The organism is Pseudomonas sp. GW456-12-10-14-LB2, from assembly GCF_002884345.1.
GTDB classification, from domain to species: Bacteria; Pseudomonadota; Gammaproteobacteria; order Pseudomonadales; family Pseudomonadaceae; genus Aquipseudomonas; species Aquipseudomonas paraglycinae.
Genome location: NZ_POHV01000018.1, coordinates 1 through 57671 on the forward strand (window position 1 = coordinate 1; position 57671 = coordinate 57671).

A 57671-nucleotide genomic window follows, 5' to 3' on the forward strand; every position below is an offset into this window, starting at 1 on the left:
AGATAACCCCGCGCGACCCCGACCCCGCCGATGTGCAAATGTCCGCTGACACCGAACGGCACCGGTTGATCGTGGGCGTCCAGCACGTAGAGCCGGGTATTGCTCAGGGCCTTGCCGATCGGCACCACGGTTTCCGGCACCGGTTGATCCGGTTCCAGCGTCCAGCCGGTGCTGTCGACCGTGGTTTCGGTCGGGCCATAGACGTTGTGCAGACGCACCCACGGCAGGCGCTCGCGGACACGCCGGGCCAGTGCGGCGGTCAGTTCACCGCCACCGTTGAGCACGTCAGTCAGGCTGGTGCACTGGCTGACATCGTCCTGTTCGATGAACTGTTGCAGCAGCGCCGGCACGAACTTGACTACGGTGATCTGCCGTTCGCGAATCACTTGGGTGACATAGGCCGAATCGCGGTTGCCGTCGGGCCGCGCCAGCACCAGCCGCAGGCCGGAACACAGCGGCCAGAAAATCTCCCACACCGAACTGTCGAAGCTGAACGGGGCCTTCTGCAACAGCGCGCCATGTTCGGTCGGCGGACTGATCTGCGAGCCCCAGTGCACCATGTTGCAGGCGCTTCGGTGCTCGATCATCACGCCTTTCGGCGTACCGGTGGAGCCCGAGGTGTAGATCATGTAGGCCAGGTTTGAAGCGCTCAGACCCGGTCCTTTCAGGTTTTCAGTCGAGGCGCCCTGCCAGGTGCAACGGTCGAAGTCGATGACCGGCACACCCGGCTCGCCCAACAGATTGCGGGTGGTCTCGTGTACCAGCACCGCCACCGGGGCGCTGTCCTGCAGCATGTAATGCAGGCGTTCCAGCGGATAGTCGGGATCCAGCGGCACGTAAGCACCGCCGGCCTTGAGAATGCCGAGCAGGCCGACTATCAGATCCGGGCTGCGCTCGACACAGATCGCCACCCGCGAATCGGGCTGCACGCCGTGCTCGCGTAGATGATGCGCCAGACGGTTGGCCTGTTCGTTCAGCTGGCGATAGGTCAATTGTTGCTCGCCAGCCTGCAACGCGATGGCGTCGGGTCTGCGCTGTACTTGTTGCTCGAACAACACCTGAAGCGGCTGATCGAGCGGGCAATCGACTTCGCTGGCATTGAACTCGACCAGCAGTTGCTCAAGCTCCGCCGCCGGCAGGATCGGCAAGCGATTCAGCGGCTGTTGCGGAGTTTGCTCCAGCGCATCCACCAGCGTCTGCAACGCGGTTTGCACGTAGTCGCCGATGCGCTGCGCACCGATGCTCATCAGGGTTCGCGTGGTGATCTGCAAAGCGCTGCCCAGATCATCGACGCTCAGGGTCAGCGGGTAGTTGGTGCGTTCTTCGTTCTCCAGGGTCTGAATGCCTTGCCAGGCTGGGTCCGACGCCGCTTCCTGCGCCTCAAGTTCGGTGTGCCGATAGTTGAGCAACGCACTGAACAGCGGCGCCGGTGACGCAACGCCGCTGCAACGCTGGGCCAGCGCCAGTGACGCATGTTCGTGCCCAAGCAAATCGGTCAGTCGGGCGTGGGTGAGCAGCACCGCATCGCGCACGCCACGGTTCATGTCCACCCGCAATGGCAAGGTGTTGATGAACACGCCCAGCGCCCGGTCCGCGCCCTCGCCGCCTTGCATCCGGCCCATAAAAACGCTGCCAAACACCACGTGCTCCTGCCCCGAGGTCGCCGCCAGCACCTGGGCCCAGGCCAGGTGAATCAGGCTGGCCACGCTGACGCCGGCCTGCCGCGCCTGAAGGCGCAAACGCCGATCCAGTTCCGGCGCAAGCATGCGCACGGCTTCATCGGTGCCGCGCCCGTCGCCCTGCACATCCTGCAAACCGAACGGCAAGGTCGGCTCGTCGATGTCGGCGAGCATCTCGCGGAAGAACGCTTCATGTTCCTGCTCGCTGACACCGAGCCGGGTCTGGGCCACGTAATTGCGATACGGCACCGCTGGCGGCAAGGTCTCACTCAGCCCAAGCAAGTTGGCGCGCATTTCATGGCGCAGGACTTCCAGCGCGATGTGATCCAGCGCCAGGTGATGGAACAACAGAATCGCCACGATCCGCCCGTGGGCCGGATCGCGCGCATACATCAGCCGGATCAGCGGCGCCTGACTGACGTCGATGCGATAGCGACGAGCATCGAAACGCGCGTGTAGTTGCGCGAGGACATCGCCCTCGGCCGGATCGAAGGTAATTTCCTGCACCGGCAGTTCGGCTTCGCGCCAGACCACCTGCACCGCAGTGGTCAAACCTTCCCAGACCACCGCAGTGCGCAGGATGTCGTGGCGCGCCATGACCTGACGCAACGCGCCCGCATAGGCCTCGACCCGCTCGACGCTGTCGAACGCCAGCTGCGATTGCAGCAGGTACGGATCGCCCTGCGCGGCAGTGATGTGGTGATAAAGAATGCCTTCCTGCAACGGCGCCAACGGATAAATATCCTGCACGTTGGCCGCCCCGCCCGGCACCGTGGCGATGATCCGGTCGAGGGTGGCCTGATCCAGTTCAACCAACGGCAACAGGTCCGGCGTGATCCGCGTGCAACCTTGCGGAATGCGGTTGGCCGGCACTTCGACCTCGCGGCCACTGCCCACCGACGCGGCCAGTGCCGCCAGGGTCGGCTGGCCAAACAGCACGCGCACATCGCTGCTCATCCCCAGCTGACGCATGCGTTCGATCAGGTTGACCGCCAGTAACGAGTGCCCGCCCAGTTCAAAGAAGTGATCGTGACGCCCGACCTTTTCGACTTGCAGCACCTCGGCCCAGATCTGCGCCAGGAGGATTTCGACATCGCCTTGCGGGGCTTCATATTCGCGGCGGATCAACGCCTCCGGCCCCGGCGCCGGCAACGCCTGACGATCCAGTTTGCCGTTGGCCGTCAGCGGCAGCGCCGTCAGGCGCACGTAGGCCGATGGCAGCATCGCGCTGGGCAGACGGGTCTTGAGGTGAGCATGCAGCTGCGTGATATCCAGCGGCTGGCGTTCGGTGAACCAGGCCAGCAATTGCCCGTCGCGCACCTGCACCACCGCATCGCGCACGGATTCATGGCTGCTCAAAGCGGCTTCGATCTCACCGGGCTCGATGCGCACGCCACGGATCTTCACCTGATCGTCGTTGCGGCCCAGGTATTCGATAGTGCCGTCAGGGCACCAGCGTGCGAGGTCGCCGGTACGATACATCCGCGCGTTGGGCTGGCGGCTGAATGGATCGTCGAGGAAACGTTCGGCGGTCAGCTCAGGGCGATTGAAGTAACCCCGCGCCACCCCGGCGCCACCGACGTACAGCTCGCCGGCCACGCCAATCGGCACCGGACGCTGTCGGTCATCCAGCAGATAGGCCGTGGCATTGCTCACGGGTTTGCCGATGTGCAGCGTCCGGCCCGGTTCGATTCGGCCCGAGGTCGCGACCACCGTCGCTTCGGTCGGGCCGTAGTTGTTGATCACCGCGAACGTCTGCTCGCGATTGAACTGGCGCAGTCGATCACCGCCGATCAGCAGTGTGCGCAGGGTCGGGTGTTCGAGGTGACGGCTGAAGGCGTACTCGGCAATCGGGGTCGGCAGAAAACTCAAGTCCAGCGGTTGCGCACGCCACCAGTCGAGCAGCGCGTCAATGTCTTCGCCGCCGTCACGAGACGGCGCCAGGTGCAGGGTCGCGCCAGCACACAGCGCGGGCCAGACTTCCCAGGCCATGGCGTCGAAGCCGAAGCCGGCGAGGCTTGAAGTGTGGCAACCGGCGCTCAGGTCGAAGGCCGTGCAATGCCAGTCGACCAGATTCGATAACGTGTGATGCTCGACCATCACGCCCTTGGGCTGGCCGGTGGAGCCGGAGGTGTAGATCACGTAGGCCAGATGTGCAGTGGTCAGACCCGAAACGTCAGGGTTGAGATCGTTGATCGGCCAGGCGCGCGTGTCGATTTCAATCACCGGCACGTCGAGCACCGGCAAACGTTCGCGCAGATCGCGCTGGGTCAGGACCACGACCGGAGCAGTGTCGCGCAATAAATAGCTCAGCCGTTCCGCAGGATGAGCCGGATCGACCGGTACATAACCGGCGCCGGACTTGAGAATCGCCAGCAGCGCGACCAGCGTGTCCAGCCCTCGGCGCGCGACCAGCGCCACGCGGGCGTCGGGTCGTACGCCAAGCCCGATCAAATGATGGGCCAGGGCGTTGGCCTGTCGGTTCAGCTCGGCATAGGTCAGCCGTTGTCCTCGGGATTCAGCCGCTACCGCATCCGGTCGTGTCGCCGCTTGCGTTTCGATGCGCTGGTGAATGGTCAGGTTTTGAGGGTATTGCGCGCGTGTGTCGTTCCACTGCTGCAAGAGCGCCGATTCGGTCGGCAGGCTCAGGCTGAAATCACCCACCATCAGCGCCGGGTCTTCAAGCCCCTGCTCCAGCACCCACAGCAAGCGCCCGCTCAGCGCCGCGATTTCTTCGGCGTCAAAGTAGGCCTCGTTGTACACCATGTACAAACTGTCCTCGTAGTCACCACGGCTGCTCAGCAGGTGCACCGACAACGGCGTGCCCTCTGCGTGGTTCGACACTTTGACCACCCGCCCCTGCGCCTCGCCGTAGCGGTATTCATGCGCATCGCGCTCATAGGACACGGTCACTTCGAACAACTGCGAGCGATCCTCGCGCAGCAAGCCGAGGGCACGGTTCATTTCGCTCAAGGGAAAACGCTGGTGGCGAAAGTCTTTTTTCAACTCGTCGTGAATCGCCTTGACCAGCGTCTTGAATGACAACTCGCGGCCAAACCCCATGCGCACCGCGCTGACCTGGGTGAACAGCCCCAGGGTCGATTTGAACCGGGCGCCGGAGCGGTTGAGCAGCGGCACGCCCACCACCCATTCGTCACGCTGGGCGCTGCGGCTGAAATACACATGGATCGCTGCCAGCAACACATGAAACGCCGACGCGCCGTACTCTCGGGCCACCTGCTTCATGCGCTCGTGCAAGCGAGCCGGAAAGACTTGCGAGAAAATCCGGGTCGGTGCCGCAGCGCTGGCAAAGCGTTCCTGATAGCGCGGCAACAACAGCGGCTCCGGCCGATGTTGGTATTTGTCCAGCCAATACGCCCGGTCACGGGCGTAACGGTCGGACTGAAAATACCGCGCATCGTCACGGATGAAATCGACATAGGACGGCGCCGAATCGGGCGGCAATTGCCCGAGCGCCAGCGCGTTGTAGATCTCGTCGAGGGATTTGAGCATCTCGCCGAAACCCCAGCCATCGACGATCAGGTGATGGGCCTGGAGTGACAGCCAATGGCAGTCGTCATCGAGCCAGAGCAGACGAAACCGGAACAACGGCCCGCCGTCCAGCGTAAACAGCTGCTCGATGTTTTCCTGCGTCAGTTGGCGCGCTGCGGCGTATGGATCGGGATGGCTGCGTAAATCGTGCACCGGCATCGGCACCGGCATGGACCTGGCAAAACGCTGCAACGGCAGCCCATCATCGCCGGCCCCCGGCAGCAGGCTGGTGCGCATCGCGTCATGCCGGGCCACGAGACCTTCAAGCGCCGCCTGCATCAGCGCCGGATCCAGCGACCCGGTCAGTTCGACATAGCCACCGATGTTGTACATCGGCGAATTCCCCTGACGCAGTTGGTCGAGCCAGATGTCACGCTGCGCAGCGGTCAACGGGAAGGCCTCGGAGATCGCGGACAGACCGTCCGCCGCATCGGCAGCAAATTGGTTCATAAGATCCATCTCACGTGATTTGGCGCGTATTCAAGCATCGGCCCCGAAATCCGCGTGACACGAAAAACCCGGACAACACTCCCCACTTTGTACAGTTGTGCGAGCCAACAGGGCCTGAGAAGTCAGCGATTTCCCTAAAAGTTCGGAAAGAAATGACTGAAAATCCTGTAGGACAATCGCCACACTTGCCTGCCCGCCAGCGTCCCGCACTGAAGGGTGCGGCGGTCCGATCCCCGGATTTCGGGGTTCGTACTAGACCGTACAGTCACGGACTACGCGACCTTGCACATTCACCTGACAGAAACGTGACGCCATTTTTTCGGAAATGGTGGCACTTTGTGTCCCTGTTTTCCCCTACAGACGTAGGACAAATGCATAGGCTTAAATCCCGCTCCAGACGATTTCAAGGAGAAAAGACTGGGTGGGCGTTTCACGGGTGCATGCACGGCAGACGATTCGGCAATGGCTCTAAATCAGGGATGACAAGGATATGAATCTGACCGGCAGTCTTCGCAACATGGAAAATCCGCACTTTTATTGGCAGCTGGGGGAGTTGATCGCCAGCACCGGCAACGAGCGTTTTGCCACGAATATGTTCCAGTTGGTCGACAACCTCGTACCCGTCAATCGCGTCCATCTCAGTGAATGGACCCTGGATGAACGGGACTCAAGCGTGGTCGAGATCAAGGCGTTGGGCAGTGCCGGTTTGCCGGACACCTTTCCGCCCCCGGATCCGTTGCAGCACCCGGACGACCACCCGTTGCTGCAACAGATGATCGAGATGAACGACTCGCTACTGATTCAACTGAAAGCCTCGCTCCAGCATCGACACCCGCACCACAGCGTCCACCAATGCAATCTGGTGTCTCGCACGTCCAATCGCCGTTGCGTCATTTCGTTCTACCGTCCCCACACGCATCGGGTGTTTTCCCTGCCGGAGCTGTCGTTTCTCAAGCGCCTGTCCGACACCCTGTTGCCCTTGATCGAGCGCCACGCGCACATCAGTCGACAAGCCATCGCCCGCCAACCCCGCGCGCCACAAGCCGATCAACCCCAGACGCCGTTGCAACAGGTGTTCGACGAACGCCTGGCGTTGGGCGACATCACATTGTCGGTGCGCGAGAAAGAAGTCTGCCTGGGTCTGCTGACCGGCGGCACCGTGCCGCAGATGGCGGAAAAGCTGCGAGTCAAGAACAGCTCGATCGAGACCTACCTCAAGCGCGCGGCCGCCAAGCTTGGGGTCAGCGGGCGACACGGTCTGGCGAAATGGATGGCCGGGGCCTGATCCGGCGTTTTTCTCATCACGGGCGCCCGGCGTCCGCTCTCATTCGTGAACGAGGCTGTTTGATGTTCAGATTGCCGATTTCCCTGCTGTCCGCTGCGCTGCTGCTGGGCGGTTGCTCACTGATTCCCGATTACCAGCGACCGGCATCGCCGAGCGCTGCGCAGTATCCGCAAGGTCCGGCGTATGCCGCGCAATCCCCGGTCACGCCCCGGGTGGAAGACTGGCGCGCGCTGTTCAATGACCCGGCGTTGCAGCAATTGATTGAAAGCGCGCTGGTCAACAATCGCGATCTGCGGGTAGCTGCCCTGAATGTCGAGGCGTTTCAGGCGCAATACCGCATCCAGCGCGCCGACCTGCTGCCGGCGGTGTCGGCCAACGCCAACGAGCTGCGTCAGCGGCTGCCGTCCAGCGTGACCCGCACCAAGGCGGCGATCACCTCGACCTACTCGGTGAATCTGGGCATCAGCGCCTATGAACTGGACTTCTTCGGCAGGGTGCGCAGCCTCAGCGAGCAGGCGCTGCTGACCTGGCTGTCCACCGAAGAGGCCCGGCGCAGTGCGCAATTGAGTCTGGTGGCCAACGTCGCCAACGCGTACCTGACCTGGCGCGCCGATCAGGAGTTGCTGGCGCTGGCCCGGGAAACGCTGGCCGCCGACGAACGAAGCCTGCACCTGACCACCCGCAACCGCGAGGCCGGCAAGTCCTCGGCGCTGGATCAGATTCAGGCGCAGACCAGTGTCGACAGCACCCGCGCGAGCCTGGCCCGTTATCAGCGTCAGGTCGCCCAGGACTTGAACAGCCTGACGCTGCTGGTGGGTGCGCCAGTGTCGGAAAACCTGCCGGCGCGTCCGCTGGACAGTGATCTGGTGGCAACCGTGCCGGCCGGACTGCCCTCGGACTTGCTGCAACGCCGGCCGGACATTCTCCAGGCCGAATACAAACTGCGCGCCGCCAATGCCAACATTGGCGCGGCGCGGGCGGCGTTTTTCCCGAGTGTCAGCCTGACCGCCAATGCCGGGACATCCAGCCGCGATCTGTCCGGGCTGTTCAAGGGCGGCTCCGGTGCCTGGACATTCCAGCCGCAGATCAACCTGCCGATCTTCAGCGCCGGCAGTCTGCGCGCCAGCCTGGATTACGCGAAGCTGCAGAAGGACATCAGCGTCGCCGAGTACGAAAAGACCATTCAGACGGCATTCCAGGAAGTGTCCGACGGCCTCGCGGCGCGCCAGACCTACGAACAGCAACTCCAGGCCCAACGCGATCTGGTGCAGGCGACCCAGGATTACTACGACATGGCGCAGCACCGCTATCGAAGCGGCGTCGACAGCAGCCTGACGTTCCTCGATGCCCAGCGTTCGCTGTTCAGTTCCCAGCAAGGGCTGATTACCGATCGGTTGGCGCAGTTGGTGGCGCAAGTGAATCTGTACACCGCGCTGGGTGGTGGCTGGAGCCCGGTCGAGCCGCTTCCACCATCGCCTTGAGTCATTTTTTCTTACACCTTTTGTCGCCTGTTCCGACATTGACAGGTGATCAAAAACCGACCTGCCGGATCATTTTGGTATCATGCGCCGCTTTTACGGTTAACCCCCCCGCCTGTCCTGCCGACCGGCGGGCTCCAAAGGGCGGTATGAAATGACGGCTTTGTTGACTCGCCGCAAGGTGCTTGCGGGAATGGGCGTACTCGGTCTCGGCCTGCTCGCCGGCTGCGACACCCGCGGCGAACTGTCGTACAAGTACGGCAAGGATCTGAGCGACAAGATCCTCGGACGCACCTTCAAGCTCAAGGACACCGAAGGCAACACCGTGACGCTGTCGAGCTTTCGCGGCCTGATGCCGATGATCTTCTTCGGTTTCACCCAGTGCCCGGCGATTTGCCCGACGACGCTGGCCCGCGCCGCAAAAATCAAGAAGCTGATGGGCAAGGACGGCGACATCCTGCAAGTGGTGTTCATCACCCTCGACCCGGAACGCGACACCCCGGAAATCCTCGACGCCTACGTCAAGACCTTCGATCCAAGCTTCGTCGCGCTGTACGGCACCCTCGAAGAAACCAAGGCCACCGCCAAGGAATTCGACGTGTTCTACGAAAAAGTCCCGGCCGGCGACACCTATACCCTTTCCCACACCGCCACCAGCTATGTCTACGACACCCGGGGCACGTTGCGTGTGGGCCTGTCTCAATCGCTTTCTGCACAAGAGTGCACGGAAGATTTGCTTACCGTCATGGAGGTCTGCTGATGAACCCTTTTCTGAACCACATCAAACGTGCCGCACTGGGCCTGTCCCTGCTGGGCCTGGCTTTCCAGGTATCGGCGCAGACCAGGGTCGACGACGCCTGGGTGCGTGCGACCGTGCCGAACCAGTCGGCCAGCGGCGCGTTCATGACCGTCACCGCCGACAGCGACAGCAAGCTGCTCAGCGTTGCCTCGCCAGCGGCCAAGGACGTGCAGATCCATGAGATGACCATGAAGAACGACGTGATGAGCATGGGCCCAGTGAAATCGGTCGACCTGCCAGCGGGCAAGGCCGTCAACTTCGACCCGAATGGTTACCATGTGATGCTGATGGGCCTGACCGCTCAGCTGAAGGAAGGCGACAGCGTGCCGCTGACCCTGACCGTGGAAAACGCCAAGGGCGAAAAGGAAACCGTTGAAGTGAAAGCGCCGGTCAAGGCGCTGACCATGGAAGGCCACGATCACAGCAAGATGCATTGATCGTCGACGGACAGATTTACGGCTTCAAAAAACAAAAGGGGCGGCATGATCGACGATCATGCCGCCCCTTTTGCATCTGGATATCAGACCAGTTTCAATTCGACCTCGATATTGTTGCGCGTGGCCTTGGAGTACGGGCACACCTGATGCGCCGCATCCACCAGCTGCTGCGCCGCGCCGCGCTCCATGCCCGGCAGGCTTACATTCAGTCGCGCCTGCAACAGATACCCTCCCGAGTTGGTACCCAGGTCCACTTCGGCATCCACCGCCAGGTCCGCTGGCAGGCTGATTTTCTGCTGCCCCGCCACCGCTTTCATCGCGCCGATGAAACACGCCGACCAGCCTGCTGCGAACAATTGTTCCGGATTGGTCCCGCCGCCACTGGAGCCGGGCGACGACAGTTTTACATCGAGGATCCCGTCGGAACTGCGCGATGCGCCGTCACGTCCGCCGGTGGTGTGGGTTTTCGCGGTGTAGAGGACTTTTTCGATCTGACTCATGGCGATCTCTTGAATGAAAAACAGCAGATTGTTCACTCGGCGCCTCCCGTCGCAGCCTTGAGGTGCGCCACCCGTTTCACACAGCCCTCTCACTATAGACACGGGTTTGTCGCTCACCCGGCGAACGGACGTGCGGACTGTTCAGAAAAGACGAGTGTTCAACTCCCCGCCCCGCCATGCGCCTCTTCAAAGAAATAATCCTTCCAGCTGTCCGCCTTGTTTTTCAGCACGCCCAGCTCCTGCAGTTTCTCTGCATAGATAAAGGTGCGTTGCGGCACTACGGTGAAATCGATTTCCGGGTCGGTGACTATTTTCTCCACCAGCGCCAGCGGTAGTTTCGACTGTTCAACCCGAATGTAAGCTTGAGCCGCCGCAGGCTTGTCGGCTTTGATGATCTTCTCGGCCTCGGCCAGGGCGTCGTAGAACGCCTTGTAGGTTTTCGGGTTTTCGTCGTGGAATTTTTCCGTGGTGTAGAGCACGTTGAATGTGGCCTGGCCGCCGAGCACGTCGTAGGAACTCAGCACCTTATGCACGTTGGGATTCTGCAGTGCCTGGTACTGGAACGGTGGGCTGGAGAAGTGTGCGTTGATTTCCGAGCCGCCGGCGATCAACGCGGCCGTCGCATCCGGGTGCGGCAGGCTGACGGAGATGTCGTCGAATTTCTTGTATTGGTCATTGCCGAATTCCTTGGCCGTTTCGATCTGCAGCGTGCGCGACTGGAAGCCCACACCCGCCGCCGGCACGGCGATGCGATCCTTGTCGCTGAAGTCCTTGAGGGTTTTCACGTTCGGGTTATTGGTCAGCAGGTAGTTGGGCATCGAGCCCAGCGAAGCGATGGCCTTGACGTTCTGCTTGCCCTTGGTGCGATCCCACACGGTGAGCATCGGCGGCACGCCGGCCGAGACCACGTCCAGCGATCCGGTGAGCAACGCTTCGTTCATGGCGGTGGCGCCGGAAATGCTGTTCCAGTCGACCTCGATGTCCAGGCCCTGTGCCTTGCCGTGCTTCTCGATCAAGTGCTGATCGCGCACCACATCCAGAATCAGATAACCGATGCCGAATTGCTGGGCGATGCTGATCTTGCCTTCGGCCTGAGCGGTGTTGCCGAGTAGCGAACCAGCCAGCGAAGCGGCCAGCAGCGTCAGTGCAGAACGTTTGAACGGTAGGGCCATGACAACCTCGCAGTGATTTCCAGGAAAATCTGTGAGGCCGGACTTTATCGCTATAAAAAACGAAATTTAAATACCGTTATCGCATATTGATATCACTGGAAAACCAGCTTCGAAAAACTGATGAACAGGCTGATACCGACGTTCAAGGCGTACGCTGGTTGAACCGGGTGCTAAGACCGTCGGCGTTCAATGACAGGCGCTTCGCGGTTTCCACGAACGGGGTGACGGTCAGGCTGTACAGCGTCAGATAACGCGTGCGGTCCTGCTCGCCCGTGCCGAAGCGCAAGGCTTCGGGCTTTGAGGTGGTGACGTACAGCGTGCCGAACAGCCAGTCCCACAGTGACAGATTGATCGCGAAATTCTTGTTGAAATGGCGCGGTGCGTCGCTGTGATGAATCTGGTGCTGGGCCGGGCTGCTGAGCACATGCTCGACCGCCGGCCCGAACGACAGCCAGACATGGCTGTGCCGCAGATTGGAGCCCAGGCTGTTGATGATCAGCGCCAGCCAGGTCACGCCGAACAGCGTGTAGCGGCTGATCTCGCCGCCGCAGGCATACCAGACCGTCCCGGCAAACGCGCCGAGGCCGGCGGTGATGACGATTCGTTCAACGATCGATTCGGCAATGTGAATCCGGCTGGCGGTGGCCGGCACCAGCACCGGCGCCGAATGATGAACCTTGTGAAATTCCCACAGATAGCGGGAATGGAAGGCGCGGTGAATCCAGTAATGCAGAAAATCCCTGAACAGGAACACGCCCAGTCCGTAGAACAACGCGATCAACGGGTGTTCCGGCACTTGCTCGCGCGCGCCCCACAACTGAGTGAAAAACTGTGCGTAGTCGCCCGAACGCAGAATATGCGGGTCGACGAGGCCGACCACGGGCAACACCAGCGTCACCCGAAGAATCGCCTTGATGAAGTAATAACGGTAATCCAGCCAGGCCGAACGATGCCCGTGAACACGACCGCCGCCGACAAATTGCCAGAAGGATCGGGCTTGCGTCAGGTGCCGGGATTTTCGGTGGCGATAAAGGCCGTATGCCACGCCGTAGGATGTGAGCAGAAACACCACACCGAGGCGGCCGTTCAAATCGAACAGGCCAAGGAACCTTTCGGTGACCGGATCGATCACCCAGCGGCTGAGCTGCGCGTGAAGTTGCGCGAGTAAATCCACGACGAACGACTCCATCAGAAGTCGCGCATTGTAAATCGCACTGGTTCGCAAATGCAGCACGAACGGATCAAAGGCCGCTTAAACAGCCTGAAACAATAAAACCGCCGCCGCACTCAGGCCGGAAAACCGCCAAGACGGTCGCCGATCAAGGCCCCGCCCCTTGCGGATGGATCACAGCGATCTTCGGGACCGGATCACCCAGCCGTTTAAAAAGGCGATCAGACTGCCGACGCTTGGTATCATCGCCCACACTTTTATGACGGTTTAATGGCTGGAAGGTCTTTTTTGTGAGCGCTCTTTTTCAACGGCTGCGGCGCCTGGATGCCCGCCTTCTTTCTCTGGTTTTCCTGGTACTGATCGTGCCGGTGTGCCTTCGCGCGGCGCTCGGCTGGTCGAGCCTGTTCGGTTATCTGTCGGATCTGGCCATCGGCAGTCTGCTGGTGGTGCTGTTGCATCGTCGTCCCTGGTGGCTGGCGCTACCGGTGCTGCTGTTCTGGGGATTGCTGGCGGTGGCGACCGCGGAACTGGTCAGCGCGGTCGGGCGCTTGCCGACCGTGGCAGACCTGCATTACCTGATCGACCCGCAGTTCGTGGAAAACTCCACTGGCGGCGGATTCGCCCATCCCGGTGTGGCGGTTGCGCTGCTGGTGGCTCTGGCCTTTTGGTTGCTGAGTCACTGGACTCGACGCGCGACAAAGTTCCCCGCTCTGCCCCGCGCAGCCTGGGCGACGCCGGTACTGCTGTTCTCCGCGTACTGGGGCGCGCAGCACTTAAACCCGAGCGATGCCGACCCGTGGCGTCTGTACAACCTGCCGCACCAACTGCTCGCCGCGCAGGTCGCCGACGTGCAGATGCAGGCCGAAGAATGGCTGGACGGCGACACCCAGGTCGAGCCCCCACCGATGGCCGGGCTCACCGATGTCGATCTGAACGGTCACTCGTTGCTGGCAGCCAAGGGCCAGGCGCGCAACGTGCTGATCGTCGCCCTCGAAGGCATTCCGGGCGCCTACATCGGCGCCAATCGCCAAGCTATCGGCAGCCATTATCAGGAAGACCTGATGCCCAACCTCAGCCGCTGGGCCGAGCGCGGCATGAACACTCCGGATTACGTGCTGCACACCCATCAGACCATTCGCGGTCTGTACGCCATGCTCTGCGGCGATTACGACAAGCTCGACAACGGCACGCCCAAAGGCGTGGAAATGCTGACCCAGCACGAGCGCAATCAGGCGTGCCTGCCGGCCCAGTTGCGTCAGCACGGTTTTGCCACTCACTACCTGCAAGGCGCAGGGCTGCGGTTCATGGCCAAAGACAAGATCATGCCGCACATCGGGTTCGATGCGACCCATGGCCTGGAATGGTTCACCAACGCCAACTACCTGGAATTCCCGTGGGGCAAGGATGACAAGGCGTTTTTCGAAGGCGCACTGAAATACGTCGGCGAACTGAAGAAGCAGAAACAGCCGTGGATGCTCACGCTGCTGACCGTCGGCACTCACCAGCCCTACTCCGCGCCGGAGGATTACCTGCAACGCTACGACACGCCCAAGCAGGCCGCCGTCGGTTATCTGGACGATGCGCTGGAGCAGTTTCTCAGCGGCCTCGAACGCCAGGGCGTGCTGAAAGACACGCTGGTGGTGATCACTTCGGACGAGTCCCACGGCATCGACGGCGTACGCCTCGCGTCGTCCTGGGGCTTCAACCTGACCCTCGCGCCGGAGCAGGCGCAACTGCCGCGCCTGAACGCCGGGGTCTACGGTCACGTCGATCTGAGCGCGTCGATTCTGGATTACTTCGATTTTCCGGTGCCTTCCGCCCTCAGCGGGCGCTCGTTGTTTCGCGATTACGATTCGGGCCGCGAAATCATGTCGTTCACCAACGGCAAGCTGCGCTATCACGACGGTCGCGGCCTGCTGACTGAATGCGACATGCCGCGCCGTTGCCGCAATTACGCCAGCGAAGGGTTCATCGCCGAAAGCGCCACGTTCAAGGGCAATGCCAGCGGCCAGAACGCCCGGGACATCGCCGCCCGCGCCTCGGCCCTGGACCTGTCGCTGCTGCGCACCCCGCTGAACCAGCGCTACCAGTTCGGCAGCGCCAACGTCATTCCGCTGCAAGCACAGATCAAGGACGACTGGGCCGACAACCTGATCGGCGCGCAATACCTGGAGATGCCCAAAGGCTCCCACACCCGCGTGCGCCTGACCGTGCGTTCGGTCGATCCGCAGCAGGCGGCGTATATTCAGCTCAAGGCCAAGGAGTTCGAGCAGGACGTGCAACTGGGCCTGCCGACCGAGATGGTCGCCACAGCGGATCAGCCGCTGGAGATGGACTTCAGTTTCGACAACCCGCAACCGCGCAAGGCGTTTTCGTTCCACTTGTTGGGGTATGGCCTGGGCGCCGTGGAGGTCAGTGATTTCAGCGTGATCACCGAGCTGCCGGGGCAACAGGATCTGCTGGACGAGATCCCGGAAGAAGACACAGCTCAATCGAGTTGAGGTGAACGCCAGCTTCGCAACGACGCTGGCGCCCGTCCGGTGTGAACGATCAGAACGTGGTGCGCAGACCGACCTGAATGCTGCGCCCTTCTGCCGGCGCAATATCCCGCAGGATCGAACTGGCATAACGCACGGTCTGGTTGGTCAGGTTCTCGGCATTGACGAAGGCCAGCCATTTGCTCTGGCCAACATCAAAGTGATAACCCACATTCGCCCCCAGCGTGGTGTAGCCGTCGGTGCTGCTTTCGTTGTCCGGCACCCGGTGCTGGGAACTGGCGTGTTCCACATCGATCCGCGCCTGCCAGCGATCCAGCTCCCACAACAGACCGGTGTTCAACCTCAGCGGCGCGATGCGCGGCAGGTCCTGGCCATTGTCGAGGTTTTTGGCGCGGGTGTAATCACCCGACAGTTCCAGCGCAAACTTGCCGTAGGCGTTTTCGCCAAGGGTCCAGCGATCCTGCGCTTCGATACCGCTGAAGCGCGCCCGCACGCCGGAGTAGGTGTATTCGGGGATGCCGTCGGCGTCTTCCTCGCCTTCGTCGTTGAGCGTGCGCCCGGTCCCGAGCAAGCCGATGTAGTTGGAGAAATGGCTATAGAACACGCCAACGCTGCCCTTGTGGGTGCCGTTGTCGAAACGCAGGGCCAGGTCGCTGGAGACGGCTTTCTCTTTCGACAGCCCCGCGTCCCCGACTTCATAAGTGCCGGTGGCGACGTGGGCGCCGTTGGCGTAAAGCTCATAGAACGTCGGCGCGCGTTCGGTGTAGCCCAGCGTGGCGGCGACCGACCAGACCGGCGTCAGCGTGTACACCGCGCCGGATGACAGGCTGCCGGCGGTGAAGCTGCTGGAGCGATCGGCATTGGCGAAACGCTCGTTGCCTTTGGCGTCCGGGTCGACCGTGGTGTGTTCAAGGCGTCCGCCGAGGGTGAACAGCAGGCGATCCGTGGCTTGCAGCTCTTCGAGAATGAACAGTGCACCGGCATCGGTATCGGTGTGCGGCACGAAGGCTTCTTCGCCCAGCGCCGAGAATTCGTTGCGACTGACCTGCGCACCAATCACCCCGTTGAACGGCCCCAGCGGCTGATGCCGGGCCTCGACCCGCGCCTCGTAGCCCTTGTTCTTGAACGTGGTGCCGACCTCGCCGCCCTCGATTTCGCGGTGCTGGTAATCGGTGTAGCCGGCGTCGAACTTCACCGAGCTGAACGGGCCGTCGAGGTTGCGAATTTCCGAGGCAAACGCGTAGTGCTCCTGCTCCATGCGGATGCGCACGTCGTCTTCGGCCGGCGAGCCGTAGTTCGAATCGTAATTGCTGTACGACAGCCCCGCGTAACCGTCATCCCAGGTGTACGACCCGCCCACAGCACCGCCGTCCTGACGACCATCGCTGTTGGCCAGCCGATGCTTCTTCGAATCGCCATCGTCGTTCGCCCGCTCACGACCGGTCTTGGCGTAGCCGGGGATTTTAAGGTCATTGAATTCGCGGGCGCTGGCGTCCACGTGCAAGGCGAACTGGCCGTTACCGGCTTCGAGTTTGCCGGCGCTGCTGCGGGTGGTGTCGGCGCCGCCGTAGCGCAACTCGCCAGCACCGTGAATGCCGTCGATGGCTTCGGTCGGGATGCGGTTGTCGAAGGTGTTGACCACCCCGCCGATGGCGCTGCCGCCGTACAGCAAGGCTGCCGGGCCACGGACGATTTCGATGCGCTCGACGTTGACCGGATCCAGCGGCACCGCGTGATCGTAGGACAGCGACGAGGCGTCCAGCGCGCCGACGCCGTTGCGCAGGATGCGAATGCGATCACCGTCCTGCCCGCGAATGATCGGGCGACTCGCACCCGGGCCGAAGTAGGACGACGACACGCCCGGCTGCTTGTTCAGGGTTTCGCCGAGGCTGCCCTTTTGCTGCAGCGTCAGGCTGTCGCCGCTCAACACGTTCGAGGGCGAGGCCAGCGTCTGACTGCCCAGCGGATTGCCGGTGATGACTTGCGGTTGCAGTTCCAGCGGGTCGGCGGCGAATGCGGGTGAAGCGATCAGCAGCGCCGAGGCCATGAGCGTCAGGCGGGGTTGGAAGGTGTGGAAACGGGAAGGCATTTCAGAAATCCGTCAGGCAGAAAAGAGAGGATCGATGCCGGCGCTACAGAGGGTGTATTACCGGCGGCAATCAGATGAAATCATTTTTATGTTATACAATAACATTTCCAATGACCATCCCGTTTCGCCCAGACAAATGCAAACCAGCGCTCAAGCACGGGCATTTCAGCGCCCTGCCCCTGCAGGTTCCCCGCACTTCGCATAAGAGACTGCGCCTATCAGGCACCAATAGTCGGCCTATTAGCTGACTTGCCAAGTCGGGTCTAGCCTTACTAGTCCGAAGTCGGCACGAGCCGGCCGCAGAAGACCTGATAAGGATCCCGAACATGGCAAATGAATCGAAATGCCCGTTCAATCACGCCGCCGGCGGTGGCACGACGAACCGCGATTGGTGGCCGAATCAACTGAACCTGAAAATCCTGAGTCAGCACTCGCCCGCATCCGATCCGATGGGCAAGGACTTCGACTACGCCAAGGCTTTCAAAAGCCTGGATTTCCAGGCCCTCAAACGCGATCTGACGGCGCTGATGACCGACTCCCAGGAGTGGTGGCCAGCGGACTTCGGCCACTACGGCCCGCTCTTCATCCGCATGGCCTGGCACAGCGCCGGCACCTATCGCACTGCTGACGGCCGTGGCGGCGCCGGCTCCGGCCAGCAACGCTTCGCCCCACTCAACAGCTGGCCGGACAACGTCAGCCTCGACAAGGCCCGCCGCCTGCTGTGGCCGATCAAGCAGAAATACGGCCGCAACATTTCCTGGGCCGACCTGATCGTTCTCACCGGCAACGTCGCGCTGGAATCGATGGGCTTCAAGACCTTCGGTTTCTCCGGTGGCCGCGCGGACGTCTGGGAACCGGATGAAGACGTGTACTGGGGTTCGGAAAACAAATGGCTGGGCGGCGACAATCGCTACGGCAAGGACCCGGAATCCATGCAGCCGCCGGGCGAAGGAACACTGGTCGCGGAACCTGCCGAACACGGCAATGAGGAAAGCCGCACCAATCAGGGCGAACGCAACCTCGAGAACCCGCTCGCCGCCGTGCAGATGGGCCTGATCTACGTGAACCCGGAAGGCCCGGAAGGCAATCCCGACCCGGTGGCCTCGGCCAAGGATATCCGCGAAACCTTCGGCCGCATGGCCATGAACGACGAGGAAACCGTCGCCCTGATCGCCGGCGGCCACGCCTTCGGCAAGACCCACGGCGCCGGCCCCGCCGATAACGTCGGCCCGGAACCGGAAGCCGCCGGCCTCGAAGAACAAGGCCTGGGCTGGAAAAACAGCTTCGGCACCGGCAAAGGCGCCGACACCATCACCAGCGGCCTGGAAGTGACCTGGACCACCACCCCGACAAAGTGGAGCAACAACTATCTGGAAAACCTGTTCGGCTTCGAATGGGAACTGACCAAGAGCCCGGCCGGTGCCCATCAGTGGAAACCGAAAAACGGCGCCGGGGCCGGCACCATTCCCCACGCCCACGACCCGAACAAACGCATCGACCCGACCATGCTTACCTCCGACCTGGCCCTGCGTTTCGACCCGGCCTACGAGAAGATTTCGCGGCGCTTCCTGGCCAATCCCGATCAACTGGCCGACGCCTTCGCCCGCGCCTGGTACAAGCTGATTCACCGTGACATGGGCCCGCTGTCGCGTTATCTCGGCCCGGAATTGCCCCAGGAAGAACTGCTGTGGCAAGACCCGATTCCCGAGGCCAAGCATCCACTGGTGGACGACAGCGATATCAGGGCTCTGAAAGGCAAAGTACTGGCCTCGGGGCTGTCCGTTTCGGAACTGGTTTCCACTGCCTGGGCGGCCGCATCGACCTTCCGGGGCTCGGACAAACGCGGCGGTGCCAATGGCGGACGTCTGCGTCTGGCACCGCAAAAGTTCTGGCAGGCCAACCAGCCGGAGCAACTGGACAAGGTGCTGAAAGTCCTCGAAGGCATTCAGAACGAGTTCAACGCCGGGGCGGCAGGCAAGCAAGTCTCGCTGGCGGACCTGATCGTGCTGGCGGGTAATGCCGGTGTCGAACAAGCGGCGAAAAACGCCGGGCACACGGTGACCGTGCCGTTCAATCCGGGGCGCACCGATGCGACTCAGGAGCAAACCGACGTCGAGTCGTTCGGTTTCCTTGAACCGCACACCGACGGCTTCCGCAACTACGCCGCCAACACCTACCGCGTGCCGGCCGAAGCGTTGCTGATCGACAAGGCGCAACTGCTGACCCTTTCGGCGCCGGAAATGACCGTGTTGATCGGCGGCCTGCGCGTGCTGGACACCAACGTCGGCAAGACGAAACACGGGGTCTTTACCGACAAGCCCGGATCACTGACCAACGATTTCTTCCGCAACCTGCTGGACATGGGCGTGGAATGGAAACCGACGTCGAAAACCGAGTTCGAAGGCCGCGACCGTAAAACCGGCAGCGTGAAGTGGACGGCGACCCGGGTCGATCTGGTGTTCGGTTCCAACTCGGTGCTGCGGGCGCTGGCAGAGGTGTATGCCAGCTCCGATGCGAAGGAAAAGTTCGTCAACGACTTCGTTGCCGCTTGGGCGAAGGTGATGGATCTGGATCGATTTGATTTGCGCCAATAAACCTTTTTCATCCACCCACAAAAAACGCCGCTCATCGAGCGGCGTTTTTTATAGCCGGTTCTGCGGAAGTAATGCGGTGGAGCTGAAACCCAACCCCCTCACCCCAGCCCTCTCCCCGAGGGAGAGGGAGCCGACCGAGGTGTATTGCGCGATACATCGACCTGAAGAATCGAGTCGATTATAGATTCGGTAAAGCAGGATCAGGTCGGCGTAAATCTGAAGCATCCCGCAATCAGTCCCCTCTCCCTCCGGGAGAGGGTTAGGGTGAGGGCTGGATCTAAAGTTGAAACACCATCTCAAGACCAACCCCAAACGACCAGCCTCAAGCCAAGCTCTTGCTAACCACCTCATAAACATCACTAGACAGCTGCCCCGAAGCCAGAATCCGCTCCAGCTCCGCCTTCATCAGCGCCTGACGAGCACCGTCATACTTGCGCCAGCGCGTCAGCGGCGCCAATTGACGCGACGCGATCTGCGGGTTGAAGCCGTTCAGTTCGATCACCAGATCCGCCAGGAAGCGATAACCCGAACCGTCCGCCGCGTGGAAGTTGATCAGGTTCTGCCCGGCGAACGCACCGACCAGCGCACGCACCTTGTTCGGGTTCTTGATGTTGAACGCCGGGTGCTGCATCAGCGCTTTCACCCGCTCCAGACCGCCCGGCAAGGTGCTGCCGGCCTGCACGCTGAACCACTGATCCATGACCAGCGGATTGTCCTTGAAGTGCTCGGCGAAACTGGCCAGTGCGGTCGCTTTCTGCTCGTCGAACGGCGAGTTGACCAGCACCGCCAGCGCGGTCAGGCGCTCGGTCATGTTGTCGCAGCTGTCGAACTGTTCCAGCGTTGCCGCCAGCACTTCCGGCTTGCCGCTGAGCATCAGGTAAGACAGCGCGATGTTCTGCAACGCGCGACGGGCGAAGTGCTCGGCCTCGGCCACGTACGGGGTTTGCTTCGACAGGTCGCGGTTGGCCTGATAACGCAGCCACAGCGCCTCGAACAGATTGTCCGCCAGTTGCTGACGGGCGAATTCGCGGGCGGTGTGGATCGCGTCCACGTCGGCGACTTCGCTGATTTCGGTCAGGTAGGCTTCGCTTGGCAGCGAGAGCATTTCCGCGACCATCGCCTGATCCAGCGACTCGTCCGACAGCACGGTGCGCAGCGCGGAAACCAGACGTGGGTCGAGCACCAGGCTTTCGCCCTTCTGCTGCTGGCCGATCAACTCTTGCAGCACCTGCACCGACAGTTGCTGACCGGCATCCCAGCGGTTGAAACCGTCGGTGTCATGCTGCATCAGGAACATCAGCTGATCGCGGTTGTACGGGAAGCTCAGTTTCACCGGCGCCGAGAAGCCACGCAGCAAGGACGGCAGCGGTTGTTCGGCGATGTCGACGAAGGTGAACGTCTGTTCGGCTTCGGTCACCGAGATCACTCGGCTAGTGCCCTGGGCCGAGGCTTCGCCGGCCAGACGCAGGGCAATCTCGTTGCCCTGGCGGTCGAGCAGGCCCAGTTCGACCGGAATCACGAACGGCAGCTTTTCAACCTTGTCCGGGGTTTCCGGGCAGCTCTGGCGGAAGGTCAGGCTGTAGGTTTTCGCGGCGGCGTCGTAAGACTCGCTCACCGCCAGACGCGGTGTACCGGCCTGGCTGTACCAGCGCTTGAACTGAGTCAGGTCGACGCCGTTGGCATCTTCCATGGCCTTGATGAAGTCATCGCAGGTCACGGCCTGGCCGTCGTGGCGTTCAAAGTACAGGTCGCTGCCCTTGCGGAAGCCTTCGGCGCCCAGCAGGGTGTGGATCATGCCGACAACTTCCGAGCCCTTTTCGTACACGGTCAGGGTGTAGAAGTTGGAAATCTCGATGAAGCTGTCCGGGCGCACGGCGTGGGCCATCGGGCCGGCATCTTCGGCGAACTGGTGAGTACGCAGGTACGCCACGTCCTGAATGCGCTTGACCGTGGCCGAGTTCATGTCGGACGAGAAACCAGCGTCACGGAAGACGGTGAAGCCTTCTTTGAGCGACAGCTGGAACCAGTCGCGGCAGGTCACGCGGTTGCCCGACCAGTTGTGGAAGTATTCGTGAGCGACGATCGCCTCGACCCGCTGGTGCGCGGCGTCGGTGGCGGTTTCGGCGCGGGCCAGCACGGCGCTGGAGTTGAAAATGTTGAGGCCCTTGTTCTCCATGGCGCCCATGTTGAAGTCGTTCACGGCGACGATCATGAAGATGTCCAGATCGTACTCGCGACCGTAGACCTCTTCGTCCCAGCGCATCGACTTCTTCAGGCTGTTCATGGCGTGCTGGCACTTGTCGATGTTTTCCGGCTCGACATAGATGCGCAGCGCCACGTTGCGGTTGGTCATGGTGGTGAAGGAGTCTTCAACGCACCACAGGTCACCGGCCACCAGCGCGAAAAGGTATGCCGGTTTCATGAACGGGTCTTCCCAGGTCGCCCAGTGCCGGCCGTCTTCGCCGGGGCCGCTGGCGATCGGGTTGCCGTTGGACAGCAGCACCGGATAGCTGTGCTGCTCGGCGACCACGGTGGTGGTGAACTTGCTCATCACGTCCGGGCGGTCGAGGTAATAGGTGATCTTGCGGAAGCCTTCGGCCTCGCACTGGGTGCAGAACATCGTGCCGGACTTGTACAGGCCTTCCAGTGCGGTGTTGGTTTCCGGGTGGATCCTGACGCTGGTGTCGACCGTGAAGGTTTCGCTGGCCGGTTGCAGGGTCAGGTGGTTTTCAGTGAGTTGGTAGTCGTCAGCGCTCAGTTCCTGGTCTGCCAGGGTCACCGACAGCAGTTCCAGCTGCTGGCCATCGAGCACCAGCGGCGGCAGGCCCGGGCCACGGGCCGGGTTGCGGCGCATCACCAGTTGCGCGTGGACCAGACTGTGGTCCTCGAACAACTCGAAGGTCAGGTGTGTTTCGTCGATCAGGTACTCGGGCGCCTGATAGTCCTTCAGGTAAATCATCTTCGGTTGTTCGGTGCGCATGCTGAAGTCCTTATTGATGCACGGCGAGCTGATAGGCCGTGTATTTACGAATATTGATCACGCCGGTGTCGAAGATCAGGTACTGGCCCTTGATCCCCAGCAGCGTGCCTTCGGCAATCGGGTTCTTGTCCAGGTTGAAGCTGACGATCTTGGCCGGGTACTGCTCGACCGGGTAACGGATTTCCAGCGGCTCGACATCGGCGATGGTCTGAATGGCCTGGAGACCGAATCGCTCCTGCAAACCTTGCAGACCCGGGGCGCAGCTTTCGAACAGTTGATCGCGCACCTGCGCCAGATCCACCGCCGCCGCGTCGCCCTTGAGCAAGGCGCGCCAGTTGGTCTTGTCTGCCACCTGACTGCGGAACAGGTCTTCGACGAAACCCGACTGCTGCCGCGTGGACACGCGCATGATCGGCAACGCCTGACTGGCGCCCTGGTCGAGCCAGCGGGTCGGCAACTGGGTGGCGCGAGTGATGCCGACCTTGATCCCCGACGAATTGGCCAGGTAGACGACGTGGCCGGTCATGCAGAACTTCTCGCCCCACTCCGGCTCACGGCAGGTGCCGGCCTCGAAGTGGCAGCGCTCCGGGCTCATGATGCAGATATCGCACTGGGCCAGTTTGGTCATGCACGGGTAGCAGTAGCCCTGACTGAAACTGGTCTTGGTCTTGCGCCCGCAATGGGTGCAATGAATCGCCCCCAGGTATTCCAGACGCACCGTGCTGCCGATCAACGGGTTGACCGGCACCTCGACGTCATCCAGACGAAACGCGTACTGCACGTTCGGCCCGTCCAGGCGCGCCGACATTTTGCTGATTGCACCGCGGCCGATCTCGATCAATGGAGGGCGTCCGACTTGAACAGGATGTTCGGCACTTCGATCGACTTCGACGCGCATTCCTGCGGGCCCATGTAACCGGTGCGCTCTTCCTCGGGCAGGTTCTGCATTTCCCAGGCGATCATCGCCTGCAACGACAGTTCACGCTGCTCGGCGGTGAGCTTGCCACCGTCCGACCATTTGCCGATTTCTACCGCCAGTTTCAGGCTCTGGTAGATGTCCGGGGTGATGTTCTTGATCAAATCGTTAAAAGAGGACATCAGGGTCTCCGTGCTCTTTATTCAAAAAATTCAGGCGGCCAGTTTACGGCGGTTGTACAAACCGCCCAACAAACCGGTTAAGCATCCGATGAGTAACCCGCTGACGTGGGCAGCGTTGGCGATTTCGCCGAAACCGATCATCGAGATCAGCCCGGACATGCAGATCACCAGCCACACCAGCATCATCACCAGCACGCCGCGCGGCAGGCGATAGGCCGGGTTCGGCGCCAGCAACTGGAAGATCCAGCAGTGACCGAGCAATCCGTAAAGTACGCCGGACAGGCCGCCGAACAGGCTCGGGCCGCTCCACGCGAATTGCGCATAGTTGGAAACCAGGCCGAACAGCAACGTCAGGCCGATCAGGTTGACGCTGCCCTGGCGCGACTCGATGCGCCGCCCCAGCTCCCAGTACCACATGCCGTTCATGGCCAGGTGCAGGACGCCGAAGTGGATCAGCATCGGCGTAAACAGGCGCCACCACTGCCCCGCTGCCAGGCTGTCGGCCAGTGGTGTGAAGTGGATGTAGTCGCCGACCACGCGGAAATCGAGGAAGGTCAGCCAACGCATGGTGTCGAGGTTATCGCCAAGGAAGGTCAACCCGCCGACGATCAGGCTCAGCAGCAGAATGAATCCGGTGGCTTTGGCATGTTTCAGTTGCTCGGCAAAGCTCGGGCGCTTGAACGTCGGCGCCACCGGGATTTCCAACTGCTGATCGGGGTCCCCCGCCGGGAAACGCTCGTACAGCGAACGTACGTCGTCGCTGATTTCCGAGGGCACCCACAACACCTGCTCGCCCGCCTCTTCACTGACGCGATGGGGCACTTGCATGCGTTGCAGCAGTTTGACGAACCCACTCAGGTCCGCCGCCAACGGCACACGCAAGACGGCTATGGCACTCATCGCAGCACCTCCGGCCGCTCGACGTCGACCCAGACAAATTTATGCGGATCGAGGCGGGTTTCCTGATCCAGACGATAGGCGACCAGTTTGCCGTAGAGCACCGCGCTGTAATCCAGGCACGCGAGGTTCGGCCGGATCGGCGCCGGTTTGCCGCTGCGCCAGTAGTGGCCGACGAACAGCAATGGCTCATCGATACCGTAGCGCAGCAGGGAATTCTTTTCGCTGGAGGTCAGCGGTTTTTGCGCCACCGGTTCCGGCAGTGCATCGGGCTGGAACACAATGTCGCCGTAGGTCTGCGGATCGTCTTCCCAGAACTTGGTGCGGAAGAACGAACGCACCAGGCCATCGCCGCTGGTCATGGTCAGGCCATCCGGCAGGCGCATGTCGGTGCCGCGCAGCAGGCGATCGAATACGGTGCAGGCGAAACTGCCTGGCACCGCCGACGCCTGGAGGAAGTGTTCATCGATGCAGCCATCGGGGAACAGCGCGCGCAGCGGCTCTATCAGGCCGGCATCCCAGCAGGCATGCACCACGCGGAAACGTCCGGCGTCGACGAACAGCGGCAGTTGGTAGAACCACTGCTGGAAGTCGTGCCAGTCGCCCGGATGGTCTTCGAACTGGGTCAGGGTTTCGTGCAGCAATCGGGCATGGCGCGGGGTGTGTTCACGCACGAACTGCTTGCCGCTGCCCGGAGGCGCCGGGGTGCTCCAGCCGAGGGCGTTGAACTCGTGGTTGCCCATGATGCACAACGCCTGACCGGCCTCGACCATGTCGTGGACGATGTGCAGCGCCTCGCGAATCCGCGGGCCGCGGTCGATGATGTCGCCGACAAACACGGCCATGCGCGACGGATGCCGCCAGACCCCGCCCTGCTTGTGGTAACCGAGACGGTCCAGCAAGTGTTCCAGGGTCAGGGCGCATCCGTGCACGTCACCAATCAGGTCATAACTGCGCGCGGGATCGAGCATCAGTCGCCTCCACCACCCAACTTGCTGCCCCAGCCGAGCTTGGTCCGGCAGACTTCGTAGTAGTTGTGGTCGAGCGGATGGATCAGCCGCAGCTTCTGCGCTTTCTTGCTGACGGTGATGGTGTCGCCCGGCGCGCAGGTGAAGTGGTTCTGCCCGTCGCAGGAGACCTGCGGGTAGATCTGCATATCTTTGGACACGACGATTTTCAGCTCACTGTTGCCATCGACCACGATCGGTCTGCCCGACAAGGTATGGGGGTACATCGGCACAATCACAATAGCGTCAAGCTTGGGATGCATGATCGGGCCGCCGGCGGACAGCGCGTATGCGGTAGAACCGGTCGGGGTCGACACGATCAGGCCGTCGGCCTTCTGGCTGCAGACGAACTGGCCGTCGATGTACAGCTCGAACTCGATCATCCGCGTCGATTTGCCCGGGTGCAGCACCACGTCGTTCAGCGCATCGCCCTGGCCGATGGCCTCGGCGTGACGACGGACTTCGGCCTGCAGCAGGAAGCGGTTTTCCACCAGATAATGGCCGTCGAGCACTTCGGCGACCTTGATTTCCAGTTCGTCGGGGCGGATGTCGGTGAGAAAGCCGAGGCTGCCACGGTTGATCCCGAGCACCGGAATATTGTGCTTGGCCAGGGCCCGCGCGGCGCCGAGCAGGCTGCCGTCACCGCCGACCACGATCACCATGTCGCAGACTTCGCCGAGCATCTTGCGTGACGAAGTTTGCAGGCCATGGCCCGGCAGGACTTCGGCGATGGTGTCTTCGAGAATCACGTGCAGGTGACGATCGAGCAGGAAGCGTTTCAGTCGGCGGACGGTATCCAGCACCTGGGAGCTGCCCAGGCGACCGATGATGCCGATATTACGAAATTGCTCCATGGGACTCCTGCGGGGGACTGAGACGGCGAAAAGCACGATTATGGGCGAAAGCGCCGGATAGACAAAATCCTTTCAGCCCCGAGGATGCACCGGTGTTTGAGGCTATGCTCGCAAGATGATCCTATTTCCCGATTTGCTTCAGCTGCCCCACCAGTTACGCCACCCCGAGGTGCGCGATCTGGCGTGGGTGATCCTCGCCCCGCCGATGCTCGCCGCCACCCCATGGCCGCAGCGCCATCCGCTGGCGGGCAGCGACTGGGTCGGCGACCCCGAGCGCCTGGAACACTGGTTGCGCCAGCTCGACCGCGACAGTTACGGCCTGCTGCACTGGCTGTCCCAGGCCCGCACCCGGCGCCTGGGCCTGTATTACGAGCGGTTGTGGCAATTTGCGGTGAAACACGCGCCAGGCATCGAACTGATCGCCGCCAACCTGCCGATCCGCCGTGAAGGTCACACCCTCGGCGAGCTGGACATGCTGCTGCGCGACCGCGACGGCGTGCATCACCTGGAACTGGCGATCAAGCTCTACCTCGGCCCGCAGAACGGCGACGGTCATGATCCGGCATCGTGGCTGGGGCCGGGTTGTCATGATCGGCTGGATCGCAAACTGGCGCATTTGAGCGAACATCAGTTGCCGATCTCCGCGCGCCCGGAAAGCCGCGAAGTGCTGGCGGCGCTGGATGTCAGGTCGTTCAGCGCGCAACTGTGGCTGGGCGGATACTTGCTGTATCCGTGGCCCGGTCAGTCCGTGCCGCCCAGCGGTGCCCACCCGCAGCATTTGCGTGGCAGCTGGCTGCATCAGAAAGACTGGCCGGCGTTTGTCGCGCAGCGCCCGGCCGGACGCTGGCAACCCCTGCCCCGCCACGCCTGGCTGGCGCCGGCGCACTACCCGGCGGACCAGACCTGGAGCAACGGCCATTTGCAGGCCTGGCTCGATGAACTCGAACCACTGGCCCCGGCGCAACTGATGGTGCGCCTGACCGAAAACGCCCGGGGCGAATGGGAAGAAGCCGAGCGGCTGTTTCTGGTGTCGGACCTGTGGCCGAACGTGCCGGGGCAGAATTAAACCGACAACCGCACCGCCAGTGCGGCCAGCGTCACCAGCAACACCGGCACCGTCAGTACGATCCCGACCTTGAAGTAATAACCCCAGCCGATCCGGATGTTCTTGCGCTCCAGCACATGCAGCCAGAGCAAGGTCGCGAGACTGCCGATCGGGGTGATTTTCGGCCCCAGGTCACTGCCGATCACGTTGGCGTAGATCATCGCCTCCTTCACCACACCGCTGGCCTGACTGGCATCGATCGACAGCAAGCCGACCAGCACCGTCGGCAGGTTGTTCATGATCGATGACAACAAGGCCGTCAGCACCCCGGTGCCCATCGCCGCACCCCATACGCCGTGAACGGCGAACACATCGAGCCACCCGGCCAGATAATCGGTGAGCCCGGCATTGCGCAGTCCGTAGACCACCAGGTACATGCCGAGCGAGAAAATCACGATCTGCCACGGCGCCTCTTTCATGACCTTGCGCGTGGAGATCTTGTGCCCGCGCGCGGCAATCGCCAGCAACAAGGCCGCGCACACCGCCGAGATCGCACTGATCGGAATGCCCAGCGGTTCCAGCGCGAAACAGCCAATCAACAGAATCAGCAACACCGCCCAACCGGCGTAGAACGTGGCCTTGTCGTGGATGGCGGTTTCCGGGTGTTCAAGCTGTTCCGGGTCGTAGCTCTTGGGAATATCACGGCGGAAGAACCACAGCAGCATGCCCAGCGTGGCCGCGACGCTGACGAAGTTGACCGGCACCATCACCGCCGCATAGCGGTTGAAACCGATGTGGAAAAAGTCGGCCGAGACGATGTTCACCAGGTTCGACACCACCAGCGGCAGGCTCGCGGTGTCGGCAATGAACCCCGCGCCCATGACGAACGCCAGAGTCGCCGCCGGGGAAAAGCGCAGGGCCAGCAGCATGGAAATCACGATCGGCGTGAGGATCAGCGCCGCGCCGTCATTGGCGAACAGCGCCGACACCAGCGCGCCGAGCAGCACCATAAAAGCAAACAGCTTGCGCCCGCTGCCCCGCCCCCAACGCGCCACGTGCAACGCCGCCCAAGCGAAAAAGCCGGCTTCGTCGAGCAGCAGACTGATGATGATCAGCGCCACGAACGTGCCGGTGGCGTTCCAGATGATTTGCCACACCAGCGGGATATCGCTCAGGTGCACCACACCAAAAATCAGCGCAATGATGGCGCCGAACGTTGCACTCCAGCCGACCCCGAGGCCTTTGGGTTGCCAGATCACCAGGGTAATGGTCAGCAGGAAAATCAGTGACGCAGCGAGCATTCGCGACAGCCTTCAGTCAGGTTAAGAAAACAAGCCACAACAAAAACCTGTGGGAGCGAGCCTGCTCGCGATTGCGATGTGTCATTCAACTGATGTGCCAGCTGATACACCGCCATCGCGAGCAGGCTCGCTCCCACAGGGTCGATATCTTGTCAGAAAAATCAGTGGATCACTTCTTGTGCTGCGCCACCCACTCACCAAAGGCATTGATGAAACTTTGCAGAAACGGCTTCACCGACTCGTTCAGTTTGCCCGCCTCGTCGAACGCCGTGCCCGCGCCGCCCAGGTAGGCTTCCGGCTGCTGCATGCAAGGCACGTTGAGGAAAACGAAGGACTGACGCAGATGCTGGTTGGCACCGAAACCGCCGATGGCACCCGGCGAAACGCTGATCACCGCCCCCGGTTTGCCGCTCCAGACACTCTTGCCATATGGCCGCGAACCGACATCGATCGCGTTCTTCAAAGGCGCCGGCACCGAGCGGTTGTACTCCGGGGTGACAAACAGCAGAGCGTCGGATGAACCCACTTTTTGCCGGAAAGTGCTGTAGGCTGCCGGCGGTGAATCGCCGTCGATGTCTTCGTTGTAGAGTGGCAGATCGCCAATTTCGACAATGTTCAGCTTGAGATTGGCCGGTGCCAGTTCCGCCAGCGCCAGGGCGACCTTGCGGTTGATGGACGCCTTGCGCAGGCTGCCGACCACTACTGCGACGTTATAGACATTGCTCATTGGAAGACTCTCGACTGTCCGTGGGAGGAGCCACTAGTTATAGATGATCCGGTGACGATTCCACCAGACGCCGAAGGTTATTTCCCGCGTCTGGAATATTTTTTTCCTGTAGGAAAACTTACCAAGCTCGATGAAGGTCTACCAAGCCGCAAATCAAGCGTTTTATCTCCAGAGGTTCTAAGCAGATGGCAGCAGTACTCGTCGGTCAGTTCCATGCAAGAGATGCGGAAGGCCGCGTTTATTCCGTGCATGAGTTCCAGGAATCCAACCCGTCGGCAGACGGTTTCACCGGCACGGAGCCCGTTACCACCTACAAACTGGCGATTGGCGACCGCGTCAACAAGATCGACGACAACGAGTTTCTGCTGGTTCAGTCGGGCATCACCCTGATCCGCGAACCCGAGCCATCGGTCGCTTCCTAACCGATCGTTATGAGCAGAAGTCATCCGCGCCGAGTTGGGGTAGGATTCAGCCACTGACCCCAACGGCCGGACATGGACTTCACGCATGCGTTTACGTCATATCGAGGTGATTCAGGCGCTTTTGCAGACCGGTCACGTGGGCACCGCCGCCGAATGGCTGCAACTAGCGGCGCCCGAGGTCGAGGAGCGTTTGCGCGAAGCCGAGAGTCAGCTCGGGTTCATGCTGTTCGCCAGCGTACGCGGACGACTTCAGCCAACCCCGGAGGCCCGGGCGCTGCAAGTCGAGATCGGCCACATCTATGAAGCGCTGGAACCGGTGCAACGGCTGGCCAGCAGTCTCAAGCAATACCTCGCCCCACCCCTGCGGATCATCGGCACCCCGCCGCTGGCCCAGCAACTGCTGCCGCAAAGCCTCGCCGCCCTGCGCCGGCGCCTGCCCGACGTGCCCTGCACCCTGCTCAGTGAACCGACCCGCGACATCGTCCGCCACCTGCTGCTGCGCGACAGCGATCTGGGCCTGAGCCTGCACGATCCACAACACCCCGATATCCATTGCCAGCCAATGGCCCAGGGCAAGTTGCAATTGCTTGCGCCCCACGGCTGGCTGCAGCCGAAGCAGAAGTACATTTCCCTGCAGGATCTGGCCGGTCAGGCGATGGTCGGCCTCGAAGGTCAGGACCCGTTGAGTCCGGCCCTGGAAAACAAGCTCCAGGCCCTGCGCCCGGCGCCGACCATCCAGACCAGGGTGCAAACCCACCAGATGATGCGCAGCATGGTCGAGGCCGGCGAAGGCCTGGCGATCGTCGACCCGTTCACCGCCCTTGGTGCGCGGGCGGGCGGTCTCGATGTCTGCCCGTTGTCGCCGGCGGTGCCGATCAGCCTGTATGCCCTGACCTTCAAACACGCCACGCCGTCAGCGGCGATACAGACGCTGCTTGGGATCGTTACGGAACAAGCCGAGGCGATGCTGGCGAACTGATCGGATGCTCCAGCGGGTTATCGAACAATCGATACCAGAACAGCGCTACTTCGGCGGTGTTCGGATCGATTCCGCGATAACGCAGGTGGTCGATGCCGCCGATCACATACCCGCAACGCTCATACAGGCGACAGGCGCCGAGGTTGTTGTTCTGGGTTTCCAGCATGATTCCCGGCAGCTTTTTCTTGCGGCTCCAGAACTGCGCCACGTCGAGCAAGGCCTTGGCCACACCATGGCGCCGCGCCGGGGCGTGCACCGCCAGTTCATCGATATGGGCGAAGCCGTTCCAGTTGGTGCTGATCACCAGATGACCGACCGGCTCGTCCTCCAGATACGCCATGAAGATCGCGCTGTCGGCGGCGTCGCGAAAACTGCTGAACTCCTCCGGATCGATGCCGTAGCACTTGCGATACGGCACGATGGCGGTCACGGCCCATTGCGCCACAGGCTTGCCGATTTCTGCCGCGCCGTAGGCGGCCACCTCGAAACTGAAATCGCTGCCCCAGATATATTCGGCGAAACCCTCGTCGGCGACCCGCACCGACAGCCCCGGGTATTTCGGATTCATGACCGGTTGCATACTCGGAAAAGCCCTCACTCCTTGACGCAATCGACGGTGTATTGCCGCCCATTGCCCTCATCTTCATGTTGCAGACCGTGCACATCGACCACGAAGCCCGGAAACGTTGCGTCGAACGTGCGGGCAAACCTGAGGTATTCGATGATCGAGCGCGTGGATTCGGTAAAACGTTCGCCGGGCATGATCAGCGGAATCCCCGGCGGGTATGGCACCAGCATCACCGCCGCCACCCGACCTTCCAGCTCGTCGATCGGCACCGCCTCGACCTCGCCGCGCACCAGTTGGTCGTAAGCATGGGCCGGTTTCATGGCGATTTCCGGCAGCACGGTGTACATGCGCTTGAGGTGTCTGGCGGTGGCGTTGCTGCGGTAGCAGGCGTGGAGCTGATCGCACAGATCGCGCAGGCCCATGCCGCGATAGCGCACAGGATCTTCCTGGGCGACGCACTTGAGGCAGGTATCGAGGCTGACGTTGGCGTCGTAGCTGCGCTTGAACTCCAGCAGTTCGGTCAACAGCGTGCTCCACTTGCCTTTGGTGATGCCCATGGAGAACAGCACCAGAAATGAATACAGACCGGTTTTCTCCACCACCAGCCCGCGCTCCCAGAGGAAACGGCTGACCACGGCTGCCGGAATGCCCTTGTCGCTCAAAGCGCCGCCAGCAGTCAGGCCCGGCATGACCAAAGTGACCTTGATCGGGTCGAGCAGTACGTAGTCGTCGCTGACCTCGCCGAAACCGTGCCAGTCCGCATCCGGTTGCAGCAGCCAGTCCTCGGTCTGCACCCGGTCGATGCCCTCGACACCCGGTGGCTGCCAGATCGAGAACCACCAATCGTCAGCGGCGATGTGCTGACGCAGATTGGCCAGGGCCCGGCGAAAGCTCAGGGCTTCGTCGAAGGTTTCCTGCAGCAGCGAGCGTCCGGCCGGGCCTTCCATCATCGCCGAGGCGACGTCCAGCGAAGCAATGATGCTGTACTGCGGCGACGTCGAGATGTGCATCATGAACGCTTCGTTGAACCGGTCGCGATCCAGTTGCCGCGCGCCGCCGTCCTGCACATGAATCATCGAGGCCTGGCTGAACGCCGCCAGCAGTTTGTGGGTGGAATGGGTGGTGAACACCAGCGGACTGTCCTCGCTGCGCGAGGTGGCCATGCCGTAACGGCCGGCAAAAAATTCGTGAAACGCCGCGTAGGCGTACCAGGCTTCGTCGAAATGCAGGACTTCGACGCTGTTGCCCAGACTCTGCTTGATCAGCTCGGCGTTGTAACAGAGGCCGTCGTAGGTCGAGTTGGTGATCACCGCCAGTTTGACTTTCGGCTCGCGGCCCTTGGTCAGCGGGCTGGCATCGATCTTGGCCTGAATCGATTCGCGACTGAATTCACTGAGCGGAATCGGACCAATGATCCCCAGCTCATTGCGCTCCGGGCACAGGTACAGTGGAATCGCGCCGGTCATGATGATCGCGTGCAACACCGACTTGTGACAGTTGCGATCCACCAGCACCAGATCATCGCGCCCGACCATCGAATGCCAGACGATCTTGTTGGCGGTCGAGGTGCCATTGATCACGAAAAAGGTGTGATCGGCGCCGAAATTGCGCGCGGCTCGCGCTTCCGCCTCGGCGAGTGGCCCGGTGTGGTCGAGCAAGGAACCCAGCTCCGGCACCGACACCGATAAATCGGAGCGCAGGGTGTTTTCCCCGAAGAACTGGTGAAACGCCTGCCCCACCGGACTCTTGTGATACGCCACACCACCGCCATGACCGGGGGTGTGCCAGGAATAATTGGAATCGGCCGTATGCTGCACCAGCGCCTTGAAGAATGGCGGCAACAGCCCGTCCAGGTATTTGCGCGCCGCCCGCGCCACTTGCCGGGCGAGAAACGGCACCGTGTCTTCGAACAGGTAGAGAATGCCGCGCAACTGGTTGAGCTCGGCCATGGCATCGGCCGGGGCGTTTTCCAGGGTGACTTGCTCGCCAAGGGCAAAGATCGGCAGATCCGGCGCCCGCACCCGGGCCAGACCGATCAGTTCGGCCATGTTCTGCAACAGATGGGAATTGGTGCTGGCATCTTCGGCGGCGATCAGCATGCACGCCAGACCATGGTGGGTCGACGCCACCAGCCGGCCTTCGGTGTAGTCCGTGGCCGAAACGATACTGAAACCTTCCAGCTCCAGCTCTCGGGCGATTCCGCGGATGCGGTCACCGGCAACCGTGTCGGCCTTGATGTCGCGGTGGACGATCAATACCGGGAACTTCAGATCTTTGTACATGGGGCTCAGTGTCCTGAGGCGGCGGAGAGTGATCTGCCAATGTCCTCAGGGTAGAGGGTCGGAGCCGATGTGGCGAGGGTGGCCAGTTGTCAGTACTGCCAAAAACAAAGGATCGTCCGGACACGGCTTGAGTGTCCGGACGATCCTTTTTTGTCTTACGCCTGGGCTTCGGCTTCCAGCAGCTGGGTCCACAGCGCCGGGGCGCCGGCCGACTTGGCGATGATTTCCAGACGCACCTGGTGTTCGGCCAGCTCGGCCTCGGTAGCGCGAATGATTCGCCCCGGCTGACGATCTGCCGGCAGACGACGGATTTCGGTGGCGGAGTTGTCCGCACCATTGCCGGTTCCGTTGCCATCGGAGGCGTTGCCGGCCAGGGACAGGCTGGTCTGGCCACCGGTCATGGTCAGGTAGACGTCGGCGAGAATCTCCGAGTCGAGCAATGCGCCGTGCAGCTCACGGCCGGAGTTGTCGACGCCGTAGCGTTTGCACAAGGCATCGAGGCTATTGCGCTGACCCGGGTGACGTTCCCGGGCCATCATCAGGGTGTCGAGGATCGTGCAGTGCTGCGTGATGTCCGCGCGATCCTGCTGGCCCATCAGGGCGAATTCGTTGTTGATGAAGCCAACGTCGAACGCCGCGTTATGGATGATCAGCTGCGCGCCGTTGATGAACTCGAAAAACTCGTCGGCCACTTCGGCGAAACGCGGCTTGCCGACCAGGAATTCGTTGGTGATGCCGTGAACGGCAATCGCGCCTTCATCACTCTCGCGATCCGGTTGCAGGTAAACGTGAAAGTGCCGACCCGTCAGGCGTCGACCGATCAACTCGACACAACCGATTTCGATAATCCGGTGGCCGTCGGTCACCGGCATGCCGGTGGTTTCGGTATCGAGTACAACGGATCTGGTGGCCATCAGTGTTCAGCTCTCAACGGGGGTCAATCGTGCAAAAGCGGCGATGTTAACACGCTCGCCGGGAGTGTTTCAGTGGGAAGGATTCAGCTCTGCTTGTAACCGCGAACCTCATCCACCCCGCGGTTGGCCAGCTGGTCGGCGCGTTCGTTGCCGTGGTGGCCGATGTGGCCGCGGACCCATTTCCAGGTGACCTTGTGGCGGTTGACCTGCTCGTCGAGCTCTTTCCACAGGTCGGCGTTTTTCACTGGCTCCTTGGCGGCGGTTTTCCAGCCGCGTTTCTTCCAGTTGGCCATCCACTCGTTGATGCCTTTCATCACGTATTGCGAGTCGGTCACCAGCAGCACTTCGCACGGACGCTTGAGGGCTTCCAGGCCGCGAATCGCACCGAGCAGCTCCATGCGGTTGTTGGTGGTATTGGCTTCGCCGCCCCACAGTTCCTTTTCAACGCCCTTGCACACCAGCAAGGCGCCCCAGCCGCCCGGGCCGGGGTTGCCCTTGCAGGCGCCGTCAGTGAACAGTTCTACGCTATCGACGCTTTCGCTCATGCCAGTATATCCAGAAAAAATGCGTGGCCTCGCCGATCACGGATCGACAATGGCCGAGGCCAGGATTGACCCGGCCACAAATAAAAGAAGGTTTTACGGTTCGATGCGCCGGCGGTTGACCTTGGCCATCGGCAACGGAATCAGCTTGCCCATCGGCTCGCGGCGTTCCTGACGCACCGGACGCAGGCCGACCACGATCTTGCGCGCGACCAGTAAATAGAAGCCGCCGCCCGACAGTTGCCAGTCGCCAGCCTTGCGTTCCCAGCCGGCCAGACGGGCCTGCCACTTGGGTGACGCGAGCGGCGGACGATAGCACCCGAAGCGGCGTTTCTCCAGCGCGAAGCCCAGCAGGTTGAGCCAGTCGGCCACCCGTGACGGCGAGATGCAGCGCGCCTGACGCAACGCATCATGGGCGAATACATGGCGCAGCCCCCAGGTGCTCCAGGGGTTGATGCCGACGATCAGCAGATGCCCGCCGGGGCGCACGCTGCTGGCCGCTTCGCGCAAAAGTCCGTGGGGCGACAGGCAGAAATCCAGGCCGTGCTGCAACACCACCACGTCGGCGGCGTGCTCGCTCAACGGCCAGGCCTGTTCTTCGCAGACGATCTCCACGCCCGGCAACGGCGCGCCAAGCCGCACGTTGCGCTGCACCTGCGGCGCCGACGGCGGTGTTTCGGCGGACGGGCCGTAATGCACCAGATAGCCGCCAAAGAACCGGCCCAGCTCGTCTTCGAGCATGCGCCGTTCTTCGTCCAGCAGAAATTGCCCGAGGGGGCCGGACAGCCATTCACGGGCTGCACCGATCAGCGCGAGCCAGTCAGGATCGGCCTGAGCGAACGCTTTATCGATCATTGCATTCTCCAACACGCCAGGAACCTCTAAGATGCGCCAATGTTACCCGCTTGGCGAATTCGACGATGATACAGATCAGTGCCCTGCCCGCCTTCACCGACAACTACATCTGGTTGTTACAGGATCATGCCACCCAGCGTTGCGCAGTGGTCGATCCGGGGGATGCCGCCCCCGTGCAGGCGTGGCTCGACGCGCATCCGGGCTGGGTGCTCGGCGACATCCTCATCACCCACCATCACCACGACCATGTCGGCGGCGTCGAGACGCTGAAAAAGGCTACCGGCGCCACGGTCTACGGGCCGGCCAGCGAAAGCATCCCGGGGCGTGACGTGGCCCTCAAGGACAACGACACGGTGCGCGTGCTCGGCTGGGACTTCGACGTCTACGCCGTGCCTGGCCACACCCTGGGACACATCGCCTACTACCATCATGGCCTGCTGTTCTGTGGCGACACCCTGTTCGCTGCCGGTTGCGGCCGCCTGTTCGAAGGCACGCCGCAACAGATGCACCAGTCGTTGAGCCGTCTGGCGGCGCTGCCGGAAGACACGCTGGTCTACTGCACCCACGAATACACCCTGAGCAACCTGAAATTTGCCGCCGCCGTGGAGCCGGGCAACCGGGACATCGCCGCCCGTCTGGAAAAAGTCAGCCAGCAACGTGACAACGGTGTGATGACCCTGCCCTCGACTCTCGCGCTGGAAAAGCTCACAAACCCCTTTTTGCGCACCGGTGAAATATTAGTTACACAAAAAGTGGACGAACGGAACGGCCCTCAAAACCGGGCGCCGAGTGAGGTTTTTGCGGCTCTGCGGGCATGGAAAGATACGTTCTAAGTGGCTCACCGCTTGGTACAAAAATTCTGAATGGTTGACCGCAGGGGGTGCGCTTTCTAGAATCGCCCGACATTTTTGCCCGGAACTTACTTCCAGCCAATGTCGTCATCCATACGTAAGTCCGTCAATTCAGATGCTTTGACCCGCCTGGCGCAAGCCATCGCGGTGGCTGTGTCCGCCACACTGGCGGGCTGTTCCAGCCACGCTCCGCAGACTGAAGCGACACATACGCCGAACATTGCTGCGCGAGCCAAGCAGAAGCCTATCTGGTTGTCCGAAAAGCCCAGCCCGCAGGTGCCTCAGGACATCTGGGAGCGCATGCGCAGTGGTTTCCAGCTGCAGGAAGGTCTGGGCGTGAACCCGCGCATCGAGCAACAGCGCCTGTGGTTCGCCAGTAACCCTTCCTTCCTCGAGAACGCCGGCGAACGCGGCAGCCTCTACATTCATTACATCGTCGAGCGCCTCGAAGAACGCAACATGCCGCTGGAGCTGGCGCTGCTGCCGGTCATCGAAAGCGCCTACAACCCGATGGCCTATTCCCGGGCCGACGCAGTGGGCCTCTGGCAGTTCATCCCGTCCACCGGGCGCTACTTCAACCTGCGCCAGACCCGTTTCTACGATGGCCGTCGCGACATTACTGCCTCGACCACGGCAGCGATGGACTACCTGACCCGCCTGCACGACATGTTCAACGGTGACTGGCTGCTGGCCCTGGCCGCGTACAACGCCGGTGAAGGCACGGTCAGCCGCGCTATCGAGCGCAACGAAAAGCTCGGCCTGCCGACCGACTACTGGAACCTGCCTCTGCCGGCGGAAACCCAGGCTTACGTGCCGAAACTGCTGGCGCTCTCGCAAGTGGTACTAACGCCTGAAGCTTATGGCGTGAACCTCAACCCGATCGCCAACGAACCGTATTTCCAGGTCGTCGAAATCAACCAGCGCATGGACCTGTCCAAGGTCGCAGCGGTGGCCAACATCGACGAAGACGAGCTGTTCCAGCTCAACCCGGCGTTCAAGCAGCGCACCACCATCGACGGCCCGCAGCACCTGCTGGTGCCGACCTCGAAGGCGCAACTGCTGACCGCCAGCCTGCAGACCATGCGTCCTGAAGAGCTGATCAGCCCGCGTTCGCTGAAACCGGTGTTCGAAGGCGCCGATCCGAGCGAGATCGCACAGGCCAAGCGCGCTTATCGGGTCAAGCGTGGCGACAACCTCGGTTCCATCGCCAAGGCCAACAAGGTCGAGGTCAAGGACCTGCAACGCTGGAACAAGCTGACCGGCAAGAACCTCAAGGTCGGCCAGACCCTGGTCATGCGCGACACCACCCAGCGCACGCCGACCCGCAAGAATGGCGGACGCATCAATACGGTCGTCGCTGCCAACAGCAAGACCAGCAGCAAGGCCAAAGACAAGGACGACAGCAAGCAGCAGACCCAGTACAAGGTCAAACGCGGCGACACGCTGTACGTGGTGGCCAAGCGCTTCAACGTCGAGATGCAACACCTCAAGCGCTGGAATCCGGGCGCCGGCAAGGCGCTCAAGCCTGGGCAGATGCTCACGGTCTACCAGCCGCACTGACAAAGAGCCCCTGAATTTCAGGGGCTTTTTTTCGCTTGGACCAAAAGCCTTCCCTCACCCTAGCCCTCTCCCGGAGGGAGAGGGGACCGATCCGGGGATATTGGAGATCTACGCCGACTTGAACGACTTGCTTTGAATCCATAATCGACTCGGTTTTTCAGGTCGATGTATCACGCAAGACATCGCCGTCAGTTCCCTCTCCCTCCGGGAGAGGGCTAGGGTGAGGGGCTCTTGGCCTTGCCGATTAACCGCGCATTAAGCACCTGTCTTTTTCCTGTCCATACAAGCTGTTACTGTACGGCCCACAAAGCCCAAGCCGCCTGGATCGGATCTGACTTGAAGCGTCCCCTCCTCCTGCTCCTGATCAGCCTGGCCTTGAGCTCCCCCGTCAGCGCGGCGATCACCGAAAGCCACGGTTATGCGCAGTTCGGCACGCTCAAGTACCCGGCCAGATTTACCCACTTCGACTGGGTCAACCCGCAAGCGCCCAAGGGCGGCACCTTGCGGGTGATGGCGTTTGGCACCTTCGATACGCTCAACCCCTACACCTTCAAGGGCACCAGCCCGGTCACCACGGCGAATTTCCTGCAATACGGCATCAACGAGCTGAACGAGCCGCTGATGGTCGGCACTGGGCAATACGCACCGTCCGGTGACGAACCGGCGTCCAGTTACGGCTTGATCGCCCAATCGGTGGAGTACAGCGAAGATCGCAGCTGGGTGGTGTTCAATCTGCGCCCGCAAGCGCGCTTCCACGACGGCACGCCGATTACCGCGTACGACGTGGCGTTCTCCTATCGCCTGCTGCTCAAGGAAGGTCATCCGCTGTACCGCACCGCCCTTCAGGAAGTGCTGCGGGTTGATATCCTCAACCCGCAGCGCATCCGCTTTGTACTCAAGCGCAGCGGCAATCCGTTGCTGATCCTGCGTCTGGGTGAGTTGCCGGTACTGCCCCAGCATTACTGGAAAGGTCGCGACTTCAAGGCCACCACCTTCGAGCCGCCGCTGGGCAGCGGGCCGTACCGCATCACCTCGGTCACGCCGGGGCGGCAGTTGATTTTCGAGCGGGTCAAGGACTACTGGGGCAAGGACCTGCCAGTCAACCGCGGCAAATACAACTTCGATCGCATGGAAGTCGAGTTCTACCGCGACAGCGATGTGGCCTTCGAAGCATTCAAGGCCGGCGAGTTCGACATTTATATCGAGCATCAGGCGAAGAACTGGGCCAACGGTTACAACTTCCCGGCGATCCGTCGCGGCGACGTGATAAAGGCGCAGATCCCGCACCAGATCCCGACCCAGAGCCAGGGCTTGTTCATGAACACCCGGCGCGCGACCTTCGCTGACGTCAAGACCCGCGAAGCCCTCGGCCTGATGTTCGACTTCGAATGGACCAACCGCGCGCTGTTCAGCGATGCCTACAAGCGCACCACCAGCTACTACCCCAACAGCGAGTTCAGCGCCGTCGGCCTGCCGGTCGGCCATGAATGGCTGATGCTCAAGCCGTACAAGGATCAACTGCCGGCGCGCCTCTTCACCGAACCGTTCACGCTGCCGCAGACCGACGGTCGCGGCATCCCTCGGGAAACAATGCGCAAAGCCCTGGCGCTGCTGGCCGAGGCCGGCTGGAAGCTCAATGGCCAGCGCTTGCAGAACACCGCCGGCCAGCCGCTGCGTTTCGAGCTGCTGCTGGTCAATCCGAACCTGGAGCGGATCCTCCAGCCGTACATTGAAAACCTCAACAGCATCGGCATCGACGCGCGCCTGCGCACCGTGGATCGTGCCCAGTACAAACAGCGTCTGGATCAGTTCGATTTCGACATGATCCTGATGACCCTCAACCAGACCCTCAGCCCGGGGCTGGAACAGTGGCAGTACTTCCACTCCAGCCAGGTCGGGGTCAAGGGCAGCAAGAATTACGCGGGCATCGCCAATCCGGTGGTTGATCATCTGCTTGAACACTTGCTCGCCGCGCAAACCCGCGACGAACAAGTCGCTGCCGGCAAGGCACTGGACCGCGTGCTGCTCTGGCAGCACTACAGCATTCCCAACTGGTACCTCAATTATCACCGTCTGGCGTACCGCAACCGGTTCGCCTTCGTCACCACGCCGCCCTACACCCTGGGCCTGAGCGCGTGGTGGCTGAAATCTTCGGAGAAAGATCGATGAAGCCTATCCGCGCCCTGCTCGTGCAGGCCAGCGGTCTGTTGTTCACCGGGCTGGCCTTGGCCGCCCCGCAACACGCCGTGACCCTGTACAACGAGCCGCCGAAGTACCCCGCCGACTTCAAGCACTTCGACTATGTAAACCCTGACGCGCCCAAGGGCGGGATCTTCCGCCAGGCCGGCTTCGGCGGCTTCGACAGCCTCAATCCGTTCATCAGCAAAGGCGTGCCGGCGGACGATATCGGCCTGATCTACGACACCCTGGCCAAACAGGGTCTGGACGAGCCATTCACCGAATACGGCCTGATCGCCAGCAAGATCGAAAAGGCCCCGGACAACAGCTGGGTGCGCTTCTACCTGCGTCCCGAAGCGAAGTTTCACGACGGCCACCCGGTACGCGCCGACGATGTGGTATTCAGCTTCCAGACCCTGACCAAGGAAGGCGCGCCGATGTATCGCGGCTACTACGCCGACGTCGAGGAAGTGATCGCCGAAGACCCGCTCAAGGTGCTGTTCAAGTTCAAGCACACCAACAACCGCGAACTGCCGCTGATCCTCGGTCAGTTGCCGGTGCTGCCGAAACACTGGTGGGCCGAGCGTGATTTCAACAAGGGCAACCTGGAAATCCCGCTGGGCAGCGGCCCGTACAAGGTTACGCAAGTGAAGGCCGGGCGTTCGGTGCGTTACGAGCGGGTCAAGGACTATTGGGGCAAGGATCTGCCGGTCAATCGCGGTTTCTACAACTTCGACGTAATGACCACCGACTATTACCGCGACAACACCGTCGCGCTGGAAGCGTTGAAAGCCGGGCAGTTCGATTACTGGCTGGAAATGGCCGCGAAAAACTGGGCCAACGCCTACAACGTGCCTGCAGTGACCGAAGGGCGGCTGATCAAGGAACAGATTGCCAACAGCAATCCGACCGGCATGCAGGGCTTCGTCTTCAATTTGCGCCGTCCGGTGTTTCAGGACGTGCGGGTACGCCAGGCCCTCGGCCTGCTGTTCGACTTCGAATGGACCAACAAGCAACTGTTCAACGGCGCTTATGCGCGCACCCGCAGTTATTTTGAAAACTCGGAAATGGCCGCCACCGGCCTGCCTGATGCAGAACAGGTGGCGATCCTCGATCCGTTCCGCAGCCAGCTGCCGGCGCAGGTGTTCAGCGAAGCCTTCGAAAATCCGAAAACCGACGCCAGCGGCATGATCCGCACGCAACAGCGCGAGGCGTATCAGTTGCTGCAAGAGGCTGGCTGGAAAATCGTCGACGACAAAATGGTCGACGCGACCGGCAAACCGGTGGTCATCGAATTCCTCCTGGCGCAGACCGAATTCGAACGCGTGTTGTTGCCGTTCAAGCGCAACCTCAGCGACCTCGGCATCGACCTGGTGATCCGCCGCGTCGACGTCTCGCAGTACGTCAATCGCGTGCGCTCGCGAGACTTCGACATGATGGTCGGCAGCTTTCCGCAGTCCAACTCGCCCGGCAACGAGCAGCGCGAATTCTGGATGAGCGCCGCCGCCGACAAGTCCAGCAGCCGAAATTCGATCGGCCTCAAGGACCCGGTGGTCGATCACCTGGTGGAGAACCTGATCAACGCCGATTCGCGCAAAAGCCTGGTGGCCCACGCCCGCGCCCTCGACCGTGTGCTGCAATGGGGCTACTACGTGATCCCCAACTGGCACATCAAGACCTGGCGCGTGGCGTACTGGAACCACATCGGCCACCCGAAAGTCTCCCCCAAATACGACATCGGCATTAACACTTGGTGGGTCAAGCCCGATGCGAAGCCGGCGGTAGAAGTCGAAACCCAACTGCAAGCCGACCCTGTGGGCACGGAGTAATCAGATGCTGGCGTACATTTTTCGGCGACTGCTGCTGATCATCCCGACCCTGTTCGGCATTCTGCTGATCAACTTCGTGATCATCCAGGCCGCGCCCGGCGGGCCGGTGGAACAGATGATCGCCAAGCTCGAAGGCTTCGAAGGCGCCACCAGCCGCATCGCCGGCGGCGGTGCCGAAGTGTCGGTGGCCGGCTCCTCCTATCGCGGTGCGCAAGGGCTGGACCCGGCGCTGATCAAGGAAATCGAGAAGATGTACGGGTTCGACAAATCGGCCCCGGAACGTCTGTGGATCATGGTCAAGAACTACGCCCGGCTGGATTTCGGCGACAGTTTTTTCCGCGATGCCAAGGTCATCGACTTGATCAAGGAAAAGATGCCGGTGTCGATCTCCCTCGGGCTGTGGAGCACGTTGATCATGTACCTGGTGTCGATTCCGCTGGGGATCGCCAAGGCCACGCGGCACGGCAGTCATTTCGACGTATGGACCAGTTCGGCGATCATCGTCGGTTATGCGATCCCGGCGTTCCTGTTTGCGATTCTGCTGATCGTGGTGTTTGCCGGCGGCAGTTATCTGGACTGGTTTCCTCTACGCGGCCTGACCTCGAACAACTTCGATGAGCTGAGCCTGGGCGGCAAGGTACTCGATTACTTCTGGCACCTGGCACTGCCGGTGACGGCGCTGGTGATCGGCAACTTCGCAACCATGACCCTGCTGACCAAAAACAGCTTCCTTGACGAGATCAACAAGCAATACGTGGTCACCGCCAAGGCCAAGGGCCTGACCCGCCACCGCGTGCTCTACGGCCATGTGTTCCGCAATGCGATGCTGCTGGTGATTGCCGGGTTTCCGTCGGCGTTCATCGGCATCTTCTTCACAGGTTCCCTACTGGTGGAAGTGATCTTCTCCCTCGACGGCCTCGGCCTGATGAGCTTCGAAGCGGCGATCAACCGCGATTACCCGGTGGTGTTCGGCACCCTGTTCATCTTCACCCTGCTGGGGCTGGTGGTGAAACTGATCGGCGACCTCACCTACACCCTTGTCGATCCGCGCATCGACTTTGCCAGCCGGGAGCATTGAGATGAACCTGTCCCCTCTCAACCGCCGGCGCTTCGAACTGTTCAAGGCCAACAAGCGTGGCTGGTGGTCGCTGTGGCTGTTTCTGATCCTGTTCGGCCTGAGCCTCGGCGCCGAGCTGATCGCCAACGACAAGCCGCTGGTGGTGCATTACGACAACAACTGGTATTTCCCGGCGATCAAGCGCTACCCGGAAACCACCTTCGGCGGCGAATTTCCGCTGGAAGCCAACTACAAGAGCCCGTACATCCGCGAACTGCTCAAGGCCAAGGACGCGTGGGTGCTGTGGGCACCGATTCCGTTCAGCTACCAGAGCATCAACTACGACCTGAAAGTCCCGGCCCCCGCCCCACCGTCGGCGGACAATCTGCTGGGCACCGACGATCAGGGCCGCGATGTGCTGGCGCGGGTGATCTACGGCTTCCGTATCTCCGTGCTGTTCGCCCTGACCCTGACCGTGCTCAGCTCGATCATCGGCGTCATTGCCGGCGCCTTGCAGGGTTTCTACGGCGGCTGGGTCGATCTGGCCGGCCAGCGCTTTCTGGAGATCTGGTCGGGCTTGCCAGTGTTGTACTTGCTGATCATCCTCGCCAGTTTCGTCCAGCCGAACTTCTGGTGGCTGCTGGGAATCATGCTGCTGTTCTCGTGGATGAGCCTGGTGGACGTGGTGCGCGCCGAGTTCCTGCGCGGGCGTAACCTCGAATACGTGCGCGCAGCCAGAGCGCTGGGCATGCAGAACGGCGCGATCATGTTCCGCCACATTCTGCCCAACGCCATGGTTTCGACCATGACCTTCATGCCGTTCATCCTGACCGGCGCCATCGGCACCCTCACCGCCCTGGACTTCCTCGGTTTCGGCTTGCCGGCCGGCAGTCCGTCGCTGGGTGAGCTGGTGGCTCAGGGCAAATCCAACCTGCAGGCGCCGTGGCTGGGCATGAGCGCGTTTGCGGTGCTGGCGCTGATGTTGAGTTTGCTGGTGTTCATCGGCGAGTCCGCTCGCGATGCCTTCGACCCGAGGAAGTGACATGAATCAGGACAATCTGATCGAAATCCGCGACCTGGCCGTCGAGTTCGGCATCGGTGATCGCGTGCAACGGGTGGTCGAAGGCGTGAGTTTCGACATCAAGCGCGGCGAAACCCTGGCGCTGGTCGGCGAGTCAGGCTCGGGCAAGTCGGTGACGGCGCATTCGATCCTGCGCCTGCTGCCCTATCCGCTGGCGCGGCATCCGGCCGGCAGCATCAATTATTCCGGGCAAAACCTGCTGGAGCTGGGCGAAAAGACCATCCGTCACATTCGTGGCAACCGGATCGCGATGATCTTTCAGGAGCCGATGACCTCGCTCAACCCGCTGCACTCGATCGAGAAGCAGATCAACGAGGTGCTGGGCATCCACAAGGGCCTGACCGGCAAGGTCGCGACCAAGCGCACGCTGGAGTTGCTGGAGATGGTCGGCATCCCCGAGCCGCACAAGCGCCTCAAGGCCCTGCCCCACGAATTGTCCGGCGGCCAGCGCCAGCGGGTGATGATCGCCATGGCCTTGGCCAACGAGCCGGAACTGCTGATCGCCGACGAACCGACCACTGCGCTGGACGTGACCGTTCAGCTGAAAATCCTCGACCTGCTCAAGGAATTGCAGGCTCGATTGGGCATGGCGCTGTTACTGATCAGTCACGATTTGAACCTCGTGCGAAGAATTGCGCATCGAGTATGTGTCATGCAGCGCGGTTGCATCGTCGAACAGGCATCGTGCGAAGAGCTGTTCCGTTCGCCGCAGCATCCGTACACTCGGGAACTGCTTGGCGCGGAGCCCAGCGGAGGCCCGGCGAGCAATAAAATCGGGGCGCCGCTGCTTGAAGTCGAGGATCTGAAAGTCTGGTTCCCGATCAAGAAAGGCCTGCTCAAGCGCACGGTGGATCACGTCAAGGCAGTGGACGGCATCAATTTCAGCCTGCCTCAGGGTCAAACTCTGGGGATCGTGGGGGAAAGCGGTTCCGGCAAATCCACCCTGGGTCTGGCGATCCTGCGGTTGATTGGCAGCAAAGGTGCGATCCGTTTTGAGGGCAAGCAGCTAGACTGCCTGACGCAGAGCGAAGTCCGGCCGTTGCGCCGGGAGATGCAGGTGGTGTTTCAGGATCCGTTTGGCAGCCTGAGCCCGCGGATGTGCGTGAATGACATCGTTGGCGAAGGCCTGCGGATCCACAAGATGGGCACCGCTGCCGAGCAGGAAGCGGCGATTATTGCGGCATTGAAGGAGGTAGGTCTGGATCCGGAAACCCGGCACCGCTACCCCCACGAATTTTCCGGTGGGCAACGGCAGCGAATTGCCATAGCCCGGGCCTTGGTGCTCAAACCGGCGCTGATCCTGCTGGACGAGCCGACTTCGGCCCTCGACCGGACGGTGCAGCGGCAAGTGGTGGAACTGTTGCGTTCACTGCAAGCCAAGTACAACCTGACGTATTTGTTCATCAGCCATGACCTGGCTGTTGTGAAAGCGCTGAGCCACCAGCTGATGGTGGTCAAGCATGGCCAAGTGGTCGAACAGGGAGACGCGCAAAGTATCTTTGCCGCCCCCCAACATCCGTATACACAGCAGTTGCTGGAGGCCGCTTTCCTGGCACCAGCCACTGCGCAATAACCTGAAAGAGGAGCAACACATGGGTTTTCTCGCCGGTAAGCGCGTACTGATCGTCGGTGTCGCCAGCAAGCTGTCCATCGCATCCGGCATCGCTGCCGCCATGCATCGCGAGGGCGCTGAGCTTGCCTTCACTTATCAGAACGACAAACTGAAAGGTCGCGTAGAAGAGTTCGCACAGGGCTGGGGTTCGAGCCCTGAGCTGTGCTTCCCGTGCGACGTGGCCAGCGATGAAGAAATCGCCAAGGTCTTCGAAGAACTGAGCAAGAAGTGGGACGGCCTGGACTGCATCGTGCACTCCGTCGGCTTCGCCCCGGGCGACCAACTGGACGGCGACTTCACCGAAGCCACCACCCGTGAAGGCTTCCGCATCGCTCACGACATCAGCGCCTACAGCTTCGTGGCCCTGGCCAAAGCTGGCCGTGAAATGATGAAAGGCCGCAACGGCAGCCTGCTGACCCTGTCCTACCTGGGCGCCGAGCGCACCATGCCGAACTACAACGTGATGGGCATGGCCAAGGCTTCGCTGGAAGCCGGCGTACGTTACCTGGCCGGTTCCCTGGGCCCGGACGGCACCCGCGTCAACTGCGTATCGGCCGGTCCGATCCGTACCCTGGCAGCTTCGGGCATCAAGAACTTCCGCAAGATGCTGGCCGCCAACGAAGCGCAAACCCCGCTGCGCCGCAACGTCACCATCGAAGAAGTCGGCAACGCCGGCGCCTTCCTGTGCTCCGACCTGGCGTCGGGCATCAGCGGTGAAATCATGTACGTGGACGGCGGCTTCAACACCACCGCCATGGGCAACATCGAAGAGTAATCTTCGCGCTGCCGATAAAAAGCCCGCCTATTCAGGCGGGCTTTTTCATGCCTGCGATTTCGTTAACATCGTCTTTTTCTGTGGGAGCCAGCCTGCTGGCGATAAGGCCAGAATCAACAACGCTTCAAGGCTTGCTTGTGCTCATACATCGCTGCATCCGCATCCGCCAGTAACTTGTCCACGGTGTCATGGCGCTGCGGGTTGTATTCGATCTGGCCGACGCTGAAGCGAATCGCATAACCGCGGTGCAAAGTGGCATTGCGCTCTTCGAGAATTTCCTTGAGTCGCGCCATGATCGCCGTGGTTTCGACATGGCTTGAACCGGTCAGCAGCGCCACGAATTCATCGCCGCCCAGCCGTCCCACCACATCGCTCTCGCGAAAGGCGATGCGCAGCACATCGGCGAAATTCTTCAGCGCGCTGTCGCCCTCGGCGTGCCCATAAAGGTCGTTGATCTGCTTGAAGTCATTGAGATCGAAAAACAGCAGCGTCGCCGGTTTTTGCAGGCGTGCGCAGGCGTCCAGCGCGTGCTGGGCCAGCATCTTGAAGCCGCGACGGTTGGACAGCAACGTCAGCTCGTCCATGCTCGCCATCTGCACGGCCGTCAGCTCTTGCTCGGCCATGCCGGCCAGATCGCGCAGCAGGGCGCGCTCCTCTTCGTCGAGATCGCGGGGTTTGGTGTCGATCAGGCACAAGGTGCCCATCTTGTTGCCGCTGGGTACGGTCAGCGGATAACCGGCGTAGAACCGGATGTTCGGCTCCCCGGTAACTAAAGGGTTGTCGTGGAAACGCTCGTCCTCTCGGGCGTCAGGTACCAGCATGAGCTCGCCCTTGAGAATCGCATGGCCACAGAATGAAACAGAGCGTGGCGTTTCGGCCGTGTCCAGACCCACGCACGACTTGAACCATTGCCGCTCCTTGTCCACCAGCGTGACCAGCGCGATCGGCACGTTGAACAGACGCTTGGCCAGTCGCGTCAGCCGGTCGAAGCGCTCCTCCGGTGCGGTGTCGAGCAGCTTCAGGTCTTGCAGCGCTTGAATGCGCGCAGCTTCATTGGCGGGTTTGCCGGGTACCAGCATCACACACTCCTTTGTCGTCGATGCAGTTGAGCGTAGCCCGAATCAGCAATGACTCAACTTCTCATCCACCGGCCACCGGACATGGCCCGCCCGCATCGGCCCAGAGTTTGAACTGGGTCACGAAGATATCGTGCGGCACTGGCACCGGCGCGCGCCCTGCCCCGGGATTCCAGCCCCAGAGCACCAGTTTGTCCTCGCTGACGTGTTTGATCAGCGCGGCGAAGTCCCGGTCGCCGTTGCTGGCGCGGTCCTTGATCATTGCGCACAAGCGATCCGGCGGCAGACCGATCCAGGCCATCTTGTGGGCGGCCGGCGGCAGGCTCCAGTGCGGCGCGCCCGGTGGCGCATGGGGGCCGTAACTGGCCGGCGGATTGCTTTCGGCGTGGCAAGTGGCGCAGGGCAAACCGGCGGCGCCCTTGCCGTCCATGCCGCGTACCACGTTCATCGCGTGGGGGATGCCGGCGTCGAACTGCAACGGCGAATCGCCGGGAATGTGACAGTTCTGGCAGCGCGGGCTCTGGAAGACTTTCTGCACCGTGCTGAAGGCCTTCAAGGCTTCCTGATCGTCAGCGAACAGATCCGACGCGTAACCGCCCAGCCCAAGCAGAATCACCGTGCCCAACAACAAATGTCGTTTCATCTCACACCCCCGACAATTGCAGCGGCATTTCCCGCAGGCGCTGCCCGGTCAGGGCGAATACCGCGTTGGCCACCGCCGGCGCCGTGGGCGGTACACCGGCCTCGCCGATGCCGCCGGGTTTCTCGCTGCTGGGCACGATGTGCACCTCGACCAGCGGCATTTCATTGAGCCGCAACACCTGATAGTCGTGATAGTTGGACTGCACGACATGGCCGTCCTTGAGCGTCAGTTTGCTGTGCAGCGCCATGCCCAGGCCGAAGGTGATGCACGATTCCATCTGCGCAGCGATGCTCTGCGGGTTGACCGCAATCCCGCAGTCCACCGCGCAGACCACGCGATGCACGCGGATCGCCAGATTGTCCTGTGACACCTCCGCCACCTGCGCCACGTAACTGCCGAACGATTCGTGCACCGCCACGCCCAGCGCATGGCCGTCCGGCAGCGGGGCTTTCCAGTTGGCCTTCTCCACCGCCAGGTTCAACACGCCCAGATGCCGGGCATGATCCTTGAGCAGCGTTCGCCGGTATTCCACCGGGTCCTTGCCCGCCGCCGTGGCCATTTCATCGATCAGCGACTCCATGACAAACGCGGTATGGCTATGGCCCACCGAACGCAGCCACAGCACGTTGATCCCGGTGGTCGGCGAGTGCAGATCGACCTGATGATGGGCCAGTCCCTTGATGTACGGGCTGTCCGAAACGCCTTCGACCGACGTCTGGTCGACACCGTTCTTGACCATGGTTTTCTCGAGCATGGTGCCGGCCATGATCGATTGCCCGACCAGCACATGCTGCCAGGCCAGCGGCAGGCCGTCGGCGCCGAGGCCGATCTTCGCCTGATGCAGGAACATCGAGCGGTAGTAACCGCCGCGAATATCGTCTTCGCGCGACCATACGGTTTTCACCGGCATCGCGGCAGCCTTGGCCACTTGCACCGCTTCGGCGACAAAGTCCGAGGTCGGGTTGGCCCGCCGGCCGAAACCACCACCAAGAAATTCGGTGTGGATCTCCACCTGCTCCGGCTTGAGTCCGGTGATTTTGCCGGCGACCATCTGGTCCAGCGTCTGGAACTGGGTGCCAGTCCAGATTTCGCACTTGTCGGCGCTGATCTTCACCGTGCAGTTGAGCGGCTCCATCGGCGCGTGGGCCAGGTACGGCACGCTGTATTCAACATCGATTTTTTGCGCTGCCTTGCCGAAGTTGCCCTTGGCATCGCCGGCCTGCGCCGCCGAGGTGCCCGGCGTGGCCGCCAGTTTGCGGAAACTCGCCAACAGCTTTTCACTGCTCAGATCAGCGTTCGGCCCCAGGTCCCAATCGACCTTCAACGCATCGCGCCCGAGTTTCGCCGCCCAATAGTGCTCGGCGACCACCGCCACACCGGTCGGCACTTGCACCACTTTGTGCACGCCGGGGATCGCCAGCGCCTCAGCGCCTTCAAAGGATTTCACCGTGGCGCCGAATGCCGGCGCCCGCGCGACCATCGCCGTCATCAGTCCGTCGAACTGCACGTCCATGCCGAACTTGGCGCGACCGGTGATTTTTTCCGGGGTGTCGAGGCGTTTGGTGGGTTTGCCGATGACTTTCCAGTCCTTGGCTTCTTTAAAGGTGATCGACTTCGGATCCGGCACCGGCAGTTGCCCGGCGGCGTCCGCCAGTTCGCCGTAGGTGGCGCGGTTGTCGCCGGCAATCACCACGCCGGATTCGGTGCGGATCGTCGACGGTGCCACGTTGAAACGCTTGGCCGCCGCTTCGATCAGCATCTGCCGCGCGGTGGCACCAGCGAGGCGGTAGCGGTCGAACTCCATCCAGGTTGAAGTCGATCCGCCGGTAATCTGCATCCCGCCAAAACCGGGCATGCCGTAATCGGCTGCCGAAGCTGGCGAGTGCTCGACGCGGATCTTCGACCAGTCGGCGTCCAGCTCTTCGGCGATCAACATGGTCAGCCCGGTCCAGATGCCCTGGCCCATTTCCGAATGGCCGAGCAGCACGGTGACGCTGTTGTCTGCCGCAATCCGCAGGAACGCGTTCGGCGCAAACACCTTGCCTTCATTCTCGGCCGCCATGGCAAAGCGGTTGCCGCCGGGCACCACGAACGCCACCACCAGACCACCGCCAAGCACGGCGCTGCCCTTGAGAAATCCGCGACGGGATACAGGACTGTTCATCACTCACCTCCCCTCGCTCAGCCGATGTCGGCGGCACGTTTGACCGCCGCGCGGATTCTTGGATACGTGCCGCAGCGGCAGATGTTGCCGGAGAGCGCCTGATCGATATCGCTGTCGGTGGGTTTGGGGATTTTCGCCAGCAACGCGGCGGCGGACATGATCTGCCCGGACTGGCAGTAACCGCACTGCACCACGTCCAGTTCGGCCCAGGCCTGCTGCACCGGGTGCGAACCGTCGCTCGACAGGCCTTCGATGGTGAGGATCTTCTGGCCATGGGCGACGGCCGTGGCCGGGGTGATGCAGGAGCGCAGCGGTGCGCCATCGACGTGCACGGTGCAGGCACCGCACTGGGCCATGCCGCATCCGAATTTGGTACCGGTCAGGTGCGCAACATCGCGCAGGACCCAGAGCAACGGCATGTCCGCGGGGACATCGAGCTCCTGATCCTTGCCATTGATGTTCAAGGTCAGCATCGGGGACTTCCTCAGACTCACGGTGTTCTGAAGGGCGCTGCTCCGGCTCTCGATGTCCGTGCGCGCCTCGGCTTATCCCTTTCAGCTAAGCGCATTTTGACCCGACGACCAGCCGCTGCGACCACCGGTCATGCAGCACCGTTCGGGAATTCTTCGATCAAAGTGCCGACTTTGCTCCTACAGTTGATCCGGTTGTCATCGCAAGACCTGCCCTTTCACACTTTCCAGGAGTCGCGAACATGGGATTTGTCACAACGAAAGACGGCGTCGAAATCTTCTACAAGGACTGGGGCCCGAAAGACGCTCCGGTGATCCACTTCCACCACGGCTGGCCGCTCAGCGCGGACGACTGGGATGCGCAGATGCTGTTTTTCCTGGCACAGGGCTTCCGGGTCGTGGCCCATGATCGACGGGGTCACGGGCGTTCGAGCCAGGTCTGGGACGGCCACGACATGGATCACTACGCCGACGACGCGGCGGCGGTAGTCAATCATCTGGGGACGCAGAAAGCCGTGCACGTCGGCCACTCCACCGGTGGCGGCGAAGTGATTCACTACATCGCCCGGCATGGCGAGGATCGGGTATCGAAAGCCGCGATCATCAGCGCCGTGCCACCGCTGATGGTGAAAACCGAAAGCAGCCCCGGCGGTTTGCCCAAGTCAGTGTTCGACGATCTTCAGGCGCAACTGGCGGCCAATCGTGCGCAGTTCTATCGCGACGTGCCCAGTGGGCCGTTTTACGGCTACAACCGCCCTGGCGCCAAGCCATCGGAAGGGATCATTGCGAACTGGTGGCGCCAGGGCATGATGGGCGGCGCCAAGGCGCACTACGACGGCATCGTTGCCTTCTCACAGACCGACTTCACCGCCGACCTGAAAAGCATCTCGATCCCGGTGCTGGTGATGCACGGCGACGACGACCAGATCGTGCCCTATGAAAACGCCGGTGTGCTGTCGGCGAAGCTGCTGAAAAACAGCACGCTGAAGATTTATCCGGGCTTCCCCCACGGAATGCCGACCACCGAGGCGCCGACGATCAACGCGGATCTGCTGGCGTTCATTCGCGGCTAATAGTGGCCGGGGTCAGGCGCCCTGCCTGACCCCGGTTACTCTTCGGTTCGCCCCGTTCTCTCGCGATCACGCACGTAGTGTCGGGCCAGCGGAAAGGCCGGTAGCCACGACTCGCGACGCACCGTCCACAGCTCATAGGTGGGCAGGAATTGATCCGGCGCATCCAGCGCGCCCAGATTCACTTCGACTTCATCGCCACTGCGGCCAAACACCGATGAGCCACAGCGCGGGCAGAAATGTCGCCCGGCATAGTCACGGGTCTCGCCGCTGATCGTCACCGCGTCCTCGGCAAAGATCGCCGACGCGGCAAACAGCGCGCCATGGTGTTTGCGGCAATCCAGGCAGTGGCAAACGCCAACCCTGTAGGGTCGCCCCGACGCCTCGATCCGCACCTCGCCGCACAGACAACCGCCGGTCAATCGGTCCATGAAACACCTCGTCTGAAAATGGAATATCCGGTGAGTGAAAATAGCAGCCCACTGGGGGAACGCTTACAATCGTGGCCCATTAATACTATTCAGGCAGAACCGTTCTTTCATGGCGCTCGATCCTCTCACGATGCTCACCATTTCCACCGCCCTGGCCGCGGCGGCCGCCCTGTATCTGGCGGTCGAATGGCGCAGCATCCGCGAACCTTCCCTGCTGTTCTGGAGCGCCGGTTTCGCCACCATCACCGTCGGTTCGAGCCTGGCCCTGTTGCGCGCCAATGGTTATCCGCTGATCGGCATCTGGTTCGCCAACGGCCTGCTGGTGGTCGCGCACTGGCTGTTTCTGCTTGGGGTCGCGCGGTTTACCCAGCAGCGCTTGTCACGCGCCTGGTACTTGATGTTCCTGCTCTGGCTGGCGTTGCTGCTGCTACCGGAAGATCCGTCGTGGTCGAAGATCATGCTGATGGCCAACTCGCTGCTGGTGGCCGCGCTGATGCTGCGGGCCAGCCTGTTGCTGCGTCCGCACGGCAAATCGTTGAGCGTCGGCGCAGTGCAGTTGCGTTATGTGCTGCTGATCCACGGCGCGTTCTATTTCGCCAAGGCGATCATCGCGGTGATTCCCGGCACGCTGATCGATCTGGCGTCGCTGCGTGGCGAAATCATTCAGATTTCCCTGGTCGAGGGTGCGATGGCGATCATGCTGATCGCGCTGTCGATGACCGGCACCGAGCGCTACCGGCGTGAAAAGCAGATTGCCGAACTGGCCGCCCGGGATCCGCTGACCGCGCTGTACAACCGCCGCGCCCTGGAAGTCCGCGCACCGCGCCTGCTTGATGAAGTGTCCAGCGCCCGCCCCGGCGCGCTGCTGCTGATCGACATCGACAACTTCAAACTGATCAACGACCTCTACGGCCACACTGCCGGCGACCGCTTGCTCATCGCCCTCAGCGAAATGATCCGCGCGGTACTGCCCAAAGATGCGCTGGCAGCACGGCTGGGCGGTGACGAATTCGTGATGCTGCTGGGCGATGCGTCGCACGCACAGATCATGGTGCTGGGCAGCGAGCTGCGCGAACAGTTTCAGCAGATGACTTCCCAGACCTACACCACCCCGCAGGCCGTCACCCTGAGCATCGGCGCCAAGGTGTTCGATCAGCCGCCAGCCAGCCTCGCGGCGTTGATCGAACAGGGCGACAGCGCGCTCTACGAATCCAAGCGCGGCGGTCGCAACCGGATTCAACTGGCCGACTACACCTGACCTATCCTTGCCTGCATCCCGCGATCCCGGAGCCCGTCATGTCCTCGCCTGAATCCACCCTCCTCCAGAGCTGGCATCACAACGCCCGGGCCTGGACCGAAGCCGTGCGCAGCGGCGCCATCGAGAGTCGCCGGCAGGTCACCGATCAGGCCATTCTGCTGGCGGTGATGGGGCGCCAGCCGGAGCGCGTGCTCGATCTGGGATGCGGCGAAGGCTGGCTGTTGCGTGCGCTGGCCGAGCGAGGATTCGATGCGGTCGGCGTCGACGGCGATGCGACGCTGGTCGAGGCCGCGCGGGTGGCCGGTTCATCGCGCGTGCATGTCGCCAGCTACGAAGAACTGGTTGAGGCGAAGGTCGAAATTGGCCGCGATTACGACCTGATCTGCGCCAATTTTTCCCTGCTGCATCAGGACATCATTCCGCTGCTCGCGGCGATGAATGCCCTGCTCGTACCGGGCGGTGCGCTGGTGATCCAGACGCTGCATCCGTGGTCGGTGGCCGCCGGTGATTATCAGGACGGCTGGCGGGAAGAAACTTTCGAAGGATTTCAGGGCGAGTGGTCGCCAATGCCATGGTATTTCCGCACCCTGTCCAGCTGGCTGAATGCGCTGGACATGGCCGGCCTGCAATTGACCGGCCTGCGCGAACCGCAGCATCCGCAAAGCCCGGTGCCGCAATCGTTGCTGATGATTGCCGAGCGTCGCGGTTAAAACGCTACAGCCTCGGCTTGAGCAGAAACCCGGTGTAATGCCGCAAAAACAGCGCGAACCCCGCGCACCAGAGCACCACGGACAGCCCCAGCCCCAGACTGGAAAACGGCACCAGCAACACCCGGCAACCCGCAGCGATCAGCACCAGCGCAAAGCCCAGCACCATGCCTTTCGAGGGCTGTAACAACCGGCCGGTATGCCCAAGGCTGACCCGCGCAATCATCGCCAGAATCAACCCACCCACCCCGCCGACCGCCAGCGCATGGGTCGCCAGGCTTTGCTGGCCGATCAAACCCAGATGCCACAGCGCCATGGCCCAGGTTGCCAGCGCCATCCAGCCGTAAGCCAGATACAGCGACCACAGCAGCGGCACCCGCCACATCCCGCGATCATGCCAGCGGATCAGCCGCATCAACTGCAAACTGCCGGTCAGCACAAACAGGCCCGCCAGCCACAGCCGCGGCGAATCATTGAGGCCTGCCGCAAAAGTGACAGCGGTCAGCAGGCTGCCGATCAACAGCAATCGGGTTGGCAGTGGATTGGCGACGGGTGCCGGCGGACGGTTCAAGCCGCGCTGAATAAAGAACGGAATCACCCGCCCGCCAATCACGGTCATCAACGCCGCCACCAGCCACAATGCGCCCAGCACACCCTGGCGTTGCAGGCCGGCATCGTCGTTGTACAGGCCGATCAAAGTCAGCGCCTGACAACCCGCCATCAGCCCAAGCACCAACACAATCGGGTAGTTATCACGTTTGCGGGCGGCGACCAGATCCCGTCCCAGCATCACCGCCAGCAGCGGCAGAAAACCCCATTGCAGCGCCAGAATCAGCCCGGTCGGCAACGGCAGCCACCAGGCTACACGCCCGAGCAGCCAGACCGAGACCAGCGCGATCAGCGCCCCGCCGCGCACTCCGGGAATGCCGGTCCAGTTGGGCACCGCCGTCAGCAGAAACCCGGCAACGATCGCCGCCGCGAAACCGAAGGGCATTTCATGTCGATGCCACGCAAGCATGCCGCCCGCCGGTTGCAGATCGAACCAATGTCCGTAAAGCCACAGACCCCAGATCAGGATCGCCAGCGCGGCGAATCCTGCCCCGGCCAGAAACAGCGGCCGGAAGCCCAGGCTGAACAGCGGCGCATCGGCGAGTCTGCGCATGTTCAAACCACCACGGCGGCGTGATGTGGGCCCAGCCGATATTGAGATAGGAGCCGCATCACATAGCCGATCTTGATCAGCGTCGGGCCAACGATGGTCATGGCATGCATCGCCACCAGCAACGCAATCGGCATGTGGCCCTGATACAGATAAGCGCCGTAGATCCCGGCCAGCAACATGACCAGACCGGCGACGAGCACTTTGCTCGACAGGTGCAGAACGTTCAGCGGATTCTCGAAGAAAGTGAACATGTTTCGTACTCCTGAGCGGATCAGTTTGTACGTAAGGCAATTCAACTTGCGTGCCAGATTTTCAGCCCAGCAAAATCAGTTAGTTGCAAAAATACGAGTCATTTTGACACAAGCACAGAAGAGTCTTTTTGACACCACTTAAAGTCAATACGACTACGCTCCACCCTAACGACAGCCAACCACTCGACCCATGGCGCTGCCAGCTGATCACAGACTGACTACTCTGTAATCCAGCGTGTCTAACCTGCCGAGGATGACTGCCATGCAACGCTTTCAAAAGCTGACCCCGTGCCTGTGGTTCGACGATCAGGCGGAAGCTGCGGCGAAGTTTTACTGCTCGATCTTCGATCACTCGAAAATCACCGCCCTCACCCACTACAGCAAGGTCGGCCAGGAATTCCACGGGCGCCCGGAAGGCTCGGTGATGACCGTCAGTTTCGAACTCGACGGCCATACCTTCACCGGGCTCAATGGCGGGCCGATGTTCAAGTTCAATGAGGCGATCTCGTTTCAGGTCAATTGCCAGAACCAGGAAGAAGTCGACCATTTCTGGGGCAACCTCAGCGCCGGCGGGCCGGTGGAAGCCCAGCAATGCGGCTGGCTCAAGGACAAGTTCGGCGTGTCATGGCAGATCGTGCCGGTGGCCTTCATGCACATGATGACCGACCCCGACCAGACCAAGGTCCAACGGGCGATGCAGGCCATGTTCGGGATGAAAAAATTCGACATCGCCGAACTCGAGCGAGCCTTCGCCGGCCAGAGCTAATACACTCGGGCACTGGCCTGCCGAGAACCCCAACAATGAAACACGCTGCCGCCAAGAACCCCGAACAAGCCCCGCGCTTCTGGCGCGATGACGCCCTGCCCTTCATCGAGGCGCGGGCCATCGCCGATGGCCGCGAGGTCTGCTACTCACGGCACTCCCACGCGCACTTTTCCATCGGCGCGATCACCGCCGGGCGCAGCACCTATGTGCATGAGCAATCCTCGTTCGAAGTGGCGGCCGGCACCGTGGTGCTGATGAATCCGGGGGACGTGCACGCGTGCAACCCGATCGATGACCAGCCGTGGTCGTATTTGATGTTGTATGTGGAAACGCCGTGGCTGACGGATCTGCAGCATCAGCTGGGGTTCAGTGCGGAACTTGAGTTTCGGCGGTTTTCCGATACCCATTTGAATGATGCCCGCCTGTTTCGCGACTTGAATGCGTTGTACGCGATATTGGTCGACGAGCAGCAAGACGTGCTGCGCAAACAGAGCGCTGCGGTGGAGTTTTTCAGCGACCTGCAACTGCGCCTGAATCCTGTCGAACCACCGTTGC

General features: G+C 61.9%; 47 protein-coding genes (1 of these 47 running past the window's edge). 22 read left to right on the plus strand and 25 right to left on the minus strand.

What is annotated here, in order from left to right; genetic code table 11:
* Positions 1-5681 (minus strand): non-ribosomal peptide synthetase (locus C1X29_RS14340; RefSeq protein ID WP_102717728.1); only part of this gene is annotated, 5681 nt, incomplete at its 3' end.
* A 490-nt stretch (positions 5682-6171) separates the two neighbouring features.
* On the opposite strand from C1X29_RS14340, the gene C1X29_RS14345 reads away from it, so the two are divergent.
* The 4 genes from C1X29_RS14345 (at position 6172) to C1X29_RS14360 (ending at position 9680) form a co-directional block, all read left to right on the plus strand.
* Positions 6172-6966 (plus strand): helix-turn-helix transcriptional regulator, encoded by a 795-nt coding sequence (locus C1X29_RS14345; protein ID WP_085748383.1) that lies wholly within the window; start codon positions 6172-6174, stop codon positions 6964-6966.
* Between the two features lie 62 nt (positions 6967-7028).
* Complete coding sequence (locus tag C1X29_RS14350; RefSeq protein WP_102717729.1) at positions 7029-8447, plus strand: efflux transporter outer membrane subunit; 1419 nt, start codon at positions 7029-7031, stop codon at positions 8445-8447.
* 151 nt (positions 8448-8598) lie between these two features.
* A complete protein-coding gene (locus C1X29_RS14355) occupies positions 8599-9204 on the plus strand; it encodes an SCO family protein (protein WP_039770777.1) in 606 nt (201 codons plus the stop codon).
* Positions 9204-9680 (plus strand): copper chaperone PCu(A)C, encoded by a 477-nt coding sequence (locus tag C1X29_RS14360; RefSeq protein ID WP_085748386.1) that lies wholly within the window; start codon positions 9204-9206, stop codon positions 9678-9680. Before C1X29_RS14355 ends, C1X29_RS14360 begins: the two co-directional genes overlap by 1 nt.
* Before the next feature lie 83 nt (positions 9681-9763).
* Here C1X29_RS14360 and C1X29_RS14365 read toward each other — a convergent pair whose 3' ends face one another.
* From C1X29_RS14365 to C1X29_RS14375, 3 genes are all read right to left on the minus strand, one after another.
* Positions 9764-10180 carry an organic hydroperoxide resistance protein gene (locus C1X29_RS14365; RefSeq protein ID WP_007956881.1) on the minus strand — a complete coding sequence of 139 codons (417 nt, stop codon included), beginning with the start codon at positions 10178-10180 and terminating at the stop codon, positions 9764-9766.
* Positions 10181-10338: 158 nt separating this feature from the next.
* On the minus strand, positions 10339-11352 hold the full coding sequence (locus tag C1X29_RS14370) for an ABC transporter substrate-binding protein (protein ID WP_102687422.1): 1014 nt from the start codon (positions 11350-11352) through the stop codon (positions 10339-10341).
* A 142-nt stretch (positions 11353-11494) separates the two neighbouring features.
* Positions 11495-12526 (minus strand): sterol desaturase family protein, encoded by a 1032-nt coding sequence (locus tag C1X29_RS14375; protein ID WP_102717781.1) that lies wholly within the window; start codon positions 12524-12526, stop codon positions 11495-11497.
* 287 nt (positions 12527-12813) lie between these two features.
* On the opposite strand from C1X29_RS14375, the gene C1X29_RS14380 reads away from it, so the two are divergent.
* On the plus strand, positions 12814-15024 hold the full coding sequence (locus C1X29_RS14380; protein WP_102717730.1) for an LTA synthase family protein: 2211 nt from the start codon (positions 12814-12816) through the stop codon (positions 15022-15024).
* Positions 15025-15073: 49 nt separating this feature from the next.
* Here the strand turns inward: C1X29_RS14380 and C1X29_RS14385 are convergent, their stop codons facing one another.
* Positions 15074-17110, minus strand: coding sequence for a TonB-dependent receptor (locus C1X29_RS14385; RefSeq protein WP_102687420.1), 2037 nt, complete (start codon positions 17108-17110; stop codon positions 15074-15076).
* Between the two features lie 326 nt (positions 17111-17436).
* On the opposite strand from C1X29_RS14385, the gene katG reads away from it, so the two are divergent.
* Positions 17437-19704 carry a catalase/peroxidase HPI gene (gene katG, locus C1X29_RS14390; protein WP_102687419.1) on the plus strand — a complete coding sequence of 756 codons (2268 nt, stop codon included), beginning with the start codon at positions 17437-17439 and terminating at the stop codon, positions 19702-19704.
* 322 nt (positions 19705-20026) lie between these two features.
* Here katG and pepN read toward each other — a convergent pair whose 3' ends face one another.
* From pepN to C1X29_RS14420, 6 genes are read right to left on the minus strand one after another with little or no spacing between them, the layout of a single operon-like run.
* Positions 20027-22684 (minus strand): aminopeptidase N, encoded by a 2658-nt coding sequence (gene pepN / locus C1X29_RS14395; protein ID WP_102717731.1) that lies wholly within the window; start codon positions 22682-22684, stop codon positions 20027-20029.
* Between the two features lie 10 nt (positions 22685-22694).
* On the minus strand, positions 22695-23525 hold the full coding sequence (locus C1X29_RS14400; RefSeq protein WP_102717732.1) for a DUF2797 domain-containing protein: 831 nt from the start codon (positions 23523-23525) through the stop codon (positions 22695-22697).
* Positions 23522-23782, minus strand: coding sequence for a YeaC family protein (locus tag C1X29_RS14405; protein ID WP_011333626.1), 261 nt, complete (start codon positions 23780-23782; stop codon positions 23522-23524). Before C1X29_RS14405 ends, C1X29_RS14400 begins: the two co-directional genes overlap by 4 nt.
* A gap of 30 nt (positions 23783-23812) precedes the next feature.
* Positions 23813-24682, minus strand: a complete 870-nt coding sequence (locus tag C1X29_RS14410; RefSeq protein ID WP_102717733.1) for a rhomboid family intramembrane serine protease — start codon at positions 24680-24682, stop codon at positions 23813-23815.
* A complete protein-coding gene (locus C1X29_RS14415) occupies positions 24679-25653 on the minus strand; it encodes a metallophosphoesterase (RefSeq protein WP_173892803.1) in 975 nt (324 codons plus the stop codon). Before C1X29_RS14415 ends, C1X29_RS14410 begins: the two co-directional genes overlap by 4 nt.
* Positions 25650-26540 (minus strand): NAD(+) kinase, encoded by an 891-nt coding sequence (locus tag C1X29_RS14420; RefSeq protein ID WP_007956919.1) that lies wholly within the window; start codon positions 26538-26540, stop codon positions 25650-25652. Before C1X29_RS14420 ends, C1X29_RS14415 begins: the two co-directional genes overlap by 4 nt.
* Before the next feature lie 115 nt (positions 26541-26655).
* On the opposite strand from C1X29_RS14420, the gene C1X29_RS14425 reads away from it, so the two are divergent.
* Positions 26656-27606 (plus strand): DUF1853 family protein, encoded by a 951-nt coding sequence (locus C1X29_RS14425; RefSeq protein WP_102687415.1) that lies wholly within the window; start codon positions 26656-26658, stop codon positions 27604-27606.
* Here the strand turns inward: C1X29_RS14425 and C1X29_RS14430 are convergent.
* Complete coding sequence (locus tag C1X29_RS14430) at positions 27603-28886, minus strand: arsenic transporter (RefSeq protein ID WP_102687414.1); 1284 nt, start codon at positions 28884-28886, stop codon at positions 27603-27605. The two genes, C1X29_RS14425 and C1X29_RS14430, sit on opposite strands and share 4 nt — an antisense overlap.
* A 169-nt stretch (positions 28887-29055) precedes the next feature.
* Positions 29056-29613 (minus strand): NADPH-dependent FMN reductase, encoded by a 558-nt coding sequence (locus C1X29_RS14440; protein ID WP_007956924.1) that lies wholly within the window; start codon positions 29611-29613, stop codon positions 29056-29058.
* A gap of 185 nt (positions 29614-29798) precedes the next feature.
* Between C1X29_RS14440 and C1X29_RS14445 the strand changes: the two genes are divergently transcribed.
* Positions 29799-30035, plus strand: a complete 237-nt coding sequence (locus tag C1X29_RS14445) for a hypothetical protein (RefSeq protein WP_007956926.1) — start codon at positions 29799-29801, stop codon at positions 30033-30035.
* 85 nt (positions 30036-30120) lie between these two features.
* Positions 30121-31014: a LysR family transcriptional regulator gene (locus C1X29_RS14450; protein ID WP_102717734.1), complete on the plus strand. Its 894-nt coding sequence runs from the start codon at positions 30121-30123 to the stop codon at positions 31012-31014.
* Here the strand turns inward: C1X29_RS14450 and C1X29_RS14455 are convergent.
* The 5 genes from C1X29_RS14455 to C1X29_RS14475 all read right to left on the minus strand — a co-directional run bounded on the left by C1X29_RS14455 (position 30980) and on the right by C1X29_RS14475 (position 36175).
* Complete coding sequence (locus tag C1X29_RS14455; RefSeq protein WP_102687412.1) at positions 30980-31594, minus strand: GNAT family N-acetyltransferase; 615 nt, start codon at positions 31592-31594, stop codon at positions 30980-30982. The genes C1X29_RS14450 and C1X29_RS14455 overlap by 35 nt on opposite strands.
* 14 nt (positions 31595-31608) lie before the next feature.
* The gene (locus C1X29_RS14460) at positions 31609-33864 is read right to left on the minus strand and encodes an Orn/Lys/Arg decarboxylase N-terminal domain-containing protein (RefSeq protein WP_102717735.1); all 2256 of its coding nucleotides are present in this window, start codon (positions 33862-33864) and stop codon (positions 31609-31611) included.
* Positions 33865-34019: 155 nt separating this feature from the next.
* Positions 34020-34778, minus strand: coding sequence for a DNA polymerase III subunit epsilon (gene dnaQ / locus C1X29_RS14465; RefSeq protein ID WP_102687411.1), 759 nt, complete (start codon positions 34776-34778; stop codon positions 34020-34022).
* A gap of 83 nt (positions 34779-34861) precedes the next feature.
* On the minus strand, positions 34862-35323 hold the full coding sequence (gene rnhA / locus C1X29_RS14470; protein WP_003224162.1) for a ribonuclease HI: 462 nt from the start codon (positions 35321-35323) through the stop codon (positions 34862-34864).
* Positions 35324-35416: 93 nt separating this feature from the next.
* The gene (locus tag C1X29_RS14475) at positions 35417-36175 is read right to left on the minus strand and encodes a methyltransferase domain-containing protein (protein WP_007956935.1); all 759 of its coding nucleotides are present in this window, start codon (positions 36173-36175) and stop codon (positions 35417-35419) included.
* A gap of 65 nt (positions 36176-36240) precedes the next feature.
* Between C1X29_RS14475 and gloB the strand changes: the two genes are divergently transcribed.
* From gloB to fabI, 8 genes are all read left to right on the plus strand, one after another.
* Positions 36241-37008: a hydroxyacylglutathione hydrolase gene (gloB, locus tag C1X29_RS14480; RefSeq protein WP_085748416.1), complete on the plus strand. Its 768-nt coding sequence runs from the start codon at positions 36241-36243 to the stop codon at positions 37006-37008.
* Positions 37009-37107: 99 nt separating this feature from the next.
* Positions 37108-38586: a transglycosylase SLT domain-containing protein gene (locus tag C1X29_RS14485; RefSeq protein ID WP_102717736.1), complete on the plus strand. Its 1479-nt coding sequence runs from the start codon at positions 37108-37110 to the stop codon at positions 38584-38586.
* Between the two features lie 336 nt (positions 38587-38922).
* Positions 38923-40755, plus strand: a complete 1833-nt coding sequence (locus C1X29_RS14490) for an extracellular solute-binding protein (protein WP_102717737.1) — start codon at positions 38923-38925, stop codon at positions 40753-40755.
* Positions 40752-42593: an extracellular solute-binding protein gene (locus tag C1X29_RS14495; protein WP_085748401.1), complete on the plus strand. Its 1842-nt coding sequence runs from the start codon at positions 40752-40754 to the stop codon at positions 42591-42593. The genes C1X29_RS14490 and C1X29_RS14495 overlap by 4 nt, the downstream gene beginning before the upstream one ends.
* 4 nt (positions 42594-42597) lie before the next feature.
* Positions 42598-43671, plus strand: a complete 1074-nt coding sequence (locus C1X29_RS14500; RefSeq protein WP_007956943.1) for a microcin C ABC transporter permease YejB — start codon at positions 42598-42600, stop codon at positions 43669-43671.
* Between the two features lies 1 nt (position 43672).
* Positions 43673-44692, plus strand: a complete 1020-nt coding sequence (locus tag C1X29_RS14505; RefSeq protein WP_085698849.1) for an ABC transporter permease — start codon at positions 43673-43675, stop codon at positions 44690-44692.
* Position 44693: 1 nt separating this feature from the next.
* On the plus strand, positions 44694-46304 hold the full coding sequence (locus C1X29_RS14510; RefSeq protein ID WP_007956946.1) for an ABC transporter ATP-binding protein: 1611 nt from the start codon (positions 44694-44696) through the stop codon (positions 46302-46304).
* Between the two features lie 19 nt (positions 46305-46323).
* Positions 46324-47118, plus strand: coding sequence for an enoyl-ACP reductase FabI (fabI, locus tag C1X29_RS14515; protein WP_003202751.1), 795 nt, complete (start codon positions 46324-46326; stop codon positions 47116-47118).
* A 113-nt stretch (positions 47119-47231) separates the two neighbouring features.
* Here the strand turns inward: fabI and C1X29_RS14520 are convergent, their stop codons facing one another.
* The 4 genes from C1X29_RS14520 to C1X29_RS14535 form a co-directional block, all read right to left on the minus strand.
* Positions 47232-48197 (minus strand): sensor domain-containing diguanylate cyclase, encoded by a 966-nt coding sequence (locus tag C1X29_RS14520; protein WP_102717738.1) that lies wholly within the window; start codon positions 48195-48197, stop codon positions 47232-47234.
* A 61-nt stretch (positions 48198-48258) separates the two neighbouring features.
* Positions 48259-48837 (minus strand): hypothetical protein, encoded by a 579-nt coding sequence (locus tag C1X29_RS14525; protein ID WP_102687405.1) that lies wholly within the window; start codon positions 48835-48837, stop codon positions 48259-48261.
* Position 48838: 1 nt separating this feature from the next.
* Positions 48839-51001 (minus strand): xanthine dehydrogenase family protein molybdopterin-binding subunit, encoded by a 2163-nt coding sequence (locus C1X29_RS14530; protein WP_102717739.1) that lies wholly within the window; start codon positions 50999-51001, stop codon positions 48839-48841.
* Between the two features lie 17 nt (positions 51002-51018).
* Positions 51019-51474, minus strand: a complete 456-nt coding sequence (locus C1X29_RS14535) for a (2Fe-2S)-binding protein (RefSeq protein WP_007956954.1) — start codon at positions 51472-51474, stop codon at positions 51019-51021.
* A gap of 239 nt (positions 51475-51713) precedes the next feature.
* On the opposite strand from C1X29_RS14535, the gene C1X29_RS14540 reads away from it, so the two are divergent.
* Positions 51714-52544, plus strand: coding sequence for an alpha/beta fold hydrolase (locus tag C1X29_RS14540; protein WP_102717740.1), 831 nt, complete (start codon positions 51714-51716; stop codon positions 52542-52544).
* Positions 52545-52579: 35 nt separating this feature from the next.
* Here the strand turns inward: C1X29_RS14540 and C1X29_RS14545 are convergent, their stop codons facing one another.
* On the minus strand, positions 52580-52972 hold the full coding sequence (locus tag C1X29_RS14545) for a GFA family protein (RefSeq protein ID WP_102687402.1): 393 nt from the start codon (positions 52970-52972) through the stop codon (positions 52580-52582).
* A 109-nt stretch (positions 52973-53081) separates the two neighbouring features.
* Between C1X29_RS14545 and C1X29_RS14550 the strand changes: the two genes are divergently transcribed.
* Together C1X29_RS14550 and C1X29_RS14555 are read left to right on the plus strand one after the other, a co-directional pair.
* Positions 53082-54230: a GGDEF domain-containing protein gene (locus C1X29_RS14550; protein WP_102687401.1), complete on the plus strand. Its 1149-nt coding sequence runs from the start codon at positions 53082-53084 to the stop codon at positions 54228-54230.
* Positions 54231-54268: 38 nt separating this feature from the next.
* Complete coding sequence (locus tag C1X29_RS14555) at positions 54269-54940, plus strand: bifunctional 2-polyprenyl-6-hydroxyphenol methylase/3-demethylubiquinol 3-O-methyltransferase UbiG (protein WP_102687400.1); 672 nt, start codon at positions 54269-54271, stop codon at positions 54938-54940.
* 4 nt (positions 54941-54944) lie between these two features.
* Here C1X29_RS14555 and C1X29_RS14560 read toward each other — a convergent pair whose 3' ends face one another.
* The gene (locus tag C1X29_RS14560) at positions 54945-56099 is read right to left on the minus strand and encodes an NnrS family protein (RefSeq protein WP_102687399.1); all 1155 of its coding nucleotides are present in this window, start codon (positions 56097-56099) and stop codon (positions 54945-54947) included.
* A 2-nt stretch (positions 56100-56101) separates the two neighbouring features.
* A complete protein-coding gene (locus C1X29_RS14565; RefSeq protein ID WP_085748410.1) occupies positions 56102-56350 on the minus strand; it encodes a transmembrane sensor/regulator PpyR in 249 nt (82 codons plus the stop codon).
* 262 nt (positions 56351-56612) lie between these two features.
* Here C1X29_RS14565 and C1X29_RS14570 point away from each other — a divergent pair, with 262 nt between their 5' ends.
* Both C1X29_RS14570 and C1X29_RS14575 read left to right on the plus strand, forming a co-directional pair.
* Positions 56613-57116 (plus strand): VOC family protein, encoded by a 504-nt coding sequence (locus C1X29_RS14570; RefSeq protein WP_102717741.1) that lies wholly within the window; start codon positions 56613-56615, stop codon positions 57114-57116.
* A 35-nt stretch (positions 57117-57151) separates the two neighbouring features.
* Positions 57152-57671, plus strand: partial view of an AraC family transcriptional regulator gene (locus C1X29_RS14575; RefSeq protein ID WP_102717742.1) — the 5' portion only. The gene runs 314 nt beyond the window's last position; 520 of the gene's 834 nt are visible here — the first part of the coding sequence; its start codon is at positions 57152-57154; its stop codon lies off the right edge, out of view.

Excerpts from the sequence above, each read along its gene's own strand:
- gloB (WP_085748416.1), top strand. The coding sequence starts at position 36,241 with ATGATACAGATCAGTGCCCTGCCCGCCTTCACCGACAACTACATCTGG.
- C1X29_RS14500 (WP_007956943.1), top strand. The coding sequence starts at position 42,598 with ATGCTGGCGTACATTTTTCGGCGACTGCTGCTGATCATCCCGACCCTG.
- C1X29_RS14510 (WP_007956946.1), top strand. The coding sequence starts at position 44,694 with ATGAATCAGGACAATCTGATCGAAATCCGCGACCTGGCCGTCGAGTTC.
- C1X29_RS14570 (WP_102717741.1), top strand. The coding sequence starts at position 56,613 with ATGCAACGCTTTCAAAAGCTGACCCCGTGCCTGTGGTTCGACGATCAG.
- C1X29_RS14540 (WP_102717740.1), top strand. The coding sequence starts at position 51,714 with ATGGGATTTGTCACAACGAAAGACGGCGTCGAAATCTTCTACAAGGAC.
- C1X29_RS14405 (WP_011333626.1), bottom strand. The coding sequence starts at position 23,782 with ATGTCCTCTTTTAACGATTTGATCAAGAACATCACCCCGGACATCTAC.
- C1X29_RS14365 (WP_007956881.1), bottom strand. The coding sequence starts at position 10,180 with ATGAGTCAGATCGAAAAAGTCCTCTACACCGCGAAAACCCACACCACC.
- C1X29_RS14355 (WP_039770777.1), top strand. The coding sequence starts at position 8,599 with ATGACGGCTTTGTTGACTCGCCGCAAGGTGCTTGCGGGAATGGGCGTA.
- C1X29_RS14360 (WP_085748386.1), top strand. The coding sequence starts at position 9,204 with ATGAACCCTTTTCTGAACCACATCAAACGTGCCGCACTGGGCCTGTCC.
- C1X29_RS14545 (WP_102687402.1), bottom strand. The coding sequence starts at position 52,972 with ATGGACCGATTGACCGGCGGTTGTCTGTGCGGCGAGGTGCGGATCGAG.
- C1X29_RS14345 (WP_085748383.1), top strand. The coding sequence starts at position 6,172 with ATGAATCTGACCGGCAGTCTTCGCAACATGGAAAATCCGCACTTTTAT.
- C1X29_RS14495 (WP_085748401.1), top strand. The coding sequence starts at position 40,752 with ATGAAGCCTATCCGCGCCCTGCTCGTGCAGGCCAGCGGTCTGTTGTTC.
- C1X29_RS14535 (WP_007956954.1), bottom strand. The coding sequence starts at position 51,474 with ATGCTGACCTTGAACATCAATGGCAAGGATCAGGAGCTCGATGTCCCC.
- C1X29_RS14450 (WP_102717734.1), top strand. The coding sequence starts at position 30,121 with ATGCGTTTACGTCATATCGAGGTGATTCAGGCGCTTTTGCAGACCGGT.
- C1X29_RS14485 (WP_102717736.1), top strand. The coding sequence starts at position 37,108 with ATGTCGTCATCCATACGTAAGTCCGTCAATTCAGATGCTTTGACCCGC.
- pepN (WP_102717731.1), bottom strand. The coding sequence starts at position 22,684 with ATGCGCACCGAACAACCGAAGATGATTTACCTGAAGGACTATCAGGCG.
- C1X29_RS14425 (WP_102687415.1), top strand. The coding sequence starts at position 26,656 with ATGATCCTATTTCCCGATTTGCTTCAGCTGCCCCACCAGTTACGCCAC.
- C1X29_RS14370 (WP_102687422.1), bottom strand. The coding sequence starts at position 11,352 with ATGGCCCTACCGTTCAAACGTTCTGCACTGACGCTGCTGGCCGCTTCG.
- C1X29_RS14550 (WP_102687401.1), top strand. The coding sequence starts at position 53,082 with ATGGCGCTCGATCCTCTCACGATGCTCACCATTTCCACCGCCCTGGCC.
- katG (WP_102687419.1), top strand. The coding sequence starts at position 17,437 with ATGGCAAATGAATCGAAATGCCCGTTCAATCACGCCGCCGGCGGTGGC.
- C1X29_RS14565 (WP_085748410.1), bottom strand. The coding sequence starts at position 56,350 with ATGTTCACTTTCTTCGAGAATCCGCTGAACGTTCTGCACCTGTCGAGC.
- C1X29_RS14445 (WP_007956926.1), top strand. The coding sequence starts at position 29,799 with ATGGCAGCAGTACTCGTCGGTCAGTTCCATGCAAGAGATGCGGAAGGC.
- C1X29_RS14385 (WP_102687420.1), bottom strand. The coding sequence starts at position 17,110 with ATGCCTTCCCGTTTCCACACCTTCCAACCCCGCCTGACGCTCATGGCC.
- C1X29_RS14505 (WP_085698849.1), top strand. The coding sequence starts at position 43,673 with ATGAACCTGTCCCCTCTCAACCGCCGGCGCTTCGAACTGTTCAAGGCC.
- fabI (WP_003202751.1), top strand. The coding sequence starts at position 46,324 with ATGGGTTTTCTCGCCGGTAAGCGCGTACTGATCGTCGGTGTCGCCAGC.
- dnaQ (WP_102687411.1), bottom strand. The coding sequence starts at position 34,778 with ATGGCCACCAGATCCGTTGTACTCGATACCGAAACCACCGGCATGCCG.
- C1X29_RS14525 (WP_102687405.1), bottom strand. The coding sequence starts at position 48,837 with ATGAAACGACATTTGTTGTTGGGCACGGTGATTCTGCTTGGGCTGGGC.
- C1X29_RS14440 (WP_007956924.1), bottom strand. The coding sequence starts at position 29,613 with ATGAGCAATGTCTATAACGTCGCAGTAGTGGTCGGCAGCCTGCGCAAG.
- C1X29_RS14560 (WP_102687399.1), bottom strand. The coding sequence starts at position 56,099 with ATGCGCAGACTCGCCGATGCGCCGCTGTTCAGCCTGGGCTTCCGGCCG.
- C1X29_RS14555 (WP_102687400.1), top strand. The coding sequence starts at position 54,269 with ATGTCCTCGCCTGAATCCACCCTCCTCCAGAGCTGGCATCACAACGCC.
- C1X29_RS14460 (WP_102717735.1), bottom strand. The coding sequence starts at position 33,864 with ATGTACAAAGATCTGAAGTTCCCGGTATTGATCGTCCACCGCGACATC.
- C1X29_RS14420 (WP_007956919.1), bottom strand. The coding sequence starts at position 26,540 with ATGGAGCAATTTCGTAATATCGGCATCATCGGTCGCCTGGGCAGCTCC.
- C1X29_RS14410 (WP_102717733.1), bottom strand. The coding sequence starts at position 24,682 with ATGAGTGCCATAGCCGTCTTGCGTGTGCCGTTGGCGGCGGACCTGAGT.
- C1X29_RS14530 (WP_102717739.1), bottom strand. The coding sequence starts at position 51,001 with ATGAACAGTCCTGTATCCCGTCGCGGATTTCTCAAGGGCAGCGCCGTG.
- C1X29_RS14520 (WP_102717738.1), bottom strand. The coding sequence starts at position 48,197 with ATGCTGGTACCCGGCAAACCCGCCAATGAAGCTGCGCGCATTCAAGCG.
- C1X29_RS14455 (WP_102687412.1), bottom strand. The coding sequence starts at position 31,594 with ATGCAACCGGTCATGAATCCGAAATACCCGGGGCTGTCGGTGCGGGTC.
- rnhA (WP_003224162.1), bottom strand. The coding sequence starts at position 35,323 with ATGAGCGAAAGCGTCGATAGCGTAGAACTGTTCACTGACGGCGCCTGC.
- C1X29_RS14430 (WP_102687414.1), bottom strand. The coding sequence starts at position 28,886 with ATGCTCGCTGCGTCACTGATTTTCCTGCTGACCATTACCCTGGTGATC.
- C1X29_RS14475 (WP_007956935.1), bottom strand. The coding sequence starts at position 36,175 with ATGATCGATAAAGCGTTCGCTCAGGCCGATCCTGACTGGCTCGCGCTG.
- C1X29_RS14350 (WP_102717729.1), top strand. The coding sequence starts at position 7,029 with ATGTTCAGATTGCCGATTTCCCTGCTGTCCGCTGCGCTGCTGCTGGGC.